The sequence below is a fragment of the Bacillus sp. AFS059628 genome (assembly GCF_002571225.1).
In the GTDB taxonomy this organism is placed as follows: Bacteria; Bacillota; Bacilli; order Bacillales; family Bacillaceae_G; genus Bacillus_A.
Window position 1 is genome coordinate 1 of sequence record NZ_NVEC01000030.1, and the last position, 57,671, is coordinate 57,671.

The window sequence follows — 57,671 nt, forward strand, 5'->3', positions numbered from 1 at the left end:
ATGGGCTATAGCCAAGCGGTAAGGCAACGGACTTTGACTCCGTCATGCGCTGGTTCGAATCCAGCTAGCCCAGCCATTTTGCGGAAGTAGTTCAGTGGTAGAATACAACCTTGCCAAGGTTGGGGTCGCGGGTTCGAATCCCGTCTTCCGCTCCAATAAAATTTCATATGGCGGCATAGCCAAGTGGTAAGGCAGAGGTCTGCAAAACCTTTATCACCGGTTCAAATCCGGTTGCCGCCTTTTCTTTTGTGCCGATGTGGCGGAATTGGCAGACGCGCACGACTCAAAATCGTGTTCCTTCGGGAGTGTCGGTTCGACCCCGACCATCGGTATCACGAACGGCGTAATAAAAAATCTCTATACAATTAGTATAGAGATTTTTTTGTTTTTTTTCGCGTGACAAAAAGTGTGCGGTGAGTAAACTAAGAAATATTAAAAGGATAAGAACAAACATTCATTTTTATCTTTTTAATTCCGGTATTCTATACAATATTCTCTTTGAGCACTCTAGAGAGAATTTCTCCACCCCGGTGACATGAAATTAAATCCGACACCACCAGTAGATATTAGTACATTATCACCGGTTAAGTTTGTAATTTCTAAAAACCTCTTTTCAAACTCTGCTTTGTTGTACTTGTACATAGTTGAGTGGCACGCCCACATGTGCGTTGAAGTACTCAACCAGTCTCCTAATTCCTTTAATTCAGGAAACGACTCAAATTGAATTGGTGCATCTAATTTCATGAATCTCACTTGATAGATAGTTGGGTTTAGCTTTTCTCCTATTCCTTTAAGAGTATGTGTGTTTTTTTCGTTTGCATGTGTCATAATTCTCCCCCATTTCCCCTTCGAATTTTTCCCTATTTTTATTATACAACAATAGAAAGAAAATATGGGAATATTATGGAAGTCGGTATCGGCGATATAAAAAAGGCTCTAACATTTCTGTTAGAGCCTTTTTGTTAAATTATACTATGTGCTTCTAAAATTCGTAATAAACGTAGGAATTCATGTATAATATAACTTGTCGAAAGAACAAAATGATAGTGATTTATATTATGTCTGTAATATGAATTAAAGATGAACTTTTTATATTTCTTTTAAAAATGTGTTGAATACACATTATATTTCATATTAATATTTTTATGTAGATTTAAAACGGGAAAGAGAGTGGAAAGTATGGGTCGTAAATGGAATAATATTAAGGATAAAAAAGCATCAAAAGATGCAAATACTAGCCGTATATACGCGAAATTTGGACGTGAAATTTATGTGGCAGCAAAACAAGGCGAGCCAGATCCAGAATCAAACCAAGCGCTTAGAGTTGTATTAGAACGTGCGAAAACATACAATGTTCCAAGAACAATTATCGATCGTGCAGTTGAAAAAGCAAAAGGCGGTTCAGAAGAAAATTATGATGAGCTTCGTTATGAAGGATTCGGACCAAATGGATCTATGGTCATTGTAGATACACTTACGAATAACGTAAACCGTACTGCAGCAGATGTACGAGCTGCATTTAGCAAAAACGGTGGTAACATGGGTGTAAACGGTTCTGTAGCTTACATGTTTGATGCGACAGCTGTTATCGGCCTTGAAGGGAAAACATCAGATGAAGTTCTTGAAATTTTAATGGAAGCAGACGTGGATGCACGTGACATTCTTGAAGAAGAAGATGCTGTTATCGTGTATGCTGAGCCTGACCAATTCCATGCAGTACAATCTGCACTTAAAGATGCTGGTGTTGAAGAATTCACAGTTGCTGAATTAACAATGCTTGCACAAAGTGATGTAACACTTCCTGAAGATGCACAAGCGCAATTTGAAAAAATGGTTGATGCATTAGAAGATCTAGAAGATGTGCAACAAGTTTACCACAACGTAGACTTAGGAGAATAATACGATAGATAGAAGCCCCTTTCGTTTTAACGGATAGGGGCTTCTTTGTATGAATTTAATTAAGGTGATGAATGAGTAAAGGTATTTTGTTGTAGACAGGGAATATGCTTATACGGATATGTGAAATATTCATTATTGCTAGGAGGCTTAATATGGAACATAAAACACCAAAGCATATCGTTGCTGTAGCAGGTTATTTAATAAATGAAAAAGACGAAGTGTTATTAGCTAAAGTACATTGGCGATCGGATACGTGGGAGTTGCCAGGAGGACAGGTAGAAGAAGGAGAAGCGCTCGATCAAGCTGTTTGTAGGGAAATAAAAGAGGAAACAGGATTAACGGTGAAGCCTATCGGTATTACAGGAGTTTATTATAATGCTTCCATGCACATTCTAGCTGTTGTTTTTAAAGTGGCATACGTGAGCGGTGAAATACAAATTCAGCCTGAAGAAATACAAGAAGCTAAATTTGTTGCTTTAAACGAAGAGAACATAGATGAGTACATAACGCGTCCTCATATGAAATCCAGAACGCTTGATGCGATGAGAGCAACACATTGTATTCCTTACGAAACGTGGGAGGTGCAGCCGTATCATTTAATAGGTAGGTTGTAAAGAAAAGGGTAGCTGGTTTGAGATACAATCAAATCACTACTCTTTTTTGTATACTGTTTAAGAAAAAGGTCAAAATAATAATAGGGCTAGTATTGATTTTAAGAACGTTTGTTCTGTATAATATATGATATATTGTATACATTTAGATTACTAGATACTTACAAATATATATATTTGTAGATGATATAATGAAAATAGGTTGCTTTAATAGAGAAGCCTTAAACCTTACTTTGTTATTGGTTATTCTTGTTTTGACATAATCTATATTCAATATTTCAGATGAATAGTAGATAAAATAAGACTGTGATACAATACTTTTTTATACCTTACAATGATGTAAGGTACGTGTAAGAGAAATCGATGGGATGTTTTTTTACAACAAGGTATTCTTAAAGTAAGGGTTATACGCTGTGTGGAAAAGAGGTGTTCAAGGTGAAAGAACGAGTATTATCTAGGGTGAACTATCATCAAAAAGTTGCATTAAATCCAATAACTAAATTCTTTTATAAAGCCATTATATTATTATTATTGTTAAGTTGTACGTTATTATTCGTTGGAAATGTGATGATTGAGCAAAGTGATATTAGTAAATTACATGTACCGGCTAAGCTAGAGGTGCCAGAATCATTGACACATGCATTTATTGCGACAGAAGATAAAAGGTTTTATCATCATAACGGTTTAGATTATATAGCGATTGTCAGAGCGTCTGTCGAGAATATAAAAGCTGGTGGTGTTGTGCAAGGTGGAAGTACAATTACACAACAGTTATCCAAAAATGCTTTTTTAACAAATGAACGTACATTTTCTCGTAAGTGGAAAGAGATTTTCTATACGAAAAAGATTGAACGTACATTTACGAAGGATGAAATTTTAAAATTGTATGTAAGCAATATTTATTACGGAGAAGGAGCATGGGGAATTGAAAAAGCGGCAAACCTTTACTTTGGTAAAAAGGTAAGTCAATTAACGCTAGCTGAAAGTGCGATGATGGCTGCTGTAGTAAAGGCACCTGCTTATTACTCACCGGCACAAAATTATGATAAGGCTGTAGAGAGACGAAATGTTGTTTTGAGACTGATGGAGAAAGAAGGCTATATCAATCATGATGAGTATGTGCAAGCAGTTAGTGAGAAGTTAGTAATTCGTCATGATATAAAAACAGAGCAGTCGATGTTAAATAGTGCTCGTGAAAAAGCAGTAAGCTAAAGGAAGTTCCTACATAGGAGCTTCCTTTTTTTGAATAAATTGTGACAAATTGTGACACAATATCGTCACAATTATTGTATTTTTGTAATTTATGTGAGCGTGTTCATTGCGTGACGTATATAAGTGTTGATATTATGTGTATTGTGTACAATGCTGTATACAGAATATGAATTTAAAGAGGAATGTATATGAAATCAAATAAACTCATGGCTCTTGGTATCGTTTTTTCTATCGCAGTATTGATTGTAATCGGAACAATTGCGTATAGCATCATAAATGACAAAAAAGATAAAGGGAATGAGATGTTTGCTTATTCCACACAACAATCTTTAGGGAAAGATGATGCCCCAGTTAAGGTAGTTGAATTTGGAGACTTCAAATGTCCTGCTTGTCGTACTTGGGATGTAACAGTATTACCACGATTAAAAGAAGAGTATATCGATAAAGGCAAAGTGCAGTTATACTTTATTAACTTCCCATTTATCGGAAAAGACTCTGATTTAGGTGCAGCGGCTGGTGAAGCAATTTATAAACAAGATAAAGATTCATTCTGGACTTTCTATGATGAGATTTATCAAAGTCAAAAGAAAGATACGGAAGAGTGGATTACAGAAGAATTGCTTCTTAATATTGTGAAAGAGAAACTTCCGAAAGTTGATGTAGCGCAATTTAAGAAAGATTTACACAGTAAAGAAATAAAAGAAAAAGTACGTAAAGATTCAGATCGTGCTCAAAAATTAAAAGTTCAAGGTGCTCCTTCAGTATATGTAAACGGGAATCTTGCAAATCCTGATTTCGATAGTATGAAGAAGGCGATTGATAAAGAATTGAAAAAGTGATGAGTATCTCATCACTTTTTCGACTTTTTTCGATAAAATTCTTGCTTCCGCTTTTTGTACATGCTATACTACTTTACATAAGTTATTCTAATATCTTATATTTATTTCATATTTGCGGGTGTAGTTTAGTGGTAAAACAAGAGCCTTCCAAGCTCTGGTCGAGAGTTCGATTCTCTTCACCCGCTCCAAATTTTATTAAATGTTTTTCTATAAATTGTGATCAACGCAGTGTTTCGTTTCCGAGATAAACGAGGCATTGCGTTTTTTAATGTTTGGAAAACATAATTGTATGCGAAAATAGAAGTAAAGAATAGTATTCCGAAAGTGAATTGCTAACCAATAGATCGTTACATAAAAGATGGATTCATCTGAGGAGGCGATTAGGAATGGATTTTGAACAATTAAAGCAAGATGTAATTGCGTATAGTAAAACGATTGGTATAGATAAAATAGGCTTTGCTAGTGCTTCACCATTTGAAGAATTAAAGCAGCGGTTAATCCAGCAGCAACAATTAAATTATCAATCTGGATTTGAAGAGCCTGATATAGAAAAAAGAACGAACCCGCAGCTTCTACTACCTGGTGCAAAATCAATTATTGCGATTGCATTAGCGTATCCTTCAAAATTAAAAAATGCACCATTAAGTAAGCGAGGAGAACGCCGTGGTATTTTTTGTCGTGCCTCTTGGGGACAAGATTACCACCTTGTTTTACGGGATCGTTTGCAAAAATTAGAAGCATATTTAATTGAAAAACTTCCCGATATAGAAGTTAAGTCAATGGTTGATACGGGTGAATTAAGTGATCGAGCTGTTTCGGAGCGTGCCGGTATTGGATGGAGCGGTAAGAACTGTGCCATTATTACACCTGAATTTGGTTCATATGTATATTTAGGAGAAATGATTACGAATGTTCCCTTTCCACCAGATCAGCCGATAGAAGATCAATGTGGGAGCTGTACAAAATGTATTGATGTTTGTCCTACAGGTGCTTTAGTACAAGGAGGACAGTTAGATTCGAAGAAATGTATTGCATTTTTAACACAGACGAAAGGATTTTTGCCTGAAGAGTACCGCGACAAAATAGGAAATCGTATTTATGGATGTGATACATGTCAGACTGTTTGTCCGAAAAATAAAGGGAAGGATTTTCATAATCATCCTGAGATGGAACCAGATCCTGAGTTAGTTAAGCCGTTATTAACACCACTTTTAACAATTAGCAATCGTGATTTTAAAGAGAAATATGGAATTATGTCTGGTTCATGGAGAGGAAAAAAGCCGTTGCAACGAAATGCAATTTTGGCACTTGCACATTTTAAAGAGGCATCAGCAATTCCTGATTTAATTGGTGTGATGAAAGATGATCCAAGACCAGTACTTCGCGGAACTGCAGCATGGGCACTTGGGAAAATTGGTGGAGATGGCGTGGGTGAAGCTATTGAAAAAGCGATGCAACGTGAGAAAGATGAAGAGGTTCTCCATGAAATGAATCGAGGACTTGAATTGTTAGCGCAGAAAAAAGAGTAGATAATATCTCCCTTTGTCATATTGTAATATGGGAGGGAGACGAAATGGTTGTAAAAATAAATATTGAAAAGCAAGTACAACAATTTTTAGCATATATAACAGAGAAACGAACAAATGTAGACGGTATTGCTGAAGATTTATTACAAATAGCACAGAGAAAGAAACAATTATTTCAAAAGCGTAATGCAGAGATAGTGAAAGCAACTGCGGATGTTTCTTTCATGAGACAATTAAATAATAGCAATCATCAAGAAATTGATTATCAAATACATTTTAAATATTTAATTAAGCATAAAGAATTATTTTATATCGAAGAGGAACAACTAAAACGAAGAGTTTGTTTAAATAATAGCCAGGTAATAGGTGATTATGCTATTGAGGTGCCAGAAGCAGTTGGAATGAGTGAGACATTAGAAAGGGAAGTTACAAAAGAGAAGTACGGTTCTTATCAGTACAATCGTTTAGAAGCAGTTAAATATGCAGAGCGTTGGTGGGATGATCGAAACCCTGTATATCGAAATTTCCCTGATAATTGTACGAATTTTATTTCGCAATGTCTTCATACTGGAGAAGTACCAATGAATGGATATCCTAATATTCGCAAAGGATGGTGGCAAAGGGAGAATCAGTGGAGTTGGAGCTGGGCTGTCGCACACTCTTTTTATTGGTATTTGTCAGGTGCTACAACAGGGCTTCGAGCTGAAGCTGTTGAAAGGCCAGAGGACCTTATTCTTGGTGATGTCATCGCTTATGATTTCGAGGATGATGGTAGGTGGAATCATACGACGATTGTAGTAGCAAAAGACGCAGATGGTATGCCGCTTGTAAATGCACATTCAGCGAATAGTCGTCGGCGTTATTGGAATTATGAAGATTCTAGTAAATATACACCACAAATGAAATATAAATTCTTTCATATTATTAATGGGTAGAGATTTTTCGTTCAAGTGGTATAATACTTAGTAGACAAAAAACAGAGGTGAATATCGCGTGGGAGTACATGTTGTTTTATATCAACCAGAAATTCCAGCAAATACAGGGAATATTGCTCGTACTTGTGCAGCAACTGGAACAGAATTACATTTGATTAGACCGCTTGGATTTTCAACGGATGATAAAATGTTAAAGCGTGCAGGATTAGATTATTGGCAGCACGTGAAAATTACGTATTATGATTCAATTGAAGAGTTTTATGAGAAAAATAAAGACGGTGAGTTCTTCTATTTAACAAAGTATGGTGAGAAAGCTCATACAGCGTTTGATTATAGTAAACGTGAGAAGGATTACTACTTTGTATTTGGAAGAGAAACAAACGGCTTACCAGCTAATGTAATCGAAGAAAATTTCGATCATTGTTTACGTATTCCAATGACTGATAAAGTGCGTTCATTAAATTTATCTAATACAGCAGCTATTTTAATTTATGAAGCGTTCCGTCAACAAAATTATCCAGGATTAGATTTAGAAATTGTTTATTAAAAGTCGCCATTATGGCGACTTTTTTTCTAAAAATAAAAATAATATGTGATCATACATTTAAAAAAGGGTACATATTCATATAGAATGGGGATATATGAATAAAAATAGATTAGACGGGTTGAGATAAATATGAAGGAACGATATAGTAATCAAAATACCTTTTTAAGTATGATAGATATGGATTTAATAAGAAGAGGATTATTACATGCTATTCAAGATTTAGTATTTATTGTGAAAGTTATGGATGATGAAATCTTTACATATATTTATGTAAATAAGATAGGTATGGATTATGCGAAGCTAAGCGAAGAGTGTTATGGAAAAACGTTCGCTGAAGTATTGCCGAAAGATACGGCGGAAATATTGCAAGTGCAATATGCAAAAGTGGCGAGCGAAGCGAAAGCACATACCTTTTGTGATGTAGTTAGTTTACCAACTGGTAATGTACATTATGAATCTTCACTTAATCCTGTATTTGATGAAGAAGGAGTATGTCAGTTTATTATTTGTATTACGAGGGATATTACAGCTCAAATTGAGGAGAAGGTTGAAATAGAGGAAAAACAAATGTTATTTAAGTCATTACTAGAATATAATAATGACTCCATTATATCTATAGATTCTATAGGTAGAATTACATACGCGAATCCAGCAACGTATGAAATATTTGGATATCGATATGAAGAATTGAACAATAAATTTATTTTTGAATTTATTAATAAAGAATATGAAAAAGATTTTCAAATTATATTTAAAGGATCCATGCAAGGAAAAGCGAAGCAAATTGTTTCAAAGAAATATGTTCATAAAGAAGGGTACGAGCTCTATATTTCTTTGAGAACTATTCCAATTATTGTGAACGGTGAAATTATTGGGATATATATTGTTACGAGGGATGTTACAAGGCAAGTATTAAATGAGATGAGAACGGAATATTTAGCTTATTATGACCAGTTAACAGGATTAATGAATAGAATTTCATGTACAAATAAGTTAAATGATTTTTTAAATGAGAAGATAGATTTTGCGTTTATCTTTATAGATTTAGATGAATTTCATCTTATTAATGATACTTTTGGGCATAAAGAAGGAGATAAAGTATTACAAAAAGTGACAGAATGTTTAAGCAGTATCCAAATAGGCGGTATGCACTTATTTAGAGAACACGATGATCAATTTGTTATGTTAATAGAAAATATAACGAAAGAACATGTAGAGGTAGTAGCAAAAAGCATATTAAAAAAAATCAGTGAACATTTTGTAATCGAGGAAGAGGACGTATATTTAAGTGCGTCAATCGGAATTGTAATGGCTCCAACAGATGGAGAAGATGAAAAAATATTATTCCAAAGGGTTGATGCTGCCCTGGAAAAAGCGAAAGAAAAAGGAAAAGGGTATTATCATTTTTATTGTAATGGATCAGATTGTGAGCGTGAAAAAAGATTTATAATAGAAAACCAATTACATCGTGCTATAGAAAAAAATGAATTCTTCTTGCATTATCAGCCGCAAATTAATATTGAAAAGACAAAAATAGCTAGCATGGAAGCTTTAATAAGGTGGAAAAATAAAGAATTAGGATTTGTCTCTCCTAATCAATTTATTCCGCTGGCAGAAAGAACAGGTTTTATCATTAAGCTTGATGAATGGGTAGTAAATGAAGTGTGTAAGCAAATACGTGAATGGTTAAATAAAGGATATGAAGTTGTCCCGATTGCAGTTAATATTTCAGCCAGACACTTTCGCTCTATTACATTAATAGAGATGATTACACGAGCTTTACATAAGTACAATGTACCAGCTCATTTATTAGCAATAGAGGTTACAGAAGGAGCCCTTATACATAAAGACATATCGAAAAGAGTATTGCTGCAATTAAAAGAACAAAATTTAAAGATTCATTTAGATGATTTTGGAACGGGATATTCATCTTTAAGTTATTTAAAAACGTATCCAATTGATACTTTGAAAATTGATCGTTCTTTTATGGAAGGTATATATGTAGATGAACGCGATACGAATATTACGGCTGCGATTATTCATTTAGCTCATACTTTGGAATTGAATGTAATTGCAGAAGGAGTAGAAAAAGCGGAACAAATACAATTTTTGAAGGAAAAGAATGTGAAGTTTGTACAAGGTTATTATTATAGCAAACCACTATCAAAATGTGATGTGGAAAATATATATTATAAATAATTTATAAAAAAGGTGATGTGCTAAAAGCACATCACTTTTTTTGCGTACCAGGTTTATCATTGTAACCAGATGTAAAAATAGCTGTAAGAAATGTGAGTGATACACCTAAAATTAATAATAATTTCATACTAATATCCCTCCTATTTTTCAGTTTACGAATCTGAAATATGAATCGAAATGTATGTAATGTTCTTGGAAGAAAAGAATTTATTTAAAATGAATAGAGGTGTAAAAACTTTAATACCTATATTATACAGAATTTTCTTTGAATTTTGGAGAGAATTTTATAGCACAACTGTATATTTCATTTTGATTTAAAGAATGTTTGAGGACATCCTAGCATACCTTTTATAATAATCCGATTGAACAAGGAGATGGGGGAGGAGCTATAATGGATATTCTAAAAAAAATTGAACAGCATCGAGAAGCAGAAGAACGCTTACAATGGGAAGGTACGTTTGCGGAGTATTTAGAGCTTGTGAAGGAAAGACCATGGGTGGCTCAAACAGCACACTCTCGCATTTACAATATGATAAAAGATGCTGGAATTGAAGAAGTAGATGGTAGAAGAAAGTATAATTTCTTTAGTAATCAGCTATTTGGGTTAGAGGATGCTTTAGAGCGTCTTGTAGAGGAATATTTTCATCCATCTGCAAAACGATTAGATGTTAGAAAACGTATTTTATTATTAATGGGTCCTGTTAGTGGAGGGAAATCAACATTAGTTACGATGTTAAAACGAGGATTAGAAACATATTCACGAACAGATCGAGGAGCAATTTTTGCAATTAAAGGATGCCCAATGCACGAAGATCCGCTTCATTTAATTCCGCACCATTTACGGGATGATTTCTTTGATGAGTATGGAGTTAGAATTGAAGGGAATTTATCGCCACTCAACGTGATGCGTCTAGAACAAGAATATGGTTCAAGAATTGAGGATGTCGTTGTAGAGCGTATTTTCTTCTCGGAGGATCGTCGTACAGGGATTGGTACATTTAGCCCATCTGATCCTAAATCACAAGATATTGCCGATTTAACAGGTAGTCTGGACTTTTCAACAATTGCAGAATATGGTTCGGAATCAGATCCACGAGCATATCGTTTCGATGGAGAATTAAATAAGGCAAACCGTGGGATGATGGAATTCCAAGAGATGTTAAAATGCGACGAGAAGTTCTTATGGCATTTATTATCGCTTACGCAAGAAGGGAATTTCAAAGCGGGAAGATTTGCGCTTATTTCAGCAGATGAATTAATTGTAGCGCATACGAATGAAACGGAGTATCGTTCTTTCATAGCAAACAAGAAAAATGAAGCATTACACTCAAGAATTATTGTAATGCCTGTCCCATACAATTTACGAGTGAGTGAAGAAGAACATATTTATGAAAAAATGATTCGTGAAAGTGATGTATCTAATGTTCACATTGCACCACACACACTTCGCGTTGCAGCAATGTTTACAATTTTAACTCGTTTAAAAGATCCGAAGCGTCCGGATATTGATTTAATTAAAAAGATGCGTTTATATGATGGAGAAACGGTAGAAGGTTATAATGCGATTGATGTAGAGGAGCTGCAACGTGAATATCAAGATGAAGGCATGAGCGGTATTGATCCTCGTTATGTGATTAACCGAATTTCTTCTACAATTATTCGAAAAGAGGTACCATCTATTAATGCATTAGATGTACTTAGATCGCTAAAAGACGGGTTGGATCAGCATCCGTCAATTAGTAATGAAGATCGAGAGCGTTATATGAATTTCATCTCATTAGCAAGAAAAGAATATGATGAAATTGCGAAGAAAGAAGTACAAAAAGCATTTGTGTATTCATATGAAGAATCAGCGAAGACACTTATGGATAATTACTTAGATAACGTTGAAGCATATTGCAATAAATCAAAATTACGTGACCCATTAACAGGTGAAGAAATGAGTCCAGATGAAAAGCTAATGCGCTCAATTGAGGAGCAAATTGGAATTTCAGAAAATGCTAAGAAAGCATTCCGTGAAGAAATTTTAATTCGCATTTCTGCTTATGCGCGTAAAGGAAAACGCTTTGATTATAACTCACATGAGCGCCTTCGCGAAGCGATTCAGAAAAAACTATTTGCTGATTTAAAAGATATAGTGAAAATTACAACATCAACGAAAACACCAGACGAAAATCAGCTTAAGAAAATTAATGATGTTGTTGCACGCTTAATTGATGAGCACGGCTATAATTCTTCATCTGCGAATGAATTATTACGCTATGTAGGTAGCCTGCTAAACCGATAGTTTGATAACAAAACGCTGTCTCTTGTATTTTGCGGGACAGCGTTTTATTATCCATTCATATGTGTAAAGTGTCATACCTTGTCCAAATATAATAAATTAAGATGCAATTTTATGAATTTATTGTCAATTATTTTTGCAATATGCATATGATAGAGTAACCAACCATTCATACGAAAAAAGCCAACACAATACAATATGTTGCAAAGTGTAAATGTGTGCAACTATGCATTGTGTTTCTTTCTTATCAAAGGCTGAATGATTCTTTTCTAGTATGTGAGTGGCAAAATTTTGTTTAGGATGCTCGGAGTATTATATGAAAAACGTTATATATGTTTATGGGATGATTTTCGATGGGCAGTTACCATTCATTCTAGCTAGCACAGTATAAAACAAAATTTCTAGATTGCTGTTCATATAGGAAGACAATTACAGTAAGGAGGGAAAGAAATGGGTGAAGAAAACCAACCAAATTATACGATTTCACAGGAAAACTGGTCCCTCCATCGCAAAGGATATGACGACCAACAACGCCATCAAGAGAAAGTACAAGAGGCAATTAAAAATAATTTACCCGATCTTGTAACAGAAGAAAGCATTGTTATGTCTAATGGTAAGGATGTTGTAAAAATACCGATTCGTTCTTTAGATGAATATAAGATTAGGTACAATTATGATAAAAACAAACATGTTGGGCAAGGAAATGGTGACAGCAAAGTTGGTGATGTCGTTGCGAGAGATGGATCAGGTGGTCAAAAGCAAAAGGGACCAGGAAAAGGGCAAGGAGCAGGGGATGCGGCTGGAGAAGATTATTATGAAGCTGAAGTCTCTATTTTAGAATTAGAGCAAGCATTTTTCAAAGAATTAGAATTACCTAATTTAAAGAGAAAAGAAATGGATGAAAACCGAATTGAACATGTTGAATTTAATGATATTAGAAAAACAGGATTATGGGGCAACATCGATAAGAAAAGAACGATGATATCCGCATATAAACGAAATGCGATGCGTGGTAAAGCATCTTTCCATCCAATTCATCAAGAAGATTTAAAGTTCCGCACTTGGAATGAAGTATTAAAGCCAGATTCAAAGGCTGTTGTATTAGCGATGATGGATACGAGTGGATCGATGGGAATATGGGAGAAATATATGGCACGGAGCTTCTTTTTCTGGATGACGAGATTTCTACGCACAAAGTATGAAACAGTAGATATTGAATTTATTGCCCATCATACGGAGGCAAAAGTAGTTCCAGAGGAAGAGTTTTTCTCAAAAGGAGAAAGTGGCGGAACAATTTGTTCTTCTGTATACAAAAAAGCACTCGAGCTAATTGATAATAAATACTCACCAGACCGCTATAATATTTATCCATTCCATTTTTCAGACGGTGATAATTTAACATCAGATAATGCTAGATGTGTAAAGCTTGTTGAAGAGTTGATGAAGAAGTGTAATATGTTTGGGTATGGGGAAGTGAACCAGTACAACCGCCACAGTACACTTATGTCAGCCTATAAAAATATTAAAGATGAGAATTTCAGATATTATATTTTAAAGCAAAAAGCAGATGTATTCCACGCGATGAAGAGCTTCTTTAGAGAAGAATCAGGAGAGAAAATGGCATAACCCCTTAAAGAAGGGGTTATTTTTTTGTAAACTTTTTATTTTTCTAGTTGAAAATGAAAATGAAAATCATTATCATTTATTCGAGATATGATTACATTGAGATTTATATATTTTGGAGGAGATGTAAAGTTGAAGAAAAATAAAAGAAAACATATAAATGCGATGATTATCGCTGCGGCGTTATCACTTCCATTTGCTGCGTATTCAACACCTGCTTTAGCAGTCGTAGCAATTGAGGCTAATAAAAAGGGATATGCTTTAGAAGATGGTACATATGATGCTGTTATGAAAGCATATAAAGATAAAACGAATGAAGAGTCTATGGCAGCTGTTTATATAAAGAATCCTAAGTTAACAATTGAAAATGGAAAGAAAATCGTAACGGCAACGTTAAGTGATAGTGATTTCTTCAAATACTTGAAAACAGAGGATATTCATACTCCAGGTGTGTTCCATGATGTAAAAGTAATATCAGAAGATAAAAAGAAAAATGGAACGAAAGTGATTCAGTTTGAAGTAGGGGAATTAGGGAAAAGGTATAATATGCAAATGCATATTTATATTCCGACAATGGCCTATGATAATAAATATCAAGTGCAGTTTGAAGTGAATACTTTAAATTTAGAAAATAATGTTCCAGAAGAGAAGAAGGAAAATAATGAAGAGCAAAAGGAAGATACAAAAAATATAATAGCCGATAACCAATTGAAGCAATACATTAATAAAAATATTTTAGGGCGTAAAGATATTAATGAATCAATATCAAAGGAAGATGTATTACAAATTAAAGAATTACGTATATATTCTGGTCAAAGAATAAGTGACTTAACTGGTTTAGAATATATGTTAAATTTAGAGAAATTAACGTTACAGGAATCGAATGTAAAAGATATAGCACCTTTAAGTAATCTAAAGAAACTAAAATATCTAGATTTGTATTCAAATCAAATTGAAAATATTGAACCAATTGCTGGGCTGAATAAAATTCAATCTCTTTCTTTAAGAGATAATAAAATTATTGATTTAAATCCATTAAGTAACTTGAAAAAAGTTAGAACATTAGATTTAGTCGGTAATAAGATTGAAGATATTAAACCATTATTTACAATGGGGTCTCTAGGTAAGTTGTATTTAGCTAATAATAATATTAGCGATTTAACAGGAATTGAACAGTTAAATAAAGTAAAAGAATTATGGATTGGAAATAATAACATTACTAATCTTGAATCTATTAGTAAAATGGAGAGCCTTACTCAGCTTGAAGTGAGAGATGCAGAAATTAAAGATATTACACCGCTAGCTAAAATGAAAAACTTACAATCACTTGATTTAGAAGAGAATTATATTTCTGATGTGTCACCACTTAGTGAACTAACTACTTTATATGAACTTAATTTAAGTGCAAATGAAATTTCTGATGTAAGACCTATTCAAGAGTTTGGAAAGCGTTTTGTAGTTAAAGTTCATAGACAAAAAGTATTTTTAAATGAAGGAGTAATAAATGAAAATATTAAGATTCCTGTATATGATTTAAACGGCGAACCACTCCAAAATATTAGATGGATAAGTGAGGGGGGAACACATAATAATGGTTTTGTAAAATGGGAAAATTCTGGAGAGAAAGTATACGAGTTCAATTTAGAAACAGGTTCTTCTAAGAATAAAGTACATTTTAATGGAACAGTTATTCAAAAAATAAGTGCTAAGCAAGCAGATGTAAGTGTTATTCCAGATAAAAAACTAAGAGAGTATATTAATAAACATAGTTTAGGTAGAACAGACTTGAATACTCCTATCACGAAAGAAGATTTATTAAGGGTTAAAACATTAAAGATAATGGATGGACAGAACAATGGAATAACAGATTTATCTGGATTAGAGTATATGGAAAATTTAGAAGATCTGACATTGGAAAAGTTTGAGTTGAAAAACATAGAATTTATCTCGAATTTGAAAAACTTGAAGTCAGTGGATTTATCGAATAATAAAATAGAAAATTTAGAGCCGTTAGCTAAGTTGGAAAAGCTTGTAGTATTAAATATAAGCAACAATAACAACCAAAATATAAAACCATTATTTACATTAAATTCATTGAAGAAGTTAAATGTTTCAGCCAATAAAATTAATAATGAATCTCTTCAAGGTATACAGGAATTCAAAAATTTAGGGATACTAATAATAAACAATAATGACATTAGTAGCTTGGAAGAAATTAGTGGGATAACTAAAATGGACGAATTGGAAATTAAAGGTAATAAAATAGTGGATGTAACTCCATTAACTAAAGCTAAAGAATTAAGATTTTTAGATTTGTCAGATAATAAAATTAAAGATATAACAGTTTTTAGTTCTATGTTAGATCTTTTTAAATTAAAACTGGCTGGAAATGAAATTCGTGATATAAAACCAATTATTCAATTATCTCAGTGGATTACAATTGATCTTAGAAGACAAAAAATTATGCTAGAAGATGCTCAAGTGAATCAAGAAGTGAAAATTCCTGTTTCTGATGTGGAAGATAATCCTCTTGAGGATATTACACTGAAAAGTGAAGGCGGAACATTCAATGAAGAAGAAGGGACAGTTGTGTGGAGTACTCCAGGAGAGAAAAAATATGAGTTTGCTTTTGATGGAACGAGTTATTATGGGCTTGGCATATGGTTCAGCGGTGAAGTAACTCAAAATATTGTAGAAAAAATTGAGTCGCCGGAAACAGAAGTAGAAAAGCCGAAAGAAGAAACAAGTAAGCCAGAGGCAGAAGTAGAGAAGCCGAAAGAAGAGACAAGTAAGTCAGAAACGGAAGTAGAAAAGCCGAAAGAAGAGACAAGTAAGCCAGAAGCGGAAGTAGAAAAGTCGAAAGAAGAGGTAAGTAAGCCAGAAGCGGAAGTAGAAAAGCCGAAAGAAGAGGTAAGTAAGCCAGAAGCGGAAGTAGAAAAACCGAAAGAAGAAGTAAGCGAGCCTATAACAGAAGGTGAAAATGTAAACGAGCCAGAAGCCAATGTTGAGAAACAAACAGAAGGCTCAAATGAACTAGAAACAGCTACTGTTCAGAAAAATAAAGCGGTACAAGAACCTGCACAAGCACAAGATGTAGTGAATCAACTAGCGAAAGAAAATGTGTCAAATAAACAAGTTCATAGTAAAAAAGAAGAAAGTAAGAAATCTTTAGCAGCAACAGGTGGCCAAGAAAGTAATGTATCTCCATTTGGTGGCTTAGCATTAGTTTTATCTGCACTGAGTATGTTTGTGTTTAGAAAAAATATATTTAAAAAATAAATAACATTTTATTTTATTATATGATTTTTTAGAAGGTGTTATCATAGCGATTTCATTTTGAAATGTGCTTATGATAACGCCTTTTTATGGTAGAAGGATATGAATGGAAAAAGTGCAAATATATTAGAGAAGGAGGAGAGGGTATGCATATTAGTTCTATGTTAAAAATTGAAGAGATTGCATTATTTATTGCAAGTATGAATAAGGATGCTATTCATCATGTTGGTTATTGTGGGGATGAGAAAAAGGAGGTGTTACATACGATTCTTCATGATTTTTCTGATATAGGATGGGAAAGATCTTTTGTTGTTACTTATGAGGACAATAAAATAATTGGTGTATTGGGATTTGATGTGGATGAAGTAAAGAAATGTGCGGAAATATGGGGACCGTTTATTAAAGCAGAGAATTGGGAAGAGGTTGCTTTACTTATGTGGAAGGAACTTATAGAAAAGGTCCCGTTTCGTATTGAGAAATTTTATGGTTTTTATCATATGGAAAATAATAATTGTGCCAACTTGATGAAGAGTGTAAATGCTAAAGAGCAAGATCGACATAGTATTTTCAGTTTAAGTAATAATATTGTGGGACAACGTATTATATATAATGTAGAAGAAGCTTTACCACAAGTATTTGAGCAGTTTATCTCTTTACACAATCATGTGTTTCCTAATACATATTACGAAGGAAATGAAATTATCGAACGTTTAAGTAATACGAATAAATTATTTGTAAGTATGAAGAATGATAAGTTAGAAGGTTATGTATATGTGGAAGTAAATCCGGAGTTTCAAGAAGCGAATATCGAATTTATTGCAACTGCTGAAGAGAGTAGAGGAAAAGGTATTGGTGAGTGTCTGTTACGAGCTGCAATTTGGTATATTTTTTCTTTTCAAGGGATGAGAGAGATAGAACTATGTTTGAATACGAATAATGAAGGGGCTATGAAATTGTACAAGAAAGTAGGTTTTGAAGAGAAAGCCTGTTTACAACACTATATAATAGAGTAAAAACCCCATTCATATGAAAATGATATTTCATATGAATGGGGTTTATTAATCTACTTTTTTCCTCATTCATCATGGATTTAGAAATAATTTGAGGTGCCAATCGTTACATAACCTTTTTTATTTTTTTCGGAACTTCTTTCGTTTGCAAATTAACGTCTTCTTTTCGTAGCTCTTTAAAGAGTGAGGTAACCATAAGGACGACTACGATAGAAAATGGTAGTGCTGCGATTATAGCTGCAATTTGCAGTGCATTTAATCCTCCAGCTTGTAATAAAATAGCTGCAATGATCGCGATTGTTAATCCCCATATAAGTTTTAAACTATTTTTCGGTGATAAGTTTCCGTTACTCGTTTGCATGGAAACAACAAATGTTGCCGAGTCAGCAGAAGTAACGAAAAATGTGGCTACTAAAATTAACCCGATAATTGTTAAAAATGTAGAGAACGGTAGGTGTGAAATAACAGCAAATAATCCAATCTCTGTACCATTTTTCGCGATTTCATCAGCTATACCAAGCGATTGGAACATTTCCATATGGATAGCGGTACCGCCAAATACTGCAAACCAAAATGTGCAGATAAGAGTTGGGACTAATACAACTCCAAAAATAAATTCTTTTATTGTGCGTCCTTTAGAAATACGGGCGATGAATGTACCGACGAATGGGGACCAAGAGATCCACCATCCCCAATAGAAAATAGTCCAGTTTTCTATCCAAGAAGAAGATTTTTCATTAAATGCTCCTAAATTTAATCCCATACTAGGCAAAGCTCCGATATAAGAACCGAGTGTAGATGTGAAATATTTCATAATGAATACAGTTGGTCCTAAAAGTAAAAAGGAGACGAGTAAAATACCTGCAAGAGAGAAATTTAAGTTACTCAAATATTTAATCCCACGATCTAAGCCAGTTTGTGCGCTTGTTAAATATAAAACAGCGAAGATGGCGATAAGTATGAGCTGTGTAAGTAAAGTGTTATGAATAGAAGGGAATAAATAGCTTAATCCTCCGGCGATTTGTTGAGCACCAATCCCAACAGATGGCACAATACCGAATACAGTGGCTAAAACAGCTAAAATATCGACTGTTTTTCCGATAGGAGAATTTTTCGATCGATTAAATAATGGAGTAACTGTAGCCCCAATTGTGCTACCTTTTTGTTTGCGAAATGTGAAATATGCAATTGTTAAAGCAACCATTGCGTATAGTGACCATGGAAAGAGACCCCAGTGGAAAAATGAATATTGCATAGCGAGCTTGGCACTTTCCTCTGTACCTGCTTTTCCTGTTAGTGGATCTGTAAAGTGTGAAATCGGTTCAGCGATTCCATAAAAGAGGAGTCCAATTCCCATTCCTGCCCCAAATAACATGGATAGCCAAGATGGATAACTATACTTTGGTTTTTCTCCATCCTTACCAAGACGAATAGAACCATACTTAGAAAATGTTAAATAAGCGGCTAAAATAATCATTGCGGTCATAAGTAGAGAGTAAAACCATCCAAATTTATTGAGGATAAATGAATTTAAGGAAGATGTAACGCTTTGTAAATCATAGCCTTGTATCCAACTTGCCGGGGTAATTCCCCATATGATGAATAATGTTGTTAGCAAGATGGAGATATAAAATACACTGTTCTCTTTTTTTATCATAGAATCCCACCCTTGTTTAATAAAGTTAACAATTATATTAATCATAACAATTAAAGGGTCAATTGTCAAAAAATTCGTTTTTTAGAACGTGTAAAGGGACTGTTTAATCGCTATAGATTCATACCTATTGGAGGTTAGATAAAGGAGAGGTTGTTCACGATATGTACAAAATGTAGGAAGAAATAATATGAAATATTGCATTTTATATTGTTGTATTTATATTTTATGTTAAATTCGTGAATGGAATATTTGAATAGGGGGCAAGGATATGAACAAGAAATCAAAAATTAATAAAGTAATGCTTAGCATTAGTACAATGGCTCTATCACTGGGGGCAATTCAAACTCATGCATCAGCAGAAGAAACGGTTCCATATAATGTATTGCATTCGAAACCAGTTGGAATTGAAAAGCCAGTAGATGAGATTGGACACGTTTCTAAAGCAGAGGAAACATTATCGTTTCAAGAACGGTTAAAAGTAGGAGACTTTTCGCAGCGACCAGCATCTATTATGAAGAGCTCAGAAGTAAAGCAAATGAAAGAAAGCTATTCAATGGCTGATTTAAATAAAATGAATGATCAAGAATTAGTCGAAACACTAGGAAGTATTAAGTGGAATCAAATTACAGACTTATTCCAGTTCAATGAAGATGCAAAGGCTTTTTATAAAGACAAGGAAAAAATGCAAGTAGTTATAGATGAATTAGCTCATAGAGGTAGTACATTTACGAAAGATGATTCAAAAGGAATTCAAACGTTTACAGAAGTGTTACGCTCAGCTTTTTATCTTGCATTTTACAATAATGAATTAAGCGATTTGAATGAGAGAAGCTTCCAGGATAAATGTTTACCTGCTTTAAAAGCAATTGCGAATAACCCAAACTTTAAGCTAGGTACATATGAGCAAGATTCAGTCGTATCGGCATACGGTAAATTAATCAGTAACGCTTCAAGTGATGTAGAAACGGTTCAATATGCAGCTAATATTTTAAAACAATATAATGATAATCTTCGTACGTATGTAGACGATCGTATGAAAGGACAAGCTGTATACGATATGATGCAAGGGATTGACTATGATATACAGTCTTACTTAATTGAGGCTGGTAAAGAAGCGAATGAAACGATGTGGTATGGGAAAATAGATGGGTTTATTAATGAAATAAATCGTATCGCTCTTCTAAATGAAGTAACGCCAGAAAATAAATGGCTTGTTAATAATGGCATTTATTTTGCTAGCCGTTTAGGGAAGTTTCATAGCAATCCAAATAAAGGATTAGAGGTTGTTACACAAGCAATGCATATGTACCCGCACTTAAGTGAACCGTATTTTGTTGCGGTAGAACAAATTACAACAAATTATAATGGTAAAGATTATAGCGGGAATACAGTAGATTTAGAGAAAATACGTAAAGAGGGAAAAGAGCAATACTTACCAAAAACGTATACATTCGACGATGGATCAATTGTGTTCAAAACAGGAGATAAAGTATCAGAAGAAAAAATTAAGAGACTATATTGGGCTGCGAAGGAAGTAAAGGCACAGTATCACCGTGTAATTGGAAATGACAAAGCGTTAGAGCCAGGAAATGCGGATGATGTATTAACGATCGTAATTTATAATAGTCCAGATGAATATCAGTTAAATAGACAATTGTATGGATATGAAACAAACAACGGTGGAATTTATATTGAAGAGACAGGTACATTTTTTACATATGAGCGTACACCGGAGCAAAGTATTTATAGTTTAGAAGAGTTATTCCGTCATGAATTTACTCATTATCTGCAAGGGAGATATGAAGTTCCTGGTTTATTTGGAAGAGGAGATATGTATCAAAATGAAAGGCTAACTTGGTTCCAAGAAGGAAATGCAGAGTTTTTCGCAGGATCTACTCGTACGAATAACGTTGTACCAAGAAAGAGTATAATTAGCGGATTATCATCTGATCCTGCAAGCCGTTATACAGCAGAGCGTACACTATTTGCTAAATATGGTTCTTGGGATTTCTATAATTACTCGTTCGCATTGCAATCTTATTTATATACACATCAATTTGAAACGTTTGATAAAATTCAAGATTTAATTCGAGCGAATGACGTGAAAAATTATGATATATATCGTGAAAAACTAAGTAAAGATTCTAAACTAAATAAAGAGTACCAAGAGTATATGCAGCAGTTAATCGATAATCAAGATAAATATAATGTACCGGAAGTAGCAGATGATTATTTAGCTGAACATGCACCGAAATCGTTAACAGCAGTAGAGAAAGAAATTAGTGATACATTACCGATGAAAGATGCAAAAATGACAAAACATAGCTCTCAATTCTTTAATACATTTACACTAGAAGGCACATTTACAGGTAATGTAACAAAAGGTGAGTCAGAAGATTGGAAAGCAATGAGCAAAAGAGTAAATGAAGCTCTAGAACAACTGGCACAAAAAGAATGGAGTGGCTACAAAACTGTTACAGCATACTTCGTCAATTACCGTGTAAATAGCTCAAATCAATTTGAATATGATGTAGTTTTCCATGGTATCGCAAAAGATGATGGAGAAAATAAAGCTCCAACGGTTCATATAAATGGTCCTTATAATGGCCTTATAAAAGAAGGTATTCAATTTAAAAGTGATGGCTCAAAAGATGAAGATGGAAAAATCGTTTCTTATTTATGGGACTTTGGAGATGGAAGCACAAGTGCAGAGGCTAATCCAGTACATGCATATGAAAGAGAAGGAACTTACAAAGTTGCGTTACTAGTAAAAGATGATAAAGGGGGAGAGAGCAGAAGCGAAACAACGGTTACGATTAAAGATGGAAGTTTAACAGAATCAGAACCAAATAATCTTCCAGAAGAAGCGAATCATGTTGGGCTAAACACGACTATAAAAGGTAGCCTTATCGGCGGAGATCATACTGATGTTTATACATTTAATGTAGCATCAGCGAAAGATATCGATATTTCCGTTTTAAATGAGTATGGAATCGGAATGACATGGGTGCTTCACCATGAATCAGATATGCAAAATTATGCTGCATACGGTCAAGCTCATGGAAATCATATAGAGGCAAAAATGAATGCAAAACCAGGTAAATATTATTTGTATGTATATAAATATGGTAATGGCGATGGAACTTACGAATTATCAGTAAAATAATTGCTTTTCCAATGTATGTTTAACTTTACTTTTTGTGGAAAATAGTATATTATATAGATATATAATATATCGGTTATTTACTAGGAGGAGCCTGTCACAATGGGCTTCTCCTGTTCTTTTTTAGGGGGCCTGTCTTACAGGCTTTTCTTTAAAGGTTAAATAACTGAAAATTAAGAACAATAATCTTTGAAAGAGGTGGGGCATACACATAACAAAAAAGGGATTGTTTAAGAAAGGGGGATAAGAAATGGTTTTGTTTGGTTATCCACTTGAAACAATTTATTTATACGGATTTATTGTTGCTACTATACTCACTGTGATTTATATCTTTTTTGGAGATATATTTGAATCCATATTTAGTTTTGGAGGCGGATCGGTATCCGTTGTTACTTTATTACTTAGTTTTTTCGCTATGTTATGTGGACTTAGTTATATAGGAGAATATTTATTTTCCTTTAATAGTATTCTTATTTTCGTGGCTGCATTTGCTATATCCTTTATTGGTGTATTCATAATGAAAATATTAATTTTAAAGCCGATTGCAGAGGCAGAACAAAATACTGTGCAACGTATGGATGAATTCATTGGTTGCAAGGGAGAAGTCATTACGACAATTCCTACAGAAGGATTTGGTGAAGTATTAATTTCCTCCCAATTTGGAAGTAATGCAATTCCAGCTAAAACAATTGGGAAAAAAGATATTTCACAAGGAACTGAGGTTATTATCGAGGGAGTCCAAGATGGTGTTTTACTTGTACAAAACATCGCTTATTCTTTAAAAAAACCAAAATTATAAGGGGGAATTCACATGACGATTCCATTAATTATTGGCGGAGTGTTACTCGCAATTTTAATTCTACTCATTTTAGTATTCATTACGAAGTATCGAACAGTTGGACCAGATGAAGCGTTAATTGTTACAGGGAACTGGCTTGGTGGCGGAAAAAATGTAGTTACCACTGATGATGGAAAGAAGATTAAGATTATTCGCGGTGGCGGTACATTCGTAGTTCCAATTATGCAACGAGCAGAGCCTTTAAGCCTATTAAACTACAAGTTAGAAGTGGGTACACGTGATACGTATACGAAGCAAGGTGTTCCAGTTACAGTAAATGGTGTTTCTATTATTAAAGTAGGTTCTACAATTGAAGAAGTATCTACAGCAGCTGAGCAATATTTAGGAAAAGAAACAGAAGAGTTAAAAGTAGAAGCAAAAGAAGTTTTAGAAGGTCATTTACGTGCGATTTTATCTTCTATGACAGTAGAAGATGCGTATAGTAATAGAGAGCAATTTGCTCAAAAAGTACATGAAGTAGCTTCTACTGATTTAAAGAAAATGGGTCTTCGCATCGTTTCCTTTACAATTAAAGAAATTATGGATAAGAATGGTTACTTAGATGCACTTGGTCAGCCGCAAATTGCGACAGTTAAGCGTGATGCAACAATTGCGAATGCAGAGCGTGAAAAAGAAGCTCGTATTGAAAAGGCTCGTGCTGAGAAAGAAGCAAAAGAAGCTGAATATCAGCGTGATGCTCAAATCGCTGAAGCTGAAAAACATAAAGAATTAAAAGTACAATCTTATAAGAGAGAGCAAGAACAAGCTCGAGCAGACGCGGATCTTTCTTACGAATTACAACAAGCGAAAGCACAACAAGGTGTTACAGAAGAACAAATGCGCGTTAAAATCATTGAGCGTGAGAAACAAATTGAATTAGAAGAAAAAGAGATTGCGCGTCGTGAAAAGCAATACGATGCAGAAGTAAAGAAAAAAGCAGATGCAGATCGCTATGCTGTTGAGCAATCAGCAGAAGCAGAAAAAGTAAAACAAATTAAAAAGGCAGATGCGGATCAATATAAGATTGAAGCGGAAGCGAGAGCTCGTGCAGAAGAAGTACGTGTAGAAGGTTTAGCGAAGGCAGAAATCGAAAAAGCGCAAGGTCAAGCAAAAGCAGAAGTACAAAAAGCGCAAGGTACAGCAGAAGCAGATGTTATTAGGTTAAAAGGTTTAGCAGAAGCAGAAGCGAAGCAAAAAATTGCAGAGGCATTTGAGTTATATGGCCAAGCGGCAATTATGGATATGGTTCTTAAGATGCTTCCAAGTTATGCGAAGGAAGTTGCAAGCCCACTTAGCAACATTGATAAAATTACAGTTGTTGATACAGGCGGCGGTGGTAAAAATAGCGGCGCCGGAAAAGTTGCAGGTTATGCGACTGATTTAATGGCAACGATGCAAGAAACGTTAAAAGCATCTTCTGGCATTGATTTAAAAGAGTTATTAGAAGGATTTGCTGGAAAAGGAGCAGTACAGCAATTATCAAGCGATAAACCTGTTGTATCTGTAGTAGAAGATGAGCAAAAGGAAGTAGAAAAAGAGAAAGAATAGTAAAGCGGGAGGGACCTCTAGTAAGTGCGATGCTAGAGGTTCTTCTGTGGATTATAATATTTCGAATAATATACATTTTTATATATTGTTTTAATTATTTAATTTATATAGAATGAAAAAGGTATGTATTAACTCTTTAATAGAAAAAGAGACAAAGAGTTAATACAATTAATCGTGTAATTCATATAAATAAATTAAATGTGAGATAATTACATTTAAAACGGTATGGAGGGGTAGAAATATGTTTCAAGGGAAATTAAGGAGTAGTAGTCTAAAAGCAAAGTTACTTGTATCATTTGTTATCATTTTAATTCTTCCAAGTATTGTAATTGGTTGGACGTCTTATCAGCAAGCGAAAACAAACTTTAATGAAACGATTTCACAAACGGCGAAAGATAATATAAAAATTTTGGATAATGTAATTAATAAAGAATTGGATAGTAAAAAAGTAGATGCAGTTTATTTTACGAAATTATTTACACAATCAAGTTACCAAACGGATCAAATACAAAATATCCAAAATAAACTAGAAGAATATAATAAGTTACATCCAGAACTGGAAGCCATCTACACTGGATCGAGCAATGGGCAGTTTATTCAATCACCGTCTATTCAAATGCCAGAAGGATATAATCCTACAGAAAGAGATTGGTATAAAGAGGCAGTGAAAAAAAGTGGAGAAGTAATTATTACATCTCCATATAAATCAAAAACGACAGGAAATATTGTTATTACAATAGCAAAACAAAATGAGGATAAGAGCGGTGTTCTCGGTATTGATTTAATTATTAATGATATCGTAAACACTTCAAAGATGGTTAATATCGGTAAAAAGGGATATGTAGCAATTTTTGATCAAGATAAAAATGTGGTAGCACATCCAACGATGAAGCCAGGAGATAAGATAGAAGAGAAGCTTGAAAAAGAGTTGTACAAACAAGAAACAGGTGATTTTAATTTCACATTAGATGGTGAAGAGCGTCATATCACTTTTAAAACAAATAAGATAACTGGATGGAAGTTAGCAGGAATTATGCCTGCAAAAGAAATTATTGAAGCAGCTGAACCTATTTTCTATAAAACGATAACTGTTATTGGTATTTCATTAATAATTGGCGGGATTTTAATTTACTTCATTATTGCTTCGATTATCAATCCGTTAAAACAACTTGTTACATCATCGAAAAAAATTAGTGAAGGGGATTTAACAGAATCCATTACAGTTCATTCTAAAGATGAAATTGGACAGCTAGGAGAAAGCTTTAACGAGATGGCAGCCTCACTACAGAAGGTCATTTCCAATATAAATACTTCAGCAAGTCATGTAGCGGCATCTTCAGAAGAATTAACAGCTAGTATGAAGCAGACAAGTGAAGCGACGGAACAAATTACACAAGCAATAGAGCAAGTATCGAGCGGAGCGGAAATACAAACGAAAGAAGTTGAAGAAGGCGCAACATTATTAGAAGAAGTTACAGAAGGAATTCAGCGTGTTGCAGATAGTTCTTCATTAGTATCCACAGCATCTATGTATACGAAGAAAAAGGCTGAAGATGGTGGGAAGTTAGTTGAACAAACTGTGAATCAAATGCAATTGATCCATGAGTCTGTTTCACAATCAGATAAAGCGATTGTTTTATTAGATGATAAGTCGAAACAAATTGGAGCAATCCTTGAGGTGATTCAACATATTGCAGAGCAGACAAATTTATTAGCATTAAATGCTGCAATTGAGGCTGCGAGAGCTGGAGAACAAGGAAGAGGATTTGCCATTGTAGCAGATGAAGTGCGAAAGTTAGCAGAACAATCAGGACAGTCTTCTACGGAAATTGGAAAACTAGTAAAAGAGATACAATTTGACATAAAAGAAACGGTAAGTTCTATGAAGCAAGTTGGAACAGAAGTACAATCAGGACTTGTAGTTGCAAATGAAACGAAGCAAAGCTTTGCTGAAATATTGAAATCTACAGATGATACAGTTGTACAAATTGATAATATGGTAGAAGTAGCGAAACAAATGACAGTAGATGCAAAACAAGTTAGTGCATCTATTAATGAAATTGCAGCTACGATTGAAGAAAATGCAGCAAGCGTTCAAAATATTGCAGGCTCTTCAGAAGAACAATTAGCTTCAGTAGATGAAATCAGTGCAGCGGCAGTTCATTTATCGCAAATGGCAGAAGAATTACAAGAGATGATTAGTAAGTTTAAAGTGTAATAACAAATGTTAAGAAACGAGGTAATAATTTTACTTCGTTTCTTTTTTTATGAAGAGAAAAAGAAAGAAATATAGAGTAACCGTGTTATGATTTAAGTATAATTAAAAAGACTGTATATTCTTTAAATTCTACTTTTAATCATGTTAGGGGAATGGTTTTGAAATTGAAAAAATTAAAACTACAACCGAGAATTACTTTAACAATTAGTACACTTATTTTAGTTGTACTTCTGTTAACAAGCTATTTATTCTATTACATATTGTCTGAAACAGTAGAAGAGCAAATTGGGAAACGTGCTTTGCATGTTGCGAAAACCGTTGCTGCTATACCTGAAATAAAAGAAGCTTTTCAAAAAGAAAACCCAGCTTCTATCATTCAGCCAATCGCAGAGAAAATTCGAATTGATACAGATGCTGATTTTATTGTAGTTGGAAACAAAGAGGGGATTCGATATGCGCATCCAGAGCGAGATAAAATAGGAGAAGCAATGATTGGTGGAGATAATGAAGGGGTTCTATTAGAAGGGAAATCTTATGTTTCGAGAGCAACTGGATCATTAGGCCCTTCATTACGCGGGAAAGTTCCAATCCGTAATCAGGAAAATGAAATTATAGGTGTAGTGTCTGTTGGATTTTCAATGGATGATATTCATGGAGCAGTAGAAGTATATGGAAAGCGTGTATTTTGGATTACAATAATAGGTCTTTTAATCGGGGTAATTGGTTCTATATATTTAGCGGGAAGTATAAAAAGAATGATGTTTGGGATGGAGCCAGAAGAAATTTCATCTTTATATGAAGAGCATAGTACAGTGATTCAATCTGTACGGGAAGGAATTATTGTTATTGATCAACATGGCATGATTAGTTTAGTCAATCAAGCAGCTTACGATATTCTTTCGCTAGATGAACAACGAAATATTATTGGAGAATTTATTTTAAATATAATTCCTAATTCAACGATATTAGATGTACTTCAAACTGGTGAAGAACAGTTTGATCGTCAATTAAATATAAAAGGGCAGGCTGTTATTGCGAATCGTCTACCTATTAAAGTAAAGAATAGAGTAACGGGTGTTGTATCGAGCTTACGTTTGAAATCTGAAATGGATCAGTTAACAGCAGAGTTATCTCAGACGAAGCAATATACAGAGGCATTACGAGCGCAAACACATGAATATAACAACTTATTGTATACGCTTTCAGGACTTATTCAGTTAGAATCATATGAAGATGCTTTAGAGCTAATTCATAAGGAAACAGCGATATATCAAGATTTTGTCCAATTCATTATGAAACGAATTCAAAATCCATGGTTAGGTGGAATTTTGATTGGATTCTATAATAGAGCAAGAGAGTTGAAGATTGATTTTATGCTAGATCGTGAAAGTAGCTTAGAAAAATTAAGCCCGCATATTGAGAGTAATTATGTCGTTTCTATTTTAGGGAATTTAATTACGAATGCATTTGAAGCAATTGAAGGAAATGAAGAGAATGATAAGAAGGTAAGAATGTTTGTAACTGATATCGGAGAAGAAATAGTAATTGAAGTGGAAGATTCAGGACAAGGGATTCATGATGAAGTCATTACTAGCATATTCTATAAAGGCTTCTCGACGAAAGAGGGCGGGAAGCGAGGATATGGGTTAGCAAAAGTGAAAGAGTTAGTAGAAGATTTAAATGGAAGTATTGCAATCGAAAAAGGGGATTTAGGTGGCGCATTATTTATTATCGCATTACCAAAAGAGAGAGGCGAATTGTAATGGGTGAGGAGATTGAAGTATTGATTGTGGAGGATGATATTCGAATTGCGGATATTCATCGTCGTTTTACTGAAAAGGTTGAGGGGTTTAAAGTAATTGGAACAGCAACGACTGGGGAACAAGCGAAAGAATGGTTAGATCTTGTGAAACCACAGCTCGTTTTATTAGACGTGTACTTACCTGATATGCAAGGTACGGAACTTGTTACGTATATTAGGCATAATTTACATGATACAGATATTATTATGATTACAGCTGCATCGGAAACAGATGTAGTGAGGCATGCTTTACGAGGTGGAGTAACAGATTATATCGTAAAGCCACTTATGTTTGATCGATTTAAGGCAAGTTTGGAAAATTACCAAAAAAAGCTTGTACAGTTAAAGAAAAATAATCCGTTATCTATAGAACAAATTGAACATTTATGGTCTCAAAGAGGCGTAAAGGGAAATGAAATAGAATATGCTCCGAAAGGTATAGACCCCTTAACTTTAGCAAAAATAAAAAAGCATATGTTAACAGTGAATGAAGAAGGAATTACAGCAGAAATGTTAAGTGCGATGGTAGGAGTAAGTAGGTCGACAGCGAGGCGTTATTTAGAGTATTTAATATCAGGAAAGAAAGTACATGCGGAACTTACATATGGGAGCGTTGGGAGACCAGAAAGAAGGTATTTTCTTGTTCCTTCATAATAAAAAAACAGTAGAGGCTATGTGCCCCCTACTGTTTTTTTGTCTTATATTGGAATAATCCCAATTACAATTCCAGTAATCAACATCACCATTGTCGTTCCAACTGCCCATAATAAAGTGAAGCGTTGATGTTCACCAAAATCCACTTTGGCCATTCCGACTAATAAATAAGTGGATGCGACAAGAGGACTTAATAAGTGAACAGGTTGCCCGAGTAATGAAGCGCGTCCCATTTCAGCTGCACTAATTCCGTAAGCAGCGGCAGCTTTCGTTAAAATAGGTAATACGCCGAAGTAAAAAGCATCGTTGGACATGAAAAATGTGAACGGCATACTAAGAAGTGCCGTAATAATTGGCAACTGTGGTCCAAGAGCATCTGGTATAAGAGTGACTACACTTTGAGCCATTGCATCTACCATTTTCGTTCCTGATAAAATACCAGTGAAAATTCCAGCGGCAAATACGAGAGAAACAACCGCTAATACATTTCCTGCGTGAGAAGCAATACGTTCTTTCTGTTGTTCTAAGTTCGGATAGTTAAGCATAACAGCAATAGCGAAAGCAATTGTAAATAAAACAGGTAACGGCATAACTTCTAGTATGAGACAGACAAGTAAAGTAGCGGTTAATAAAAAGTTAATCCATAGAAGTTTAGGGCGCTTATGAACAGCAGATTCCACTGTGGCAGCTTGCTCATCCATCGTTTGCATTTGTTTTAAATGTTGTACATCCATAATTCCTAAACGTTTTCTTTCTTTTTTGCCAAGATAGTAAGCAACGAAAATGACCCAAATGGCACCAGCGATCATTCCTGGTATAAGTGGTGTAAAGAGCTCTGATGCGTCTAGTCCAAGAGCACTCATAACCCGAGCTGTCGGTCCGCCCCACGGTGTAAGATTTGTAATTCCTGCCCCTAACATAACAACCCCAGCTAATATAAGTGGATTCATTCCAAGGCGTTTATATAGTGGGTACATTGCGGAAACAGTAATCATATACGTTGTTGTTCCATCTCCATCTAATGAAACGATAATCGTAAGAATCGCTGTACCAACAACAATTTTTAAAGGGTCTCCTTTTACAAATTTCAAAATCCGACTAATGACAGGATCGAATAAACCGCTATCAATCATAATTCCAAAATACAAAATAGCGAACATAAGCATAATACCAGTAGGTGCTAGTTTTTGAATTCCTTCTAACATCATAGGTCCCATATTTGCATAAAAACCACCAATTAATGCGAAAGTAATTGGAATTAATATTAATGCGACTAGTGCAGACATACGTTTCGTCATAATTAAAAACATAAAGACAAATACCATCGCAAATCCAAGTAGTGCTAACATGTAATCTCCCCCTCAAAAAATGATTGCGCTTTCAAAACGGAATGAAAATTCAGAAAAAAGGTTTTTTGTTTATCATAAAAGTATCCATCCAAATGGTAAATAATTTGAAAAATAACATCATTAGAAGCATAATTTTTATTTTGGTCATTTTGTTCACGGTAGTTAATTTGAATTTTTAAAAAGTAAGCTGCTCTCCGTAAGAATGGTAGAATAAGATGAAAATATTGAAGTGTGAAATAGGGAGTAGGTTTTATATGAAAACAAGAATGGAAGAGATTTGTAGTTCTTATGAAGGAAAAGTAGAAGAGATTTTTGTTAATGAATCTTCTTACGTATATGAGTGGGAAAAATTAATGATGATCCGAAAAACTAACGGTGAGCTTGAAAAGGTTGCGGTCGGTATCAGTGGAAATATAAGATTAGTAAATGTAGTTGTTGGACAGCAAATTCATACAGATACATTATTAGTTAAGTTAGAAGATGATTTATTAATTACAGGTTGTGAATGATGAGGGATGTGTAGATATGACTACACATCTTTTTTATTCCATATATTACAAAAGACACATCATTTTTTCACAAATCGCACACAAGTTTTTGATATGCTCCTAGTGGAAGATACGGTTAGGGAGGAAATGAAAATGAGAACAAAGTATGTGATGCTTGCTATATGCTTATTTTTTGTCTTTACAATTGTAGGATGTGGTAAGAAACAAGCAGAGGCAGTAGCAATCGATGAGAAACATGATAAGTGTGATATTTGTCAAATTGGGGTAATGGATAATCAATTTGCAACAGAAATCATTTTAGAAAATGGAAAAGCGTTAAAGTTTGATGATATTGGTTGTATGTATAAATGGATGGAGATTAATCCGGGCGAAAAGACAAAAGAAAAATTTGTTCGAGATTATGATTCGAAAGATTGGGTTTCGTTAGAAGACGCTACTTATGTATATGATAAAACAATTACAACACCAATGGCTTATAACGTCATTTCATTTAAAAACAAACAAGATGCAAAGAACTTTGTATCTAACTATAAGGGGAAAGTTCTTTCATATAAAGAGCTAGCAGAGCATAAATGGGAAATGAATAAAGAAATGATGGGGAATCCGAAAAAGGGAAATCACGGTGGACATCATTAATACTAGAAAAAGACAACNNGTTGTCTTTTTCTAGTATTATTCAGGTGCAAATATAGAAAAGGTGTAAAATTTTTAGAAGAACGGTTACAATGGAATATAGTAACCTAAAGCAATCATTTATGTACTTTTTAGAAATGTATACAAATGCGGTAAAATCGTGCTAAACTAATTGCTTCGCTAATATAAGTTGAGAAACTTAGGTATAAGTTTAGATAATCCGATTAAAGAAGGAATATAAAGGGCTTATGGATAAATGTACTCAAGAAGAGTTATTGTATGTGATGGAGGAATGGTTAAGAAAACATTATCTTTCATAGGAGCTGTAGTTGTGAGAAAACAAAAAATTTTATTATGTATGTTATTAGGACTTTTAATGACGGTAGTGGCTTGCGATAAGCAAGAGAAGCCAGAATCGAAACCGGTTCATGTGAAAAACGAAAAGAAAAAAGAACAGCATAAAGAACAGGAAGAATCTAAAGAAGAAAAAAGTATAAATTTAATGGACAAACAGTTACTACTTTCTGCGACCCTTGGAGACACAGAAACAGCTATGAAGCTGATTCAAGATGGAGCGAATATAAACGTAGAAGGTGACAACGGAGAAACACCTATCCTTGCAGCAACGTATCAAAATCATGTAGAGACAGTTAAAGCATTAATTGGTGCAGGTGCTAATATTGAAAGTAAAGATGAGAAACAAAGTAACCCATTTCTTTATGCAAGTAGAGAAGGATATACAGACATTGTAAAGCTACTAATTAATGCAGGAGTTAATACGAAAGAAACGACTAAATCAGGTGGAACAGCACTCATTTCTGCATCTGAACGTGGCCATGTAGAGGTCGTAAAAGAATTGTTAGAGCATACAGATATTGATGTGAATTATAAAAATGCTCGTGGTGGAACAGCTTTAGTAGAAGCAATCGTATTAGGAAATGGTAGTGAAAATCATAAGAAAGTAATTCAAATGCTTATTGACCACGGGGCAGATGTAAATATGGCCAATAAGGAAAATATTACGCCACTGCAATATGCTGAAAAAAGAGGTTTTAAAGATATTGCAAATATGTTGAGGGTAGCTGGAGCGAATGAAGTAGTACAGCAACAACCGCAACCGGTAGAATAACAAGTATGAAATAATCCCATTTAGATAGACAGAATGAAGAAGTCATTTCGTATGATGGATTCAGTAATGTGTATGTAAATGGGGTTTTTGTTTTGGAAAAAATTATTTGAAGAGGGGGATAGATACACAGTAAACAAGAAGGAGAAAACAATTTAAGCAGAAATTTTACTTGTTTATAACCAACTAGGAATAATAAAGTATGTAAATGAACATGGAAATAAGAAAGCCGTATCCAAAAGGATACGGCTTTTTTTAGGAGATAAGGGATCAAAAAAATGAAGAAGTCTTATCTCTTTTATATGAGTAAAGGGTCTAGAATGAATCTTGTCCTTTTCATTATTTGTTTAACTCCATTGCAACTTGTTTGCCATTTACGAAAACCTCTGCCACTGCTACCATAACTTCCATCACTTTTTTCATATCTCATCTCTCCTTGTTTTTTGTTTCATTTCTTACTTTTAGTATAAGGAAATATAGCAATCGCAACTATCGAATTGGATGACAAGAGACTTACATTGTTGTAAGGATAATCGTTTTATTTGTAATAAATGTGATTTCGGATTTGGGTTCAGAAATTTCTGCCGTTTTGAACTATAATTAGAAAGAGAGTGGCTTAGAAAGAAGGGGATAATATGAAAAGAATTCTTGTTATTAGTGATATTCATGGAGAGATAGAAAAGTTCGAACAGTTATTGGAAGAAGCTCAATACGATGCAAAACAGGATCAACTAATTTTACTAGGAGATTATGTAGATCGTGGTCCAAATGCGCGTGCTGTAATTGAAAGGGTAAAAGAATTGAAAGAAGAGGGGGCCTTCGTTTTAAAGGGCAATCATGAAGATATGATGATTAAGGCGTTAACTACAAATGAAGAACGTTCATGGAACCATTGGGTAAAAAGAAACGGTGGAGATAAGACTTTATACAGCTATGGATTTGTAGAAGAAGATATTGTAGTTAATGAGGAAGACTTCCAAAAACCGATTTTACAATCGCATGTTTTAGAAGAACATGTAAAGTTTATTCAAGAATTAGATCATTACATTGAAACAGAAAAGTATATATTTGTACATGCTGGTGTTGAGCCATTGAAACGAGTTTCTGAATGTGAACCATATACGTTAATGTGGATCCGTAATGAGTTTCATAATGGATATAGCGGTGAAAAGGTTGTTGTATTTGGTCATACGGAAACAAAAACGCTTCACGGTAGTGAGAATTGCGGCGTGTATTTTGGTAGTAATCGAATTATTGGAATTGATGGCGGTGCTGTATATGGCGGCCAGCTAAATTGTTTAGAATTGCCGAGTAAAAAGGTGTACGTAATAAAAAGTTGAAAGAGATAAGGAGAATCTTATTTCTTTCAACTTTTTATTAAGCAAAATTTAAGGAAGAGTTTTTATAATAAGTCTTTCAAATTTTATATCAAAAAAACGTTAAAATGTAATTATAAATAGAATCGAACAATATGGTGGAAGGTGAGAATATGCGCTTACTCGTAGTAGAAGATAATGCTTCGTTATTAGAGTCTATCGTACAAATTTTGCGTGATGAATTTGAAGTGGATACAGCGTTAAATGGAGAAGATGGGTTGTTTTTAGCACTACAAAACATTTATGATGCAATTTTGCTTGATGTGATGATGCCAGAGATGGATGGATTTGAAGTGATTCAAAAAATACGTGATGAAAAGATTGAAACACCAGTCCTGTTTTTAACAGCGAGAGATTCTTTAGAAGATCGGGTGAAGGGATTGGATTTTGGTGGAGATGACTATATCGTTAAGCCGTTTCAGGCTCCAGAATTAAAAGCAAGAATTCGTGCTTTGTTACGAAGAAGTGGTAGTCTAACAACAAAGCAGACCATTCGCTATAAAGGGATTGAATTGTTCGGAAAAGATAAAGATGTTCAAGTAGATGGACAACGTATGAAGTTAACATTAAAACAATATGAGCTTCTAGAGTACCTTGTTCAAAATAGCGGAAAGATTTTAATGCGTGAACAAATTTTTGATCGCGTCTGGGGATTTGATTCAGATACAACAGTAGCGATTGTAGAAGTGTATGTACATCATTTACGTAAAAAATTAGAGCCATTTGGTTATCAGAAAGATATTCAAACTGTTCGTGGTATTGGATATATATTGAAAGAACAATGAAAAAGGGAAGTATGTTTCAGAAGACGCGTATTCGATTGACTATATTGAATTCATTAGTATTTATCATTTTGATAGGCGTATTAGGTAGTATCATTTATTCGTACACATATAAGCGTATTTATAGTGGAGTAAATGAATCGATAGAAAAAGCCGTTCAGCATAGAAAGAATGCAGAGGATAAAAAACTCCCTAAAAAAATTAGGGGATATCCTCCAATTGGGGACCCGAGGATAATAGAGTTAACTTGGATGGGAAACACAGTGGAGATAGGTATTGAAAATGGCAAACGCCGTTTTATCTTTGAAGACAATTTGGAAAAGTTTTCGTCAAAGAAATTAGGAACTTTGCAAGATATAGAAGTGCAAGGGCAATATTTTAGAACGTTTGCATTTCAAAAAGATACAAAAATAGTTCAAATTGTAAGGGATATAACAGCTGAAAAAGAAATGTTACATACTTTATTTTTAATTCTTGTGGTAGGTTGTAGCGTAGGAAGTTTATGTGCAATAGGAATTGGCTTTTTCTTAGCTGGCAGGGCACTCGTACCCATTCAAAATTCATGGGAGAAACAGCAGCAGTTCGTTTCGGATGCATCACATGAATTAAGGACACCACTTGCGGTTATTCAATCCAAAACGGATGTGTTATTTCAGTCACCATCTGCGACAATAGAAGAAAAAGCGATGGATATTTCTACGATTTCCAAGGAGTGTAGACGGTTATCTAAGCTTGTAGCTAATTTATTATTGTTAGCACGTTCAGATTCTAATCAAATTGAAATGGATAAGAAAACATTTGAAATGGATGCATTGCTAGAAGAAATAGTAGATCCATATAAGGAAATTGCTTCTTATCAAGAAAAAGCGATGATATTGCAAGTAGAACATAACATATCATTTATGGGTGATAGAGAACGAATCCATCAAATGATGGTCATATTGTTAGATAATGCGATGAAGTATACGAATGAAGGTGGTCATATTCAAATCGATTGTACGCAAACGAACAGTTCAATTCGTATACGAGTGAAAGATGATGGGATAGGAGTGAAAGATGAGGACATCCCTAAACTATTTAATCGTTTTTATCAAGGAGATAAAGCAAGAAGTGCGTCAGAAGGAGCGGGATTAGGTCTTTCAATCGCAAATTGGATTGTAGAAAAGCATTATGGAAAAATATTAGTAGAGAGCAAATGGGGAGAGGGCACTTGTTTTGAAGTGATTCTTCCGAAAAACCAAAGGATATAAGTGAGAAGACGATCTTGTTTTACAAGGTCGTCTTTTTTTAAGGGAAAGTTAAGAAACTATTTATAACATGTATGATATACAGAAAGTTCGCCCTATGAAGAAGCGATTATAAAAAGGTATTTGAGCAGATTATATCGATCATAACGTTATTTTGATTATGTATAGGGAATGATGGAAAAGAACGTGTAAGAGGGAGGAGTTAATTTTGAAAAAGAAAATGATGACGGTATTCACTATTGGAGTAATGAGTTTAAGTATATTAGGGGGGGCCTCTCCTTCTGAAACATCAACAGGAAAGACAGATTACGAGCAGCGCAGCAAAGAACAATTAAACAATGGGAAGATACATGCGGTGCATACAGAAGAAAAGGCGGAGAATCTAGGGATTGAAACGGAAGGGAAAGAACAAATTACGCTAGAAAAAGAAATCCATGAAACAGAAGTAGGAAGGGAAGCAGAACAGTTAGGAATTTCGATTGAAGGAAAAGACGTTGGAACTCTTTCAGAAGAAATCTATGAAACAAAAATAAAGCAAGAAGCGTTAAAGTTAGGCATATCTATAGAGAATACAACGATTGTAAATTTAATTAATCAAATTAATACGATTAAAATTAACGATGAAGCGGATAAATTAGGTATTTCGACAAATGGAAAAGAAATAGAGGACATTGAGGAAGAAATCTATGGAACGAAAGTAAGAGAGGAAGCAGGGAAGTTAGGCATTTCCCAAAAAGGAAAAGAGATAGAAATGTTAGCACAAGAAGTGTATGAACAAAAAGTGCAGGAAGAAGCAAAAAAATATCATATTGATTTGTATGGTAAAGATATATATCAAGTATTAAAAGAAATTAATGAACAAAAAGTATTACAAATGGCAGATGAGCTTAATATGGATAAAACGAATATGAACGTTCAAGAATTAGCCGAAAAAATAAAAAAAGATCAGCCTGAAAAAGGAAAAGAACTAAATTTTGTACCGGTGATTCGCACGGATGCTGACGCGTTTTATTCGTATTTAACGAACTAAAAAGGGCGTGAGAGTGATACGGAGATGGAAGTGGTATATATGTATGGCTTTACTAGCCATAGTAGTATGGAAAGTATATACAAATGGAATTACAAAGTATGTGGAGAAATTAACATTCTTCAATATACAAAGTGTAAAACAAGTAGAGTTTAATCGTGATGAAAAGATCATCTTATCAAATGTACCTTTCATTCAGCAATTACCAGAGCTAGATAGAGGCTGTGAAGTGACGAGCTTAGCGATGATGTTACAATACGCAGGTATTACAGTGGATAAGATGAAATTAGCAAATGAAATAAAGAAAGTTGATTTTATGAATGATGGTGTACGTGGGAATCCGAATGAAGGATTCGTAGGAAATATTTATACCTTTTCTGAATCTGGATATGGTGTATATCACGGACCACTTTTTCAATTAGCGAAAAAGTATTTACCTAATAAAGCTGTGGATTTAACAGGGAAGAGTATAGAAGAACTTTATAAGAGTGTAAAGACTGGACAACCGGTAGTTATGATTACAAATGCAACATTTGCACCATTAGATGAAGATGAATTTACTACATGGGAAACAAATAGTGGAGATGTTTCTATTACGTATAATGAACATTGTGTAGTACTTGTTGGATATGATAAGGAATTTGTATATATTCGAGATCCTCTAAGTGATAATTTAGATGTAAAAGTACCGAGAGAAAGTTTTGAACAGGCATGGGTGCAAATGGGGAGTCAGGCGATTAGTTATGTGAAAAGCTCTAAATGAATTAGTAAGGAAATAGATGTAAGGAATTGTAAGATTTCTGTTAAAAAATAAGAGAACTTCGGCTTATTATATGGGCTGAAGTTCTCTTATTTTTTATGATTAAATCTTTAGAAGTAGTGAATATGTAAAAATGCATAATTGACAAAAAAATTACATGTTATCATTATATATTGTTTTATATATGTTGATTGTATAAAATTACACAAGTATTCACATTACATAAAGGAGGCTTATTATGCAAAAAATATTTAACTGGGTTAAATGCATGAGTATCAAGAAAAAATTAATCATTTCATTTTTTCTTATTTTAACTATACCAGGACTTATTATCGGTGGTGTTTCATATCAAACTGCCAAAACAAATTTTGAACAACAAATCACAGGTAAAGCAAAGGAAAATATTTCGATTTTAAATACTGTTATTTCTCAAAATATAGAAGAGAAATTTGTTGATGCAGCATACTTTGCGGACATCTTAACAGAGGATACATATCCAAACGGACAAGAAGAAATAGTAAGAACGAAATTAGCGCAATATATAAAACTTCATCCAGAAGTAGAAGGTATTTACATTGGAACGCAGACGGGAAAGTTTATAAGAGAACCATTTATCCAAATGGCTGATGGGCATAATCCAACAGATAGATCTTGGTATAAAGAGGCGCATGAAAATAAAGGAAAAGTAATTGTTACTGCACCATATCAATCAGCATCTACCAAAAATATGGTAGTGACAATTGCTAAAGAAGTAAAAGATGGTAAAGGTGTTATAGGAATTAACTTAAATTTAGATAACATCTTAAAAATTTCCAAAATGATTAACATTGGTGAAAAAGGTTATGCAGTTATTTTAGATCAAAATAAGCAAATTGTTAGTCATCCATCTAGAAAACCAGGTGCAAAAGTTACTGATCCTTGGATTAAACCAATTTATGAAGATAAACAAGGAAATGTGTCTTATACAGAACAAGGTGATAAAAAGAATTTAATCTTTGTAACAAATGAGAAAACAGGATGGAAAGTAGTTGGAGTTATGTTCGACGAAGAAATTACCCAAGCTGCGAATCCAGTATTTTATAAGACTTTTATTGTCATAGCTATCGCTATAGTATTTGGTAGTGTATTAATTTATTTCATTACAAATTCTATTACAAGACCATTAAGAAAAATAGCTGACTCGGCACATAAAATTAGTAAGGGAGATTTGACAGAGAAAATTACAATCCATTCCAAGGATGACATAGGGAAATTAGGAGATTCCTTCAATGAAATGTCTGCCTCTTTACAAGATGTGATTACTCAAATTAGTTTTTCTGCAGAACATGTCGCTGCATCGGCTGAAGAGTTAACAGCGAGCGTACAGCAAGCAAATGATGCGACAGATCAAATCACAATTGCAATGGAACAAGTATCAGGTGGGGCTGAATCACAAAGTCAAGGTGTTGAAGAAGGTGCGGCTACATTACAACAAGTAAATACAGCAATTCAAGATGTAAATGGAAGCGCTGAATCAATTTCTACCTCTTCATTACGTGCGAAAGAAAGAGCTGAAGAAGGAGAAGAATTGGTTGAACAAACAGCAAAACAAATGCAGTCTATTTCTAGATCGGTATCCGAGTCAGATGCTATTATTAAACTTCTTGATGAGAAATCAAAGCAGGTAGGAGCTATTTCTGAAGCAATTCAAAACATCGCTACTCAAACGAACTTATTAGCTTTAAATGCAGCTATTGAAGCAGCAAGAGCAGGTGAACAGGGCCGAGGGTTTGCTATTGTAGCAGATGAGGTTAGAAAATTAGCGGAGCAGTCAGGAGAATCATCTGGAGAGATTGCAAATTTAATTGCAGAAATTAAGGCTGATATTGAACATACAGTTAAGGCGATGGATAATGTGAATGGGGAAGTTCAACAAGGTCTTGATGTTGTAACAAAAACGAAAGTGAGTTTTACGGAAATTTTAAGTTCTACTACACATATTGTTTCTCAAGTGAATCAAATGGTAGAAACAACGAAGAGAATTGCTGGAGATGCAAATGAAGTGACAAATGCTATTGATGAAATCGCAGCAGCTGCAGAAGAAAATACAGCTAGTATGCAAAGTGTTGCTGCTTCAACAGAAGAACAAATGAATTCAATGGAAGAAATTAGTTCAGCTTCGCAAAATTTAGCTGAGATGGCTGAAGAACTACAAGCGATGACTAGTAAATTTAAAGTATAATAACAGCAGATAAGTAAGGTGAAAATAATATCACCTTACTTATTTTTCTATTCAGTAATTAGGGGAGTCATTAACGGGATGAAAAAAAGAAAAAGACTATGGAATTTATGGAAAACGATTACATTGTTAGTTTGTACAGTTGTAATTTTTTCTTTACTTGTGACAGATATATTAATTAGTCATAATGTAGAACGGACGACGGAGGATAGCCAAGCAGAGAAAGCAAAAACAATTGCACACATTGTGGCGAATGATTCGATTGTAATCGATGGTTTGACTGGGAAAGCAGATACTTCTGCAATCCAAACGTATACAAATAGAATATTAAAAAACACAGGTGTTCAATTTATTGTAGTTATGGACATGAATGGAATAAGAAAATCACATCCAAATCCTCAAAAAATAGGTCATCATTTTATTGGAGGAGATGAAGGGCCTGCATTGAAAGGAAAGGAACATGTATCGCTGGCAGAAGGAACTTTAGGTATTTCAATGCGAGTATTTGTACCTGTATTTTCTGAAACGGGTGAACAACTTGGAGCGGTGGCCGTTGGTATTTCAGCAGATAATGTAAAAGAGAGAGTTAAGGAAAGTAGACATATTATTTATATTGGAGTTGGAGTTGGAGTACTAGTCGGAATTATAGGAGCAATATTACTAGCTAGACATATAAAGAAAAGTTTATTTGGTCTTGAACCTCACAGGATAGCGAAAATTCTTGAAGAAAGAAATACGATGCTACAATCTGTAAAGGAAGGTATTATTGCTGTAGATAAAGAGGCCAATGTGACTTTAATAAATAATGAGGCAAAACGATTGTTTAAGAAAAGTGGTCTTGAAGAAGACTTTATTGGTAAAGATGTTGAGTTGTATATGCCTAATTCACGTATAAAAGAAGTATTACAAACGGGAGAGGTACAATTAAACGAAGAACAAAATATTTATGGAATTACGATTGTGACGAATCGTGTTCCTTTATATGTAAAAGGAGAAATAGTTGGTGCGATTGCAACATTTCGTGATAAAACAGAGATTAGAAAGTTAGCAGAAGAATTAACTGGTATTAGACTATATGCGGAAGCATTACGGGCACAATCGCATGAATTTATGAATAAAATGCATGTCGTATTAGGGCTTACACACATGAAGCAGTATGAAGAATTACAGAAGTATATAAGCGGTATGGTATCAGAGCATCAATATGAAATTGGTGGGGTTATGGAAAGAATAAAAAGTCCAGTATTTGCTGGTTTTTTACTTGGGAAACTTAGCTATGCTAGAGAGAAAAATATAAAATTAATTATAAGTGAAGACTCTTACATGCCGGAAATAGATGATGAAAGTATTATTCATGAACTAATTACGATTGTCGGAAATTTAATTGATAATGCATTAGAGGCAGTGACGAATTGTGAAAAGAAGCAAGTTGAACTTGAGATACAATATGGTGATACATTAATCATTACAGTACAAGATACGGGGAAAGGTATACCAGAAGAAGAAATAGGGGCATTATTTACGAAAGGTTATTCCACAAAGGGAGATAACCGTGGTTATGGTTTGTATCTTGTAAAAGAAAGTATACAGCGAATAAATGGGGAAATTCATATGCATTCATTAGTAGAAAAGGGAACAACGATAACAATTGAAATACCTAAAGGTAGGGATGAGAGGAAAATATGATTAAAGTTTTAATTGTAGAAGATGACCCGATGGTAGCAATGTTAAATACGCATTATTTAGAGCAAGTAGGAGGATTCGAACTTATTCAAGCAGTTAACTCCGTAAAATCGGCGATAGAAGTATTAGAGGGATCACGAGTAGATTTAGTATTACTTGATATTTTTATGCCTGAAGAGACTGGATTTGAGCTTTTAATGTATATTCGGAACCAAGAAAAAGAAATCGATATTATGATGATTTCAGCTGTACATGATATGGGGAGTATTAAAAAAGCATTACAATATGGCGTAGTAGATTATTTAATTAAACCATTTACATTTGAACGATTTAAAAAGGCGTTAACTATATATCGAGAAAAACTTACTTTCATGAAAGAACAACAAAAAATTAGTCAATCGGAATTAGATTCGTTAATTTTGCCAAAAGAAAAAAGAGAGCCTACTGTCACTAAAGAGCTTCCGAAAGGATTAACGAAGCAAACGATGCAATTAATTTGGCAGAAGATTGAGTCGCTGAATGGACGAGCATTTACAACAGAGGAAATGGCGCAATTAGTTGGTGTTTCAAGGGTTTCTATACGAAAGTATGTAATGTTTTTAACTGAAATTGGAGTATTAGAAAACGAAATGGTGTATCAACATGTAGGAAGACCAGTGAGTAAATTAAGATGTATTAACCAAAATAAAATAGAGTTTTACGTATAAGCGACTTATTATAAGTCGCTTATACTTTTTTTAATTACAAAATCAATTACAAAACTTACAAAAACTATTTTTACTATTGAAAGCGTTTTAATATTGTTATTAAGAAAACAAGGGGGTGCCATATGGGAATTCAAAAGGATATGGAAGCGGTATCATTTCCTGGAGGAAATGACGTACAAAGAGAATCTTTCGCTTCTAAAATTATGAATGTGAAAATCGGTGTTATACCTTTACCGTTATATGTAGTATTGGCTGCTATTATTTATGGGGCATCTGTATATAATAAATTACCAGCAGATATGATTGGTGGATTTGCGGTGATTATGATCATGGGGATTTTCTTAGGCGACATTGGGATGAGAGTTCCAATTTTAAAAAATATCGGTGGTCCAGCAATACTTTCGTTATTTATTCCATCATTACTTGTATTTTTTAACTGGATGAATCCAGCTTCAATGGAAGCTGCGACTATGTTAATGAAAAAATCGAACTTTTTATATTTATATATTTCTTGTTTAGTAGTCGGAAGTATTTTAGGAATGAATCGTAAAGTGTTAGTACAAGGTTTCGTTCGTATGTTTATACCTTTAGTAGTAGGGACGTTAGCTTCGGTAGCAGTAGGATTATTGGTCGGTTCACTATTTGGATTTGAAATGAAGCAAACATTCTTCTTTATCATCGTACCAATTGTGAGTGGTGGTATAGGGGAAGGGATTTTACCATTGTCGCTAGCTTATAGTGATATTTTAAATGAATCATCAGCAACATTTGTATCACAGCTTATTCCAGCGGCTATTATTGGAAATATGTTCGCAATCGTGAGTGCAGGATATATGAAGCGTTTAGGTGAGAAGAAACCAGAGCTTAGTGGTAACGGTGTATTAGTGAAAACAGACAATCAAGCCGAGTTATTAAAAGAACAAAATACAGAAAAGCCAATTGACTTCTCATTAATGGGAGCAGGTTTATTAATTGCGTGTACGTTCTTCATCTTCGGAGGATTTGCTTCTAAGTTCATCGGTATTCCTGGGGCAATCATTATGATCTTCTCGGCAGCAATTGTAAAATATTTTAAATTAATGCCAGCAAAAATGGAGCAAGGTGCATTCCACCTATATAAATTCATTTCGAAGAATTTAACTTGGCCGTTAATGGTTGGACTGGGATTGCTATATATTCCGCTAAAAGATGTAGCAGCAGTTCTTTCAGTAGGATATGTTGTTGTGTGCGCATCAGTTGTTCTTACAATGGTAGCATCAGGTTTTCTTGTAGGGAAAGTGATGAAAATGTATCCAGTTGAATCAGCAATTGTAACGGGATGTCATAGTGGTTTAGGTGGAACTGGAGATGTTGCTATTTTATCAGCTTCAAATCGTATGGAATTAATGCCATTTGCACAAATTTCAACACGTTTAGGCGGGGCAGCAATGGTTGTAACAGCGACAATTTTATTAAAAATGTTTTCATGATCAAACAAGCTAGCTATATTCATATAGCTAGCTTGTCAAATTAAGGGGAGATTATAAGTATGTTAACAAAGCAAATTAATGAAAGATCATTGTTACTGCATAAAGAATTAGTAGGGAAAATTGAAATTACAAGTAAAGTAGAAGTGAATTCAGCGGATGATTTAAGCCTGACATATACACCAGGTGTAGCGGAGTCTTGCAAAGCAATTGCGGCGGATGAAGAAACCGTGTATGACTATACAGCACGCGGTAATATGGTGGCAGTTGTCTCAGATGGAACAGCGGTACTCGGTTTAGGGAATATTGGACCGAAAGCAGCTATGCCTGTTATGGAAGGGAAGAGTATTTTATTTAAGAAATTTGCGAATGTAGATGCTTTCCCGTTATGTTTAGGTACAACTGATGTGGATGAAATCGTTACCCTTGTAAAAAATTTAGAGCCTACATTTGCAGGGATCAATTTAGAAGATATTGCAGCACCACGTTGTTTTGAAATTGAAAAACGATTAAAAGAAGAAACGAATATTCCTGTATTTCATGATGATCAACATGGAACAGCTATTGTCGTTTTAGCAGCTGTTATTAATGCATTAAAGGTTGTTAGCAAACAAATGGATAATGTAAAAATCGTTATTAACGGTGCGGGTTCGGCAGGAATTGCAATTGGGAAACTATTATTAAAAGCTGGTGCAAAGCACATTACGTTAGTTAGCTTAGAAGGTATTGTTTGTGAAGGTGAAACATGGATGAACGCAGCGCAAATTGAAGTTTCAAAACAGACAAATCGAGAACATGTGCGTGGAACGTTGAAAGAAGCAATTCACCAAGCTGATATTTTTATTGGCGTATCTGCTCCTAACGTATTAACGAAAGAACTTGTACAGACGATGAATGAGAAAGCAATTGTGTTTGCAATGGCGAATCCAATTCCAGAAATCTTCCCTGAGGATGCATTAGCGGCTGGGGCAGCTGTAGTAGGAACTGGGCGCTCGGATTATGCGAATCAAGTAAATAATGTATTGGCGTTTCCCGGAATATTCCGCGGTGCGTTAGATGTGCGCGCGACTGATATTACAGAAGAGATGAAATTAGCGGCAGCATATGGGATCGCTAACATCATTACGGACGAAGAACGTAATGCGAATTATGTAATCCCGAATCCGTTAGATAAAAGAGTTGTTCCAAGTGTTGCGGAAGCTGTAGCGAAAGCAGCTATTGATTCGGGTGTGGCGCAAATTATGAAAATACCAAGTTATTAGTAGCTAAAAGCAGTGCCTAAAGAGGCACTGCTTTTTTGAGATAAGAAATCAAAATAATGAAGGAGTTTAAAATTATTTATTTTTGTTTCTTCACTATTTATTTAATTCCATTGCAACTTGTTTACCATTTACTAAAACCTCAGTTACTGCTACGATCACTTCTATCATTTTTTTCATCTCTCATCTCTCCTTTTGTCATTTCTTACTTTAAGTATAAGAGAAGAGAGGTACTTAAACTATCGAAGTATATGACTTAGAAATTACATTGTTGTAAGAAAGTGTTTTAGTTTTGTCACTTTACTCAGCAGTAATTACAAACTGATCATAATATTTTTCATTCACATAAATATTTAATACCCATAATCCAGATGAAGGTAGTGACATAGTGAGAGGAAGTTCGCTTGTAGTAGAATCAATTGTATTTGAAGTAGTCCAAGTTGGTTTGGAAGTTTCTTGTTGAAAGAGTACGGGTGTTGGAGTTACTGATCCTTGCTTTAGTGCAATAATAGATAATTTTCCAGTTGGCATTTCAGGATCTAAAAAGTACCACATCATTTCGCTTTTTTCATTTGCGATAATAGGGCTATCAGCCATTGCGATTTTGTCTTCGATACCTCTTAAAGGTATTTTTTCTTGTATGAAGGAGGGTGTTTCTTCCCAATTTACATCTTTTAAAACGCTAAGGTGAAAGAAGGAAGGTGCATTAACTTGAGTGGATGACGTTGCGATAGTTTCTTTTTTAGGTGCTTCTGAATCAGGCTGCACTTGTGTGCATCCAGCGATGAGAAAGGAGAAAAGTAGCATAGTTCCAATTTTTTTCATGGTGTCACACTCCTAATTTTTATTGTTAGTGTAATTGTATTTGCTAGAAAGTCGGACAATTCCTTTAAAACGTCAAAAGAGGTCGTAAGTTTTGTACGACCTCTTTTGACATTTTCTATATTTGTTCAGTTGAAAAAGTAGGTTCATTCTCTTTTTGTGGCATCGTTAAGAAAATAACAGAAAGAACGATACATAAGCCACCTAATAATTGATAGGCTCCAAAGGATTCATTTAGCCAAGCGATTGAAACGATGGCAGCTACAAGTGGTTCAATACTAGATAAAATGCTTGTTTCTGTTGCTGCTAAATATTTCAGACTACCGATATAAAGGAGGAAAGAAAGAGTGCCACTTATGATAATAAGAATAAGCATAGAAAAAGTTTTTGGTGTAAAATTTTGTGCAAGCTGATTCCATCCAAACGAGCGATTACAAATAAGCAGAGTGATGCCACCGATTAGCATCCCCCAGCCAATTACTACAGTTGTTCCGCATTCTTTAATAAGAGGGGCTGGATGAAGGGTATAAAATGCAAATCCAATTGCTGTTAATAGGCCAAAAATAATGGCTTCTTTCGATAAAACAATATTTTCAATGGACCCATTTGTAATAATAAAGTATGTTCCAGTTAGTGCCGTTATAATTGCGAGCAGTTGCATAGCCGCTGGGAATTTTTTTTGTCCAAATGCGACATAAATGGTAATAAGAACAGGACCTAGAAATTGAAATAATGTCGCTGTGACTGCGTTACTAATATGAACCGTTTCAATAAAGGCGTATTGCGCACCGAGCATGCCGAGAATAGAGAAAATAATAAGTTGTATAGAATATCTAGGGTGTTTCCAAATTTGAAATATGTTTTGTTTCTTTATAAGTAAGAAAGACAAAATAAATATTCCTGCAAGCAATAAGCGAATTGTTAAAAAACCAACTGATGATACGTTAGTATGTTGAAATAGCCACTGAATCATCGGGCCAGATAATCCCCATAATGTAGCTCCTGTAATAATCATAATGAGCCCAATCTGTCTACTATTGTTCATGATCATGCATCTCCTCTCGAGTATTTGATTTTTTATGTGTGACATGATAAAAGGAATTATATATAACTTCTGGTACTGTAAAAAGTATCAGATTTCAGTTTTATTAAGGGGTCAGATATTATGTTAGAATTAACGCCTAATTTAAATGTGAATAGTAAAAGAGCATTGTACGTGCAATTGTATGAGTATATAAAAAAAGAGATTAAAGATGGAACGATTCCGGCTTTAACAAAATTACCTGCAAAAAGAAAGCTGGCGAGCTATTTACAAGTGAGTAAGAATACAGTAGAAGCGGCTTACGAGCAATTACTTGCAGAAGGTTATATTGAGTCGGCATCGAGAAAAGGTTATTTTGTATGTAAAGTTGAACAAATGATTTATGTAGAAGGAAGTGAAGCGAAAGTAGAAGAGGTTCCGTTTAGGGAGGAAAACTATAAATTTGATTTCACCCAAACAGGAGTTGATACGCATACTTTTCCGTTCACTATGTACCGCAAGCTTATAAATGATGTATGGCAGCCACATAATAATGAATTGCTTTTTCTTGGACATCCTCAAGGGGAATTGAGCTTGAGGGAGGAAATTGCCAACTATTTGTATGAATCTAGAGGTGTGCGTTGTTCAGCTAGCCAAATTGTATTAGGGGCGGGAACACAAATATTAGTGAAGTTACTTTTTCAATTGTTGAAGGGAAGTAATTATGCAGTTGAAAACCCAGGTTATCATAGGAAAATGGTCGTTTTTGAACAAGGAGAAAAAAAGGTTCAAATGTTGTCTTTAGATAGGGACGGAATTTGTATGGCAGATTTAGAAAATAGCACTGCAAATGTTGTATTTGTTACACCTTCTCATCAGTTTCCATATGGAATGATTATGCCTATTACGAGAAGGACGCAGCTTTTACAATGGGCAAAGAAAGCAGAAGATAGATATATTATTGAAGATGATTACGATAGTGAATTTCGCTATTCAGGAAAGCCAATTCCGGCACTACAAGGATTAGATACAGATGGGAAAGTTATTTATATGGGGACGCTATCAAAAGCTTTGTTACCCTCATTACGGATGAGCTATATCGTATTACCGAAGAATTTAATTGAAAGATATCAAAAGGAATATTTGTTTTATACGCAAAGTGTTTCGAGAATGGACCAAGAAGTGATTAGAAAGTTTTTAAATGAAGGCTATTGGGAAAAACATATTCATAAAATGCGTGTCGTCTACCGAAAAAAGAGGGATCGACTTGTCTTTGAAATAGAAAAGTATTTCTCTAATCGTGTTGAAGTGATAGGAGAAGATTCGGGATTGCACATTTTATTACAAGTGCATAATGGAATGCGAGAAGAGGAACTCATTCAAGAAGCTGCAAAATATAGTATTAAAGTATATCCTGTTTCTACGTACTATAAAGACGGTACTGCACCTGAAAATGTCGTTTTACTTGGGTTTGCGATCTTATCAGAAGAAGAAATTGCGAAAGCGATTCAACTATTAAATACAGCGTGGTTTAGAAAAAAGTAAAAAAACATCCTCATACATGAGAGGATGTTTTTTTATTATTTATTTTCGTCTAAGAATAAGACCATATGCTCTTCGTCCCAATATTGTCCGTTATATTTTAATGAACGTTCTTGTACACCGAATGTTTTAAATCCTAATGATTCATAAAGTTTTTTTGCTCCATCGTTGCCGACAACAACATCAAGCATAACTTGTTCTACCTCTAAAGATTTAGCAAGTTCAAGACATTCTTTAATAAGTGCTTTTCCTGCTCCAAGTCCGCGTGCTTTTGGAGACACATATACAGAACCGATTTTAGCTTTATGTTCTTGTTTTACATATGGTTTCGTTTCCAGTGTTGCAACCCCGATTAATTGTCCATCTTTAAATGCACCTAGCGTATAGTTTTCATCTTGTGCTAATTTTTGTGCTTTATATTCAATCGCACACTCTTTATTAATAATATCTTCATAAGAAGAGCTGAAAGCTTCAGGGTTTTGCTTTAAACCTTCTACACGAAGTTCTAAGTAAATTTCCGCTTCGTCTTTTGTTAATACATGGATATCCAATTATATCACCCTCCAAATCTTTGACAAATGTATCTTTATTTTATATTGAAATAAGAATAATTTCAAAAGCTTAGCTTATATGAGCTGATTTTATGAACAAAATAACACCAGTAGTGTTTACTACTACTGGTGTTTTCACACACACATATTATTCAAAAGGTAGCTCAATTATAAAGTTTGTTCCTACGCCTAATTTGCTTGTTACTAGAATGGAACCGTTATGCAATTCCACAATTTCTTTCGCAACAGCTAGCCCGATACCTTTTCCCCCAGTAGCTCTCGTTCTAGATTTATCAACACGATAAAAACGATCGAAAATATGTGAGATATCTTCTTCAGGAATACCTTCTCCCTCATCGTCTACACTTATTGTAAAAGAATCTGTTTCCGTGAGTACACGTATCGTAATAGATGTGTTTTCTGGCGAATGTTGATAAGCATTGTGTAATAAATTTAACATAACTTGCTCCATACGTCTTTCGTCTATGCAAACTTTTAAATCATCTTTGCAATATACATGGAGTTGCATTTGTTTATTTGTTAATGTTGTTTTTGTTTTTTCAATCATTCGTTCTAAAAATGGTTTCAGGATTACTTTTTGTTTTTTGATAACAAACTGGTGTTGTTCTAACTGTACAAGCATAAATAAATCTTGGACGAGATCAGTGACACTATCTGTTTCATCCTCAATGATTTGCAAGTATTCTTCTCGTTCTTCTTTCGTTAAAGAGTCTCTCTTTGCTACCTTCGCATACCCTTTCATATAGGTCAAGGGAGTTAATAGTTCATGGGCAACACTAGCGAGAAATTCATTGCGTTCTTTTTTCATATAAGTCAGTTCACTGGACAAATCTTCAATCGTTTTTGCTAAGCTCCCAAGTTCATCATTTCGTTTTATACCTAATTGAATTGGCGTATTTAATTTTGACATTTTTTCTGTTGCCCTCTTCATTTTTATAAGTGGTTCTGTAATAACACGAGAAAAAACAAAGACAGAAATAGTAGTCAAAATAATTGTTAAAACACTAATGATAAGGAATTGGTTCATGAGTTTAAGTAACATATTTTCTAAGAAAGATGTTTTTAATAACATATATAACTTTCCTTGAAACTTTGTTGTGTTAAGTGGGCTTACTGTTGTGATGAATTTTGATTTTTTCCAGTTTCTTTCGACGATTAATCCGCTTTCTGGGACAGATTCTGTTTTACAAGTAAGTTGTTTTTGCATTTCCTTTGTTACGGGTTCTGAGGTGGAAATAATTTTGCCGTTATGGTCAGTAATAATGATAGCTATATCGGAGTTAGAAATTGATTCCGATTCAACTAAGTGTGCAGCCGCATTTGCAATCTCGAACTCAGGGTACACGGGGCGTTTAGGATTTTTATTGTGTTCAGCGTGTTGCATTTCTTTATAATATTCATCCCGTCTCTCGCGAATTTTAATTTTTTTACTATAGCGATTACCTTTTTCTAAAAGAGCAAGTGTTTCTTCTTCAATCCGCATTGTTGAAATGCTTTTGTAAAAAGAAACGAAAGCAATTGTTTCAATGCATAAAGCTAATATTAAAAAGTATGTCCCGATTTTAAGGGAAAGTTTGCTCATGTTCTCACCATACCTTATTCATAATAAACGGTCAGTGGTACGATATTTTCCACTGACCGAAGTAATTATTCACTTTTCCATTTATATCCGACTTTATAGACAGTTTCTAAGTAATTTTCAACTGGAAATCCTTTTTTGCGTAATTTATCACGGATATTGCGAATATGTGAATCGATTGTTCTATATTCAATGTCTGTTTCATAACCCCAAATTTTTTCGATTAAATCATCTCGGCTATAAGCACGATTTGTATTTTGTAAAAATAGTCCAAGTAAAGAAAACTCGATAGGAGTTAGTGAAATTTTTTCGTCATATACTGTGACAGTATGTTTCGTTTTATCCCACTCAATACCATTGAAGCTAACGAAGCCATCTTTCTTTGTACGGCGTAATATAGCCTCAATTCTTGCGACTAATACATGCTCATCAAATGGTTTTGTAATATAGTCGTCCGCGCCCATAGTGAGGCCTTTCACCATATCGTAATTTTGGTTACGAGCTGTTAGCATAATAATTGGAACGTTGGAAATTTGACGGATTTGATAGCAAGTATCCCAGCCATCCATATTCGGCATCATAACATCTAACAAAATAATATCGAAGTCTTTTTGTTCTATTAACTTTAGCGCTTCAAGGCCAGAGGTAGCTTTCATACAAAAATAGCCACGAGGACTTAAGAACAGATCTAATAATCGTAACATACGTTCTTCATCGTCTACTAATAAAATTTTTACCATAATCTTGTGCACCCCAAACTGTTCATTCTACTTGTATAGTTTACATGAAAATAATAAAAAACTCTTTTTATGTGATTGGGTGGAAGAGTTATTTTTCGTTCAGAGTAATTGACATAAAAAATGCACTAGTTTTGCACAACTATTTTTTATAATAGAAAACGTAGCGACACAAAATACCCTATGTTGCGACATAACGTCATGTCATTTTATTTATAAAATGACAATTCCATTCTATTGTGTATGTGAGATAGAGAGGGTTTTCGTATTCACCTCGCATCGGATAAGAAAAATTTCCTATCTCACACTTTTTTTTAAAAGGAGATCATACACATGAATCCAAAAGAAGAAATTTCAAAAAAAGAAAAGCAAGATCGTAATACGGTTGTCATGTGCATTGCCGTATCTATGGTTATTATTATAAGTTGTGTAAATAAAATTTTGGGGATTTTATAATATAAAAAAAGCTTATTGCTTCTTAAGAAGCAATAAGCTTTTTTCATTATTAGAGGAATCGTTCTATATGATAAACCAAGGTAAAATTGCTAACCCAGAAGTCACAATCGCTGTAGTACATATTAAAAGCATAGCTCGTTTGTTTTGTTTCATGTCACATTCTCCTTTATGTATCAATTGAATGCTATACGTTCATTTCATGATTGGTGCTTTACTTTATACTTTTAGTATAATGAATGGAAAGGTTTGGTACGATCGATAAAGGTGACATGAAGATTACATTGTTGTGATGAAAAAAGCACCTTTCTTAATAAGAAGATGCTTTTAAAAACTATATTGAAGTATTAATCATTTAAGAATAGAACCATATGTTCCTCGTCCCAATATTGGCCATTATGTTTTAATGAACGCTCTTGTACGCCGTAAGTTTGGAAGCCTAATGACTCATATAATTTTTTTGCGGCATCGTTACCAACTACAACATCGAGCATAAGTTGTTCTACATGTAATTTATCGGCATTTTCAATAATTGCTTTAATGAGAGCTCGTCCTGCTCCAAGGCCACGCGCTTTTGGGGAAACGAAAACGGAACCGATTTTTGCTTTATGTTCTTGTTTAATGAAAGGCTTTGTTTCTAAAGTAGCAATGCCGATTAAATCGTTATCTTTGAAGACCCCTAGAGTATACTTATCCGGATTGCTTAATCGTTTTGCCATAGCAGCTACAGGATTCTCATGTTTCAGAACATCTTCATAAGAAGAGCTAAAAGCTTCCGGGTTCTTCGTTAAACCTTCCATACAAACTTTTAAATATATTTCTGCGTCCTCTGTCGTTAATAAGCGAATTTCCATAGTTGTAACCTCCTTGGTCGATTTCAAATAAAATAGATCCATTACTTTTATAAGATTGAGTATGCGTTTTGTTAGCAGTCTCTTTTAATTTGTAAAAGAATGAAAAGATATATGCTACAATGTTTTGTTTTTTAATATGTAATGAAATTATATATTAACTTTATTAACTATTCAAGTGTTTAATATATTACATTTTCATAACTAAAATAACTCCTCGATTGAGGAGTTATTTTAGTTATTCGATTGATAACCATCAATTCGATGTGGATGTGTGTAAATATTACAAGATCCATTTCTAATAAATCCTACAACTGTAATGCCTAAATCGTGAGCGAGTTGCAATGCTAGTTTTGTTGGAGCAGATTTAGATAGAACAATTTCGCATCCAATTTTTGAAACTTTGAGTAAAATTTCGGATGAAATGCGACCGCTAAATGCAATGGTTTTTCCTTTAACGGATATATCATTGCGCAAACAGTGGCCATATATTTTATCTAATGCGTTATGTCTTCCAATATCCATTCTTGATAGGAGGATATTGTTTCGATCGCATAGTGCGGTATTGTGAACACCGCCAGTTTGGCGAAATGTAGTGGAAGATTGTTGTAAAGTATTCATTAAGTGAAAGCATTCTTCAGGAGTAATTTTCACGTGTATATCATGTAAATCTTTTGCCTTTGCTGCGTCGTTAACGAAAATAAAACCTTGTCTACCTTTTCCGCAGCAAGAAGTAATGTATCGTTTATTATATAAATTTTGATAGAGCGGATTTATTTTTGATGATGTTACATGGACAATTCCGTTATCTTTTTGAACCCATAGTTCTTCAACATCTTTATAGGAAGAAATAATTCCTTCAGAAATTAAAAAACCAATTACCATATCTTCAATATAATTTGGTGTGCATACGACTGTTACATATTCTTCACCATTCAATTTAATCGTAATAGGAGATTCTGTAACAATCTCATCAAGCTGTTTTGAAAATGTACCAGATTGATAGCGTACAATTGTATAAGTCTCTTGCGTAGGCCCCATATTAAATTCCCCTTTTATATGTATTTCTCTCCCATATTTATCATAAAACAATGGGGAAATAAAAACACCTATTAGCAAGAAGATCACAGATTATTTTGGTTATTATTGTATATGTACGATATAATAGAACGGTAGAATAGTGATATTTTCAAGCTTTTGTAGTTATACCTTATAACATCTAGAATCGACTTCATAAGAAAAGTATTTGCGCAGAGCGTTTCAAAAATATGTACAGTAATGCGATTTTGAAAACGGATTCATAATCGTGTTTTGTACAGTTGGTTGTAAGGAGAGGGGAAACTATGGCAGAACAGACAGTCCGTGTAACCGTGGATGGTAAAGAATTTTCCGCATCGGGTGAAAAGACGATACTACAATTATTTAACGAGAGTAATTTGGAACATCCTCAAATTTGTCATGTACCAGAAGTAGATCCAATTCAAACTTGTGATACGTGTATTGTAGAAGTGAATGGGAAGTTAATGCGTGCTTGTTCAACGAAATTAGAGAATGGTATGCATATCGAAAGACAGTCCCAGCGTGCAAAAGAGGCACAGACAGAGGCAATGGATCGAATATTAGAGAATCATTTATTGTATTGTACTGTTTGTGATAACAATAATGGTAACTGTAAAGTCCATAACACGGTACATATGATGGGAATTGAAGAACAGAAATATCCGTATGAGCCGAAAGTAAGTGCTTGTGAAGTGGATATGTCACATCCTTTTTATCGGTATGATCCAAATCAATGTATTGCTTGTGGACAGTGTGTAGAAGTATGTCAAAACTTACAGGTTAACGAAACTATATCAATAGATTGGAGCTTAGATCGTCCACGTGTTATATGGGATCATGGTGTAAGCATCAATGACTCGTCTTGTGTAAGTTGCGGGCAGTGTGTAACAGTATGTCCATGTAATGCATTAATGGAAAAATCAATGTTAGGAGAAGCTGGATTCATGACTGGATTAAAACCAGATGTGTTAGATCCGATGATTGATTTTGTAAAGGATGTAGAGCCTGGATATAGTAGTATTTTAGCGGTTTCGGAAGTAGAGGCTGCGATGCGTAGGACGAAAGTGAATAAAACAAAAACAGTTTGTACATTTTGTGGTGTCGGTTGTTCATTCGAAGTATGGACGAAAGATCGCCATATACTAAAAGTTCAACCTGTTTCAGATGCACCTGTTAATGGTATTTCCACATGTGTAAAAGGAAAATTTGGATGGGACTTTGTAAATAGTGAAGATCGCATTACGAAGCCATTAATTCGCCAAGGAGATATGTTTGTTGAAGCTACTTGGGAAGAGGCTCTTGAAGTTGTTGCTTCTAATATGCAGCATATTAAATCTGAATATGGTAGCGATGCATTTGGATTTATTTCTTCATCAAAAGTAACGAATGAAGAAAACTACCTTATGCAAAAGCTAGCTCGACAAATATATGGAACGAATAATGTGGACAATTGTTCTCGTTATTGTCAATCTCCAGCAACAGATGGTTTATTTAAAACTGTCGGTATGGGCGGGGACGCTGGAACAGTGAAAGATATAGCTGAAGCAGGCCTTGTCATTATCGTTGGTGCGAATCCAACAGAAGGACACCCTGTACTTGCGACGCGTGTAAAACGTGCTCATAAATTACACGAGCAAAAACTGATTGTAGCAGACCTTCGCAAACATGAAATGGCAGAGCGTGCGGATTTATTTATTCATCCGCGCCAGGGTACGGATTACGTATGGCTTGCTGGTATTACGAAATATATTATTGATCAAGATTGGCACGATAAAAAGTTTTTAGCTGAAAATGTGAAGAACTTTGATGAATATAGCAAAATGTTAGAAAAGTATACGCTTGATTATACAGAAGAAATCACGGGGATTTTGAAAGAAAATCTAAAAGAAATGGCTCGTATGGTATATGAAGCAGATGGTACTTGTGTGCTTTGGGGAATGGGTGTAACGCAAAATACAGGAGGAAGTACAACTTCTGCAGCCATTTCAAATTTACTGCTTGTTACAGGCAACTATCGTCGTCCTGGTGCAGGCGCATATCCATTACGAGGTCATAATAACGTACAAGGTGCCTGTGATATGGCAACATTACCAAACTGGCTTCCAGGTTATCAAGCAGTATCAGATGATACGCTTCGTGCTAAGTTTGAAAAAGCATATGGCACAACGATTCCGAAAGCACCAGGATTAAATAATATTGCAATGTTACTCGCGGCAGAAGAAGGAAAATTACGTGGTATGTATGTCATGGGGGAAGAAATGGCTTTAGTCGATTCTAATGCGAACCATGTACAACATATTTTAGCGAATTTAGACTTCCTCGTTGTTCAAGATATGTTCTTATCAAAAACAGCCCGTTTTGCTGATGTTATTTTGCCAGCGGCACCAAGCTTAGAAAAAGAAGGTACGTTTACGAATACAGAGCGCCGTATTCAAAGATTATATGAAGTATTGAAACCGCTTGGTGATTCAAAACCAGACTGGTGGATTTTACAAAAAGTTGCTCGTGCACTCGGCGGTGATTGGAATTACGAAAGTCCAAGTGAAATTATGGACGAAATCGCATCACTTGCACCGTTATACTCTCAAGCAACGTACGACCGTCTAGAAGGATGGAATAGTTTATGTTGGGGTAGTCATGATGGTAGCGATACACCACTATTATATGTAGACGGATTTAACTTCCCAGATAAACTCGCTCGTTTATCATTAGATGAATGGATACCACCGGTTGTAGCGCCAGATGAGTATGATTTACTTTTAAATAATGGACGTATGCTAGAACATTTCCATGAAGGGAATATGACGAATAAGTCGGCTGGTATTTTATCTAAAGTATCTGAAGTATTTGTTGAAATTTCACCCGAACTCGCTATAGAGCGCAATGTGAAAGATGGTGGTCTTGTAGAATTAGCATCACCATTTGGAAAGATTAAAGTACAAGCGCTTATTACTGATCGTGTAACTGGGAAAGAGCTATATTTACCGATGCATGCAACGATAAATGAAGAAGCGATTAATATTTTAACTGGGACGGCAACAGACCTGTATACG

The 57,671-nt window shown here is 34.4% G+C and carries 44 protein-coding genes, 5 tRNA genes and 1 pseudogene (1 of these 50 running past the window's edge); 40 read left to right on the plus strand and 10 right to left on the minus strand.

What is annotated here, in order from left to right:
- The first annotated feature begins 1 nt into the window (after position 1).
- The 4 genes from COL05_RS11235 to COL05_RS11250 all read left to right on the plus strand — a co-directional run bounded on the left by COL05_RS11235 (position 2) and on the right by COL05_RS11250 (position 332).
- A tRNA-Gln gene (locus COL05_RS11235) sits at positions 2–76 on the plus strand.
- 4 nt (positions 77–80) lie between these two features.
- A tRNA-Gly gene (locus COL05_RS11240) sits at positions 81–155 on the plus strand.
- Positions 156–169: 14 nt separating this feature from the next.
- Positions 170–240: transfer RNA gene (locus COL05_RS11245), tRNA-Cys, on the plus strand.
- Positions 241–250: 10 nt separating this feature from the next.
- Positions 251–332, plus strand: a tRNA-Leu gene (locus tag COL05_RS11250).
- 175 nt (positions 333–507) lie between these two features.
- Here COL05_RS11250 and COL05_RS11255 read toward each other — a convergent pair.
- Positions 508–828: a DUF3884 family protein gene (locus tag COL05_RS11255; RefSeq protein WP_098668663.1), complete on the minus strand. Its 321-nt coding sequence runs from the start codon at positions 826–828 to the stop codon at positions 508–510.
- Between the two features lie 351 nt (positions 829–1,179).
- On the opposite strand from COL05_RS11255, the gene COL05_RS11260 reads away from it, so the two are divergent.
- The 13 genes from COL05_RS11260 to COL05_RS11330 all read left to right on the plus strand — a co-directional run bounded on the left by COL05_RS11260 (position 1,180) and on the right by COL05_RS11330 (position 17,964).
- Positions 1,180–1,899 (plus strand): YebC/PmpR family DNA-binding transcriptional regulator, encoded by a 720-nt coding sequence (locus tag COL05_RS11260; RefSeq protein WP_098668664.1) that lies wholly within the window; start codon positions 1,180–1,182, stop codon positions 1,897–1,899.
- Positions 1,900–2,051: 152 nt separating this feature from the next.
- Positions 2,052–2,513, plus strand: a complete 462-nt coding sequence (locus COL05_RS11265; RefSeq protein ID WP_098668665.1) for an NUDIX hydrolase — start codon at positions 2,052–2,054, stop codon at positions 2,511–2,513.
- A gap of 432 nt (positions 2,514–2,945) precedes the next feature.
- Positions 2,946–3,722 carry a transglycosylase domain-containing protein gene (locus COL05_RS11270; RefSeq protein ID WP_098668666.1) on the plus strand — a complete coding sequence of 259 codons (777 nt, stop codon included), beginning with the start codon at positions 2,946–2,948 and terminating at the stop codon, positions 3,720–3,722.
- 188 nt (positions 3,723–3,910) lie between these two features.
- Complete coding sequence (locus COL05_RS11275) at positions 3,911–4,561, plus strand: DsbA family protein (RefSeq protein ID WP_000841312.1); 651 nt, start codon at positions 3,911–3,913, stop codon at positions 4,559–4,561.
- 114 nt (positions 4,562–4,675) lie between these two features.
- A tRNA-Gly gene (locus COL05_RS11280) sits at positions 4,676–4,749 on the plus strand.
- Positions 4,750–4,947: 198 nt separating this feature from the next.
- Positions 4,948–6,090, plus strand: coding sequence for a tRNA epoxyqueuosine(34) reductase QueG (gene queG / locus COL05_RS11285; RefSeq protein WP_098668667.1), 1,143 nt, complete (start codon positions 4,948–4,950; stop codon positions 6,088–6,090).
- A gap of 44 nt (positions 6,091–6,134) precedes the next feature.
- Entirely contained in the window at positions 6,135–7,022 is an 888-nt protein-coding gene (locus tag COL05_RS11290; protein WP_098668668.1) for an amidase domain-containing protein, read from the plus strand.
- Positions 7,023–7,080: 58 nt separating this feature from the next.
- The gene (trmL, locus tag COL05_RS11295) at positions 7,081–7,569 is read left to right on the plus strand and encodes a tRNA (uridine(34)/cytosine(34)/5-carboxymethylaminomethyluridine(34)-2'-O)-methyltransferase TrmL (RefSeq protein WP_000538147.1); all 489 of its coding nucleotides are present in this window, start codon (positions 7,081–7,083) and stop codon (positions 7,567–7,569) included.
- A 129-nt stretch (positions 7,570–7,698) separates the two neighbouring features.
- Positions 7,699–9,768, plus strand: coding sequence for a sensor domain-containing protein (locus tag COL05_RS11300; protein ID WP_098668669.1), 2,070 nt, complete (start codon positions 7,699–7,701; stop codon positions 9,766–9,768).
- Between the two features lie 391 nt (positions 9,769–10,159).
- The gene (locus COL05_RS11310) at positions 10,160–12,055 is read left to right on the plus strand and encodes a PrkA family serine protein kinase (protein ID WP_000353283.1); all 1,896 of its coding nucleotides are present in this window, start codon (positions 10,160–10,162) and stop codon (positions 12,053–12,055) included.
- Between the two features lie 447 nt (positions 12,056–12,502).
- Entirely contained in the window at positions 12,503–13,678 is a 1,176-nt protein-coding gene (gene yhbH / locus COL05_RS11320; RefSeq protein WP_000503513.1) for a sporulation protein YhbH, read from the plus strand.
- Positions 13,679–13,807: 129 nt separating this feature from the next.
- Entirely contained in the window at positions 13,808–16,954 is a 3,147-nt protein-coding gene (locus COL05_RS11325; RefSeq protein ID WP_098668671.1) for a leucine-rich repeat domain-containing protein, read from the plus strand.
- A gap of 143 nt (positions 16,955–17,097) precedes the next feature.
- Positions 17,098–17,964 (plus strand): GNAT family N-acetyltransferase, encoded by an 867-nt coding sequence (locus COL05_RS11330; protein ID WP_098668672.1) that lies wholly within the window; start codon positions 17,098–17,100, stop codon positions 17,962–17,964.
- Positions 17,965–18,067: 103 nt separating this feature from the next.
- Here COL05_RS11330 and opuD read toward each other — a convergent pair whose 3' ends face one another.
- Entirely contained in the window at positions 18,068–19,618 is a 1,551-nt protein-coding gene (opuD, locus tag COL05_RS11335; protein ID WP_098668673.1) for a glycine betaine transporter OpuD, read from the minus strand.
- Positions 19,619–19,886: 268 nt separating this feature from the next.
- Here opuD and colA point away from each other — a divergent pair, with 268 nt between their 5' ends.
- From colA to COL05_RS11365, 7 genes and pseudogenes are all read left to right on the plus strand, one after another.
- The gene (gene colA / locus COL05_RS11340; protein WP_098668674.1) at positions 19,887–22,784 is read left to right on the plus strand and encodes a collagenase ColA; all 2,898 of its coding nucleotides are present in this window, start codon (positions 19,887–19,889) and stop codon (positions 22,782–22,784) included.
- A gap of 247 nt (positions 22,785–23,031) precedes the next feature.
- Positions 23,032–23,580 carry an NfeD family protein gene (locus COL05_RS11345; protein ID WP_098668675.1) on the plus strand — a complete coding sequence of 183 codons (549 nt, stop codon included), beginning with the start codon at positions 23,032–23,034 and terminating at the stop codon, positions 23,578–23,580.
- 12 nt (positions 23,581–23,592) lie between these two features.
- Positions 23,593–25,167, plus strand: coding sequence for a flotillin lipid rafts scaffold protein FloT (locus tag COL05_RS11350; RefSeq protein ID WP_098668676.1), 1,575 nt, complete (start codon positions 23,593–23,595; stop codon positions 25,165–25,167).
- 241 nt (positions 25,168–25,408) lie between these two features.
- A pseudogene (locus COL05_RS32305) lies at positions 25,409–26,443 on the plus strand (HAMP domain-containing protein); the annotation flags it as partial.
- Between the two features lie 81 nt (positions 26,444–26,524).
- Complete coding sequence (locus tag COL05_RS32310; protein WP_373605316.1) at positions 26,525–27,385, plus strand: methyl-accepting chemotaxis protein; 861 nt, start codon at positions 26,525–26,527, stop codon at positions 27,383–27,385.
- 152 nt (positions 27,386–27,537) lie between these two features.
- Positions 27,538–29,148: an ATP-binding protein gene (locus COL05_RS11360; RefSeq protein ID WP_098668678.1), complete on the plus strand. Its 1,611-nt coding sequence runs from the start codon at positions 27,538–27,540 to the stop codon at positions 29,146–29,148.
- Positions 29,148–29,840, plus strand: coding sequence for a response regulator (locus tag COL05_RS11365; RefSeq protein ID WP_098668679.1), 693 nt, complete (start codon positions 29,148–29,150; stop codon positions 29,838–29,840). The genes COL05_RS11360 and COL05_RS11365 overlap by 1 nt, the downstream gene beginning before the upstream one ends.
- A 44-nt stretch (positions 29,841–29,884) precedes the next feature.
- On the opposite strand, the gene COL05_RS11370 is transcribed toward COL05_RS11365, so the two are convergent.
- A complete protein-coding gene (locus tag COL05_RS11370; protein ID WP_098668680.1) occupies positions 29,885–31,189 on the minus strand; it encodes a CitMHS family transporter in 1,305 nt (434 codons plus the stop codon).
- Positions 31,190–31,443: 254 nt separating this feature from the next.
- On the opposite strand from COL05_RS11370, the gene COL05_RS11375 reads away from it, so the two are divergent.
- The 13 genes from COL05_RS11375 to COL05_RS11440 all read left to right on the plus strand — a co-directional run bounded on the left by COL05_RS11375 (position 31,444) and on the right by COL05_RS11440 (position 45,985).
- On the plus strand, positions 31,444–31,698 hold the full coding sequence (locus COL05_RS11375) for a hypothetical protein (RefSeq protein WP_098668681.1): 255 nt from the start codon (positions 31,444–31,446) through the stop codon (positions 31,696–31,698).
- A 132-nt stretch (positions 31,699–31,830) separates the two neighbouring features.
- Entirely contained in the window at positions 31,831–32,334 is a 504-nt protein-coding gene (locus COL05_RS11380) for a nitrous oxide reductase accessory protein NosL (protein ID WP_098668682.1), read from the plus strand.
- 253 nt (positions 32,335–32,587) lie between these two features.
- Complete coding sequence (locus COL05_RS11390) at positions 32,588–33,460, plus strand: ankyrin repeat domain-containing protein (RefSeq protein WP_142337438.1); 873 nt, start codon at positions 32,588–32,590, stop codon at positions 33,458–33,460.
- Between the two features lie 632 nt (positions 33,461–34,092).
- The gene (locus tag COL05_RS11395; RefSeq protein ID WP_087997460.1) at positions 34,093–34,797 is read left to right on the plus strand and encodes a metallophosphoesterase family protein; all 705 of its coding nucleotides are present in this window, start codon (positions 34,093–34,095) and stop codon (positions 34,795–34,797) included.
- A 149-nt stretch (positions 34,798–34,946) separates the two neighbouring features.
- On the plus strand, positions 34,947–35,618 hold the full coding sequence (locus COL05_RS11400; RefSeq protein WP_098668683.1) for a response regulator transcription factor: 672 nt from the start codon (positions 34,947–34,949) through the stop codon (positions 35,616–35,618).
- A gap of 11 nt (positions 35,619–35,629) precedes the next feature.
- Positions 35,630–36,865 carry a sensor histidine kinase gene (locus COL05_RS11405; RefSeq protein ID WP_306475311.1) on the plus strand — a complete coding sequence of 412 codons (1,236 nt, stop codon included), beginning with the start codon at positions 35,630–35,632 and terminating at the stop codon, positions 36,863–36,865.
- A 205-nt stretch (positions 36,866–37,070) separates the two neighbouring features.
- A complete protein-coding gene (locus COL05_RS11410; protein WP_098668685.1) occupies positions 37,071–37,892 on the plus strand; it encodes a transporter in 822 nt (273 codons plus the stop codon).
- A 13-nt stretch (positions 37,893–37,905) separates the two neighbouring features.
- Positions 37,906–38,652: a C39 family peptidase gene (locus COL05_RS11415; RefSeq protein ID WP_142337439.1), complete on the plus strand. Its 747-nt coding sequence runs from the start codon at positions 37,906–37,908 to the stop codon at positions 38,650–38,652.
- Between the two features lie 235 nt (positions 38,653–38,887).
- Positions 38,888–40,870 (plus strand): methyl-accepting chemotaxis protein, encoded by a 1,983-nt coding sequence (locus COL05_RS11420; RefSeq protein ID WP_098668687.1) that lies wholly within the window; start codon positions 38,888–38,890, stop codon positions 40,868–40,870.
- A gap of 78 nt (positions 40,871–40,948) precedes the next feature.
- Positions 40,949–42,553, plus strand: coding sequence for a sensor histidine kinase (locus COL05_RS11425; RefSeq protein ID WP_098668688.1), 1,605 nt, complete (start codon positions 40,949–40,951; stop codon positions 42,551–42,553).
- Complete coding sequence (locus tag COL05_RS11430) at positions 42,550–43,257, plus strand: response regulator (protein ID WP_098668689.1); 708 nt, start codon at positions 42,550–42,552, stop codon at positions 43,255–43,257. The genes COL05_RS11425 and COL05_RS11430 overlap by 4 nt, the downstream gene beginning before the upstream one ends.
- A 122-nt stretch (positions 43,258–43,379) precedes the next feature.
- On the plus strand, positions 43,380–44,726 hold the full coding sequence (locus COL05_RS11435) for a 2-hydroxycarboxylate transporter family protein (RefSeq protein ID WP_098668690.1): 1,347 nt from the start codon (positions 43,380–43,382) through the stop codon (positions 44,724–44,726).
- Positions 44,727–44,785: 59 nt separating this feature from the next.
- Positions 44,786–45,985, plus strand: coding sequence for an NAD(P)-dependent malic enzyme (locus COL05_RS11440; protein ID WP_098668691.1), 1,200 nt, complete (start codon positions 44,786–44,788; stop codon positions 45,983–45,985).
- Between the two features lie 297 nt (positions 45,986–46,282).
- Here the strand turns inward: COL05_RS11440 and COL05_RS11445 are convergent, their stop codons facing one another.
- Together COL05_RS11445 and COL05_RS11450 are read right to left on the minus strand one after the other, a co-directional pair.
- Positions 46,283–46,807, minus strand: a complete 525-nt coding sequence (locus COL05_RS11445; protein WP_098668692.1) for a DUF4871 domain-containing protein — start codon at positions 46,805–46,807, stop codon at positions 46,283–46,285.
- A 115-nt stretch (positions 46,808–46,922) separates the two neighbouring features.
- Positions 46,923–47,849, minus strand: a complete 927-nt coding sequence (locus COL05_RS11450; protein WP_098668693.1) for a DMT family transporter — start codon at positions 47,847–47,849, stop codon at positions 46,923–46,925.
- 120 nt (positions 47,850–47,969) lie between these two features.
- Here COL05_RS11450 and pdxR point away from each other — a divergent pair, with 120 nt between their 5' ends.
- A complete protein-coding gene (gene pdxR / locus COL05_RS11455; protein ID WP_098668694.1) occupies positions 47,970–49,370 on the plus strand; it encodes a MocR-like pyridoxine biosynthesis transcription factor PdxR in 1,401 nt (466 codons plus the stop codon).
- Between the two features lie 35 nt (positions 49,371–49,405).
- Here the strand turns inward: pdxR and COL05_RS11460 are convergent, their stop codons facing one another.
- The 3 genes from COL05_RS11460 to COL05_RS11470 form a co-directional block, all read right to left on the minus strand.
- The gene (locus COL05_RS11460; protein WP_000351216.1) at positions 49,406–49,918 is read right to left on the minus strand and encodes a GNAT family N-acetyltransferase; all 513 of its coding nucleotides are present in this window, start codon (positions 49,916–49,918) and stop codon (positions 49,406–49,408) included.
- 148 nt (positions 49,919–50,066) lie between these two features.
- Positions 50,067–51,521, minus strand: a complete 1,455-nt coding sequence (locus COL05_RS11465; RefSeq protein WP_098668695.1) for a sensor histidine kinase — start codon at positions 51,519–51,521, stop codon at positions 50,067–50,069.
- Positions 51,522–51,586: 65 nt separating this feature from the next.
- Positions 51,587–52,258 (minus strand): response regulator transcription factor, encoded by a 672-nt coding sequence (locus COL05_RS11470; RefSeq protein WP_000238949.1) that lies wholly within the window; start codon positions 52,256–52,258, stop codon positions 51,587–51,589.
- A 330-nt stretch (positions 52,259–52,588) separates the two neighbouring features.
- On the opposite strand from COL05_RS11470, the gene COL05_RS31825 reads away from it, so the two are divergent.
- Positions 52,589–52,711 (plus strand): hypothetical protein, encoded by a 123-nt coding sequence (locus COL05_RS31825; protein ID WP_001068388.1) that lies wholly within the window; start codon positions 52,589–52,591, stop codon positions 52,709–52,711.
- A gap of 344 nt (positions 52,712–53,055) precedes the next feature.
- On the opposite strand, the gene COL05_RS11480 is transcribed toward COL05_RS31825, so the two are convergent.
- Together COL05_RS11480 and fdhD are read right to left on the minus strand one after the other, a co-directional pair.
- Positions 53,056–53,562, minus strand: coding sequence for a GNAT family N-acetyltransferase (locus COL05_RS11480; RefSeq protein ID WP_000405883.1), 507 nt, complete (start codon positions 53,560–53,562; stop codon positions 53,056–53,058).
- A gap of 231 nt (positions 53,563–53,793) precedes the next feature.
- Complete coding sequence (fdhD, locus tag COL05_RS11485) at positions 53,794–54,600, minus strand: formate dehydrogenase accessory sulfurtransferase FdhD (RefSeq protein ID WP_098668696.1); 807 nt, start codon at positions 54,598–54,600, stop codon at positions 53,794–53,796.
- Between the two features lie 302 nt (positions 54,601–54,902).
- Here fdhD and fdhF point away from each other — a divergent pair, with 302 nt between their 5' ends.
- Positions 54,903–57,671, plus strand: partial view of a formate dehydrogenase subunit alpha gene (gene fdhF / locus COL05_RS11490; protein WP_098668697.1) — the 5' portion only. It continues 168 nt past the right edge of the window; only the first 2,769 of its 2,937 coding nucleotides appear in the window; its start codon is at positions 54,903–54,905; its stop codon lies beyond the right edge, outside the window.

Excerpts from the sequence above, each read along its gene's own strand:
- COL05_RS11255 (WP_098668663.1), bottom strand. The coding sequence starts at position 828 with ATGACACATGCAAACGAAAAAAACACACATACTCTTAAAGGAATAGGA.
- COL05_RS11260 (WP_098668664.1), top strand. The coding sequence starts at position 1,180 with ATGGGTCGTAAATGGAATAATATTAAGGATAAAAAAGCATCAAAAGAT.
- COL05_RS11265 (WP_098668665.1), top strand. The coding sequence starts at position 2,052 with ATGGAACATAAAACACCAAAGCATATCGTTGCTGTAGCAGGTTATTTA.
- COL05_RS11275 (WP_000841312.1), top strand. The coding sequence starts at position 3,911 with ATGAAATCAAATAAACTCATGGCTCTTGGTATCGTTTTTTCTATCGCA.
- queG (WP_098668667.1), top strand. The coding sequence starts at position 4,948 with ATGGATTTTGAACAATTAAAGCAAGATGTAATTGCGTATAGTAAAACG.
- COL05_RS11290 (WP_098668668.1), top strand. The coding sequence starts at position 6,135 with ATGGTTGTAAAAATAAATATTGAAAAGCAAGTACAACAATTTTTAGCA.
- COL05_RS11300 (WP_098668669.1), top strand. The coding sequence starts at position 7,699 with ATGAAGGAACGATATAGTAATCAAAATACCTTTTTAAGTATGATAGAT.
- COL05_RS11310 (WP_000353283.1), top strand. The coding sequence starts at position 10,160 with ATGGATATTCTAAAAAAAATTGAACAGCATCGAGAAGCAGAAGAACGC.
- yhbH (WP_000503513.1), top strand. The coding sequence starts at position 12,503 with ATGGGTGAAGAAAACCAACCAAATTATACGATTTCACAGGAAAACTGG.
- COL05_RS11330 (WP_098668672.1), top strand. The coding sequence starts at position 17,098 with ATGCATATTAGTTCTATGTTAAAAATTGAAGAGATTGCATTATTTATT.
- opuD (WP_098668673.1), bottom strand. The coding sequence starts at position 19,618 with ATGATAAAAAAAGAGAACAGTGTATTTTATATCTCCATCTTGCTAACA.
- colA (WP_098668674.1), top strand. The coding sequence starts at position 19,887 with ATGAACAAGAAATCAAAAATTAATAAAGTAATGCTTAGCATTAGTACA.
- COL05_RS11345 (WP_098668675.1), top strand. The coding sequence starts at position 23,032 with ATGGTTTTGTTTGGTTATCCACTTGAAACAATTTATTTATACGGATTT.
- COL05_RS11350 (WP_098668676.1), top strand. The coding sequence starts at position 23,593 with ATGACGATTCCATTAATTATTGGCGGAGTGTTACTCGCAATTTTAATT.
- COL05_RS32310 (WP_373605316.1), top strand. The coding sequence starts at position 26,525 with ATGAAGCAGACAAGTGAAGCGACGGAACAAATTACACAAGCAATAGAG.
- COL05_RS11360 (WP_098668678.1), top strand. The coding sequence starts at position 27,538 with ATGGTTTTGAAATTGAAAAAATTAAAACTACAACCGAGAATTACTTTA.
- COL05_RS11365 (WP_098668679.1), top strand. The coding sequence starts at position 29,148 with ATGGGTGAGGAGATTGAAGTATTGATTGTGGAGGATGATATTCGAATT.
- COL05_RS11370 (WP_098668680.1), bottom strand. The coding sequence starts at position 31,189 with ATGTTAGCACTACTTGGATTTGCGATGGTATTTGTCTTTATGTTTTTA.
- COL05_RS11375 (WP_098668681.1), top strand. The coding sequence starts at position 31,444 with ATGAAAACAAGAATGGAAGAGATTTGTAGTTCTTATGAAGGAAAAGTA.
- COL05_RS11380 (WP_098668682.1), top strand. The coding sequence starts at position 31,831 with ATGAGAACAAAGTATGTGATGCTTGCTATATGCTTATTTTTTGTCTTT.
- COL05_RS11390 (WP_142337438.1), top strand. The coding sequence starts at position 32,588 with ATGTACTCAAGAAGAGTTATTGTATGTGATGGAGGAATGGTTAAGAAA.
- COL05_RS11395 (WP_087997460.1), top strand. The coding sequence starts at position 34,093 with ATGAAAAGAATTCTTGTTATTAGTGATATTCATGGAGAGATAGAAAAG.
- COL05_RS11400 (WP_098668683.1), top strand. The coding sequence starts at position 34,947 with ATGCGCTTACTCGTAGTAGAAGATAATGCTTCGTTATTAGAGTCTATC.
- COL05_RS11405 (WP_306475311.1), top strand. The coding sequence starts at position 35,630 with ATGTTTCAGAAGACGCGTATTCGATTGACTATATTGAATTCATTAGTA.
- COL05_RS11420 (WP_098668687.1), top strand. The coding sequence starts at position 38,888 with ATGCAAAAAATATTTAACTGGGTTAAATGCATGAGTATCAAGAAAAAA.
- COL05_RS11425 (WP_098668688.1), top strand. The coding sequence starts at position 40,949 with ATGAAAAAAAGAAAAAGACTATGGAATTTATGGAAAACGATTACATTG.
- COL05_RS11430 (WP_098668689.1), top strand. The coding sequence starts at position 42,550 with ATGATTAAAGTTTTAATTGTAGAAGATGACCCGATGGTAGCAATGTTA.
- COL05_RS11435 (WP_098668690.1), top strand. The coding sequence starts at position 43,380 with ATGGGAATTCAAAAGGATATGGAAGCGGTATCATTTCCTGGAGGAAAT.
- COL05_RS11440 (WP_098668691.1), top strand. The coding sequence starts at position 44,786 with ATGTTAACAAAGCAAATTAATGAAAGATCATTGTTACTGCATAAAGAA.
- COL05_RS11445 (WP_098668692.1), bottom strand. The coding sequence starts at position 46,807 with ATGAAAAAAATTGGAACTATGCTACTTTTCTCCTTTCTCATCGCTGGA.
- COL05_RS11450 (WP_098668693.1), bottom strand. The coding sequence starts at position 47,849 with ATGAACAATAGTAGACAGATTGGGCTCATTATGATTATTACAGGAGCT.
- pdxR (WP_098668694.1), top strand. The coding sequence starts at position 47,970 with ATGTTAGAATTAACGCCTAATTTAAATGTGAATAGTAAAAGAGCATTG.
- COL05_RS11465 (WP_098668695.1), bottom strand. The coding sequence starts at position 51,521 with ATGAGCAAACTTTCCCTTAAAATCGGGACATACTTTTTAATATTAGCT.
- COL05_RS11470 (WP_000238949.1), bottom strand. The coding sequence starts at position 52,258 with ATGGTAAAAATTTTATTAGTAGACGATGAAGAACGTATGTTACGATTA.
- COL05_RS31825 (WP_001068388.1), top strand. The coding sequence starts at position 52,589 with ATGAATCCAAAAGAAGAAATTTCAAAAAAAGAAAAGCAAGATCGTAAT.
- COL05_RS11480 (WP_000405883.1), bottom strand. The coding sequence starts at position 53,562 with ATGGAAATTCGCTTATTAACGACAGAGGACGCAGAAATATATTTAAAA.
- fdhD (WP_098668696.1), bottom strand. The coding sequence starts at position 54,600 with ATGGGGCCTACGCAAGAGACTTATACAATTGTACGCTATCAATCTGGT.